Origin of the sequence: Rhodanobacter sp. FW104-R8, from assembly GCF_001617365.1 — a bacterium.
GTDB lineage: Bacteria > Pseudomonadota > Gammaproteobacteria > Xanthomonadales > Rhodanobacteraceae > Rhodanobacter.
This window is the reverse complement of sequence record NZ_LVJR01000123.1, coordinates 1-54,614: the sequence shown is the minus strand read 5'-3', so window position 1 is coordinate 54,614 and position 54,614 is coordinate 1. Positions and strand designations below refer to the sequence as shown.

Below are 54,614 nucleotides of genomic sequence, written 5' to 3'. Positions count from 1 at the left end.
GGCTGGCCGCCGGCACGTGGGTGCTCGGCGACGATCCGTGGCAGGGCCGGCATGCGCGCGCGGTCGCCTACGTGCGGCCCGAGCATCTCGCGCTGGACGCGTCTGCCGCGCAGCCCGGCTGGACGGCGCGCCTGCGGCATGTCTATCCCGCCGGCAGCATCGCGCACCTGGAGCTTGCCGTGGATGCGCCGGAGCAGACGCTGGAAGCGGATGTCGCGAGCGAGGATCTGGCCCGGCTCGGCCTGCGTGCGGGCATGCAGCTGCACGTGGCGCCGCGCAGCGCGGTGGTCTTTCCGCAAACGCAGGACGGCACGCCGGTGCCCGACGATCGCTGGACGTGGCAGGCAGGCGCAGCCGCGCCACGTTGACCGCACATGCTGTTGCGGCAACGCGCGGGCTCGCATTCAGCGCGCGCGCAGTACGACGACGGTCGGATCCAGCGGCAGACCAGGCGTCACGGACCCTGTTTGCGACGTCACTGAAACCATTGGTTGGACATGGCATGGACCCCGCGCCTCGCGTGGCATTGCGGCACGGCTTGACGTGAGCATTTACGCATGTAAACATCATTTCACTTACACGCGTAAACGATGACTCATGGCGATCAGCGAAGCGGAAGCGGTGGTGATGGATGTGCTGTGGCGCGAAGCCCCGCGCAGCGCCGAGGAGATCCTCGCCGAGGTCGGTCCGACGCAGAACTGGCAGGAGGGCACGGTGAAATCCCTGCTAAATCGTCTACTGCGGAAGAAGGCCGTGCACGCCGCGCGCGATGGTCGCCGTTATCTCTACACGCCGCTGCTGAAGCGCGAGCAGTACGTCCAGCAGGAGAGCAAGGGCCTGCTCGACCGCCTGTTCGGCGGCCGCGTGGCGCCGCTGGTCGCGCACTTCTCCGAACAGCGCAAGCTGTCGAAGAAGGATATCGCCGAACTGCGCAAGCTGCTGCAGGAGCTCGACGATGAACAGCATTGAGCGGGTTGGAATGGACTGGCTCGGGATCGACTGGCTCGGGCGCGGCTGGCTGCTGATCCTCGCCTTCACCGCCGCCGCGCTGCTGGTGGCCGCATTGCGCAAGCCGTGCCGCCGCCTGTTCGGCGCCGAGCGCGCGTTCCAGCTGTGGCTGCTGCCGCCGCTGGCGATGCTGGCCAGCCAGCTGCCGCTGGCGGCGGCGCCGGTCGCGACGCTGCCGCCAGCGGTGATCGCGATCATCTCGGTTGCCGGCGCGTTGCCGGCGGATGCCGCACGCGCAAGTGCCCCCGACTGGCGCGCTGGCGTCGTGCTGGTCTGGCTTGCCGGCAGCGTGTTGAGCCTGCTGCTGGCCGTGCTCGCGCAGAAGCACTACCGCGCCCGGCTGCGTGGAGCCACGGCCGTGACCAACTTGTCCTCCCGCTGGCCGGTGCTGCGCGCCGCGGGCACGGATGTCGGCCCGGCCCTGGTCGGCGCCTGGCGCGCACGCATCGTGCTGCCGGCGGATTTCGAGCAGCGCTACGACGTCGGCGAGCGTGCGCTGATCCTCGCCCACGAGGCCGCCCATGCGCGCCGCCGCGACGGCTGGTGGTGCCTGCTGGCGCGAACCCTTGCCGCGCTGTGCTGGTTCCACCCGCTGGCATGGTGGGCGCTGGCCGCGCTGCGCCAAGACCAGGAACTGGCCTGCGACGCCGCCGTGCTGCGCGAGCACGGGAAACAGCGCCGCAGCTATGCGAACGCGATGTTGAAGACCCAATCGGCCGCGTTCGCGCTGCCGGTGGGGTGCACGTGGTCCCCTCGTCATCCACTTACGGAGCGTATTGCCATGTTGAAACTGCCATCACCGAACCGCCGGCGTCGGCAAGCCGGGACGATCGCCGGCCTCGCACTCGCCGTCATCGTGGCCGGTTCGGTCTATGCCGCCAGTGCGCCGCAAGGAGAGCGCACGGCCCGGAAGGTCCAGGGTCCGGAATACCAGTTGGACATGCAAGTCGAGCTGACGAACGACGACGGCCACAAGCGCCATGTGGAGACGGCGGTCCTCGCGCTGTGCATGGCGCCCGGCAAGGCCGCGGCGGCAAGCGTGGGCGCCCTGAAGGTCGAAGCGACCACCGTGCCCGCCGGCGATGGACAGGTACGCATCGATCTTGCCGTGACCGGCGCCGGCACCCCGCCGCAGGTACCCGGCCAGTTGCACGGTGCGCTCGGCAAGACGTTGCACGCCGCCGGTAGCGGAGTGGACGGCAAGCATGCGTATGCCATCGACGTCACGCCGCAGGCGGGCTGTCCGGCACGTGTGGCTGCCGAAGCCTCTCCGGTCAAGGTCACCGAACATGTCACGAACGGCACGGCGGGCGCCGTGGCGGAATCGATAGCGGCGAAGGCGGGCTGGACGCTCGTCAATCCGGACGCGCTGGGCAATGCCCCGGTCACGTTGTCGTTCGACGACATGCCGGCGGGCACGGCGCTGCAGCGGGTGGCCGACCTCGTCGGCATGAAGCCGGAACTGGACGGCAAGCGGGTGCGTTTCGCGCCCAAGTGACAAACCGGGCCCCGGTATACTCGCGCCGTTGTCCGGGAGAACGCCCACGTGAGACCGCACCGCCTGTTCCTTGCCTTCGCCGCTTTTGGGGTTGCCGCCATGAGCCACGCCGCCGTCCCGCCCGTGCTGGTGATCCACGGCGGAGCCGGCGTGATCAAGCGCGACATGACGCCGGCGAAGGAGCAGGCGGTGCGCGCGGCGATGACCCAGGCGCTGCAGAACGGCTACGCCCGGCTCAAGGCGGGCCGGAGCGCGCTGGATGCGGTGGCCGCGGCGATCACCGTGCTGGAGGACGATCCGAACTTCAACGCGGGCAAGGGCGCGGTGTTCACCCACGAAGGAAAGAACGAACTGGACGCGGCGATCATGGACGGCAACACGCTGCGTGCCGGTGCGGTGGCCGGGGTGCAGGGGGTGAAGAACCCGATCCTGCTGGCCCGCGCGGTGATGGAGCAGTCGCCGCACGTGATGTTGTCCGGCGCTGGCGCCGAGGCCTTCGCGAGGGAGCACGGCATCACCCTGGTCGATCCGTCGTACTTCCGCACCGAGGAACGCTGGCAGCAGCTGCAGAAGGCGCTGAAGGAGGATGCCGCGAAGCAGCCGCATGCGGACGTCGAGACGGCCAGGCACTTCGGCACGGTCGGCGCAGTGGCGCTGGATGCGCAAGGCCGCCTGGCCGCGGGTACCTCCACCGGCGGCATGAACGACAAGCGCTGGGGCCGCATCGGCGACTCGCCGATCATCGGCGCCGGCACCTATGCCGACAGCGGTTGCGCGGTGTCGGGCACCGGCTGGGGCGAGTTCTACATCCGCACCGTGGCCGCGCACGAGATCTGCATGAAGGTCACCCAGATGCGCGTGCCGCTGAAGCGCGCCGCCGCCGAGGTGATCAACCAGGAGATCCCGTCGATGGGCGGCAACGGCGGCGCGATCGCGCTGGATGCGGAGGGCCACATCTCGATCCCGTTCAACACCGACGGCATGTACCGCGGCTGGATCGGTGCCGACGGCGTGCCGCACGTGGCGCTCTTCAGCGACGAGGACGACGGCACCGCGGAGTTGCCGGCGCCGGTGCCGGCCGATAGCGTCGCGCAGCCTTAGACGGCGCCTCTGCTTCTGTAGGAGCGCACCCTGTGCGCGATGCCCTGATCGCCGAACCAAGCCAAGAGCTATCGCGCACAGGGTGCGCTCCTACGCGTGCCGCCCTGGTCAGTCTTCGCGGTCGGGGCGTTCGCGCACCGGGTGCTTGCTCAATTTGCGCTGCAGGGTGCGGCGGTGCATGCCGAGGCGGCGGGCGGTTTCGGAGATGTTGCCGTCGCACTCGGTCAGTACGCGCTGGATGTGTTCCCATTCCAGCCGGCGCAGTGCCAGCGGCTGCTCGGGGGTGTCCGGCAGGTCGCTGTCCTCGACGTCGCTGTCGCCGTCGAGCAGGGCGCGCACCACGGCGTCGGCGTCGACCGGCTTGGCCAGGTAGTCGTGGGCGCCGCGCTTGATCGCCTCCACCGCGGTGGCGATCGAGGCGTAGCCGGTCAACAGCAGCACGCGCAGGTCCGGCACCAGGGTGTGCAGTTCGGGAATCAGGCGCAGGCCGTTTTCCTCGCCCAGCTTCAGGTCGAGCACGCAGTAGCGCGGATGATGCCGCCGCGTCAGCGCGCGGGCCTCGTCGAAGTTGCCGGCCGTGATGACCTCGAAGCCGCGCGAAGCCAATGCGCGTGCCAGTACGCGCAGGAAGGTGGCATCGTCGTCGACCAGCAGCAGCGGGCGGGCCGTGGCGGCGTGGGGCAACTCGGTCATGGCGGTGGTTCCTGGAGGTGGCTCGGTGGCCCATTCTGCCGGAAGCGTGCCCGGCGGGTCATTTTTCGGCGATCACCGCCAGCGGCAGGCGCAGGCAGACCTCGGCGCCGTGCCCGGTGTTGCTGGCGACCAGCTCGCCGTTGAGCCGTTCGGCGGTCGCTTCGGCGAGGGCCAGGCCGATGCCCAGTCCGGTCTGCTTCTGCGAGTGGCCGATGAGGGTCAGTTCGCCGGTGGCGTCGAAGCCGGGGCCGTGATCGCGCACGCCCAGCTGCAGCCAGTCGCCGTCGCGCGCGACCTGCAGCGCCACCGCGTGCGACTGGTTGATGGCCGAGGCATCGGCGGCATTGTTGAGCAGGTTGAGCAACGCATGGCGCAGGCCCGGCGGCGTGCGCAGCACGACGCGGGCGATCTCCGGGTCCAGCGCGAGATCCAGTTCGGCCTCGGGCCGCAGCAGCTGGAAGCGCTCCAGGCAGCCGTGGATGAACGCGGCCACCGTGAGCCGCTCCGGCTCCTGCGACAGCTGCGCCTTGCCGAACGCGACCATCTCGCGAAGGATCGTGCGGCAGCGGTCGACCTGGCCTTCCAGCAGCGCCAGGTCCTCGGCCAGCGTCGCATCGCCGGCATGCTCGCGACGCAACTCCGGCAGCAGGGTGCGCATGGTCGACAGCGGCGTGTTGAGTTCGTGCGCGGCGCCGGCGGCCTGGGTGGCGATCGCCAGGATGCCCTCGTCGCGCAGCGCGCGTTCGCGCACCCGCTGCACCTCGAGCTGCTGCAACTGCAGCACACGGGCCAGCCGGCTGATGAAGAAGCTCAGCAGCAGCGCCATGATCACGAAGTTCACGCCCATGCCGACCACGTGCAGCGTGAAGCGGCTGGTCGAGCCGGCAGGCATCGGCAGCGGCAACGGCACGAACGAGTAGAGCAGGATCACGTAGGCGACGCCGGCCAGGGCAGCCACCGCCAGCACCGCCCGGCCCGACAGGGCCGCGGCGCTGAGCGCGATCGGCACCAGCAGCAGGGTGATGAACGGGTTGCTGGCGCCGCCGGTGAAGTACAGCAAGTAGCCGAGCACCAGCGTGTCGAACGCGATGTGGCCCACCGCCTCCCACTCGCGCAGCGGCCACGGCTGGGTCAGCCGCCACGCGGCGAACACCGAGAACACCCCGAGCAGGCCGATGCCGAGCAGCAGCGGCAACAGAGGGATGCTCAGGCGCATCCACCAGGCGCACACCAGCACGGCGGTGCTCTGGCCCGCGATGGCGCAGATCCGCAACCACGCCAGCGTGCGCGTCAGTGCGAACGGGCCGATGCGTTGGGAATGCCGGTGCGGCATGGCGGTCATCCAGGTTTGCTGAAACCGGCGGGCTCGGCGCGCCGTGCGCGACGGGCCCGGCGGATCACGACGGCGTGTTGAATTCCTCGCTGCGCACGGGCGGCAGCGGGTTGCTGGCGACGGAGTCGGAATGGCTGCTCGACAGTTTCTTCATCAGCGGCAGCATCGCCAGCGCGATCACCGTGCAGGCCACGCCGGCGAAGCCGAGCTTGTTGAACAGCGCGGTGTAGATCGGCAGCGACACCAGCGGATCCTTGATGTCGGTGGGGATGCTGGCGAAGTTCGCCACCACGCTGCCCAGGTACTGCGAGATGCCGGATGCGACGTAGTAGGCGCCCATCATGAAGCCGCCCATCCGCGCCGGCACGTAGCGCGCGATCATCGCCAGGCCGAGGCCCGACACCAGCAGCTCGCCCAGCGAGTACAGGCCGTAGCCCCACACCATGATCCACGAGGAGACCTGGCCGTTCACCGCGAAGCGGGCGCCGACGCCGTAGATGAAGAAGCCGATCGCCACCGCGGCGAAACCCCAGGCGAACTTGGCCGCCACCGACGGATTCTTGCCGACCTTGCCCATGGTGTTGTAGGCGAACACCAGCACCGGGCTCAGCAGCACGATCCAGATCGCGTTGAGCGACTGGAACTGCTCGGGGATCCAGTTGAACAGGTGCAGGCCGAACAGCTCGAACGAGAGGTCGACGTTGCGCTGCGCGAACAGGTTCAGCGAGGTCGACATCTGCTGGTAGAAGATGAAGAAGAAGATCGTCTGCACGGTCAGCACCAGCGCCGCGATCAGGCCGGCCCGCTCATGCTGCTCGCTGCTGCGGATCAGGTGGGCGAAGATGCCCAGGATCACCACGCCGGCGGCGTACACGCACCACTTGGCGACGGTCTGGTCCTGCAGGATGAAGGCGGAGACGAACACCATGCCGATCGCGGCCAGCAGCACCGTGCCGAGGCGCCTGAGATCCGCCGGCTTGTCGTCGGCCGGCGAGCCGACGTGCGCCAGCGTGCGGTGCATCAGCGTGTAGTTGACCAGGCCGAGCACCAGGCCGACCGCGCAGACGCCGAACGCGGTATGCCAGCCCCAGGCGTCGCCGTACTTCGCGCCCACGTAGTCGCGGATCCACGGCGTCAGCAGCATCGAGATGGTCGAGCCGATGTTCACCGCCATGTAGTAGATGGTGAACGCGCTGTCGATCTTGGTGTCGTCGCCCTCGTAGATCTTGCGCACCAGGTTGCCGGCGTTCGGCTTGAAGAAGCCGTTGCCGACGATGATCACGCCGAGCGCGACGTACAGGAAGTAGGCGTTGCTGGTGGGAACCCACAACATCACGTAGCCCAGCGTCAGCACCACGGCGCCGAGCAGCATGGTGCGGCGGGTGCCGATCAGCTTGTCGCCGACCCAGCCGCCGATCGCCGGCGTGGCGTAGATCAGCGCCGCGGCGGCGCCCCAGATCAGGTTGGCCTTGCTGTCGACGAAGCCGAGCTTCTTCACCATGTAGGTGACCATCAACACCTGCATGCCGTAGAAGCCGAAGCGCTCCCACATTTCGATCAGGAAGACGGTGCTGAAGGACCGCGTCTGCGAGACGGGCGGGTTCTGGGTTGCCATAGGTTTTCCGTGCGGGGTTCGAACCGTGGCGCGTGCCGGCACGCGCCACTGCCATGTGGCCCATGGATGAGCCACAACCGACGAAGCGTAACCCATTCGCCATCACGGCGTAGCTGCACTGCGGCAAGGCGGGAAGCCGCGGCGGGCGCCCGGCGCCAGTGCTTGTGGCATCATCGGCCGCCTGAACCGGCCTGATCCCAGGGAGTTTGCCGTCCATGTCCATCGCATTGATATCGCCGGCGCACCTGCAGCCGGGCGGGCGGCGTCGCTGATGGCCGCCGAAGGTTTTCGTGGTCCGAAACAGCTCTGGAACGCGTTCCTGTGGTCGATGAAGGGCCTCCGGGCCGGCTGGCGACACGAGGCTTCGTTCCGGCTGGAGGCCTGCCTGGCGGTCGTGCTGATCCCGCTCGGCCTGTGGCTGGGCCAGGGCGGGCTGGAGAAATTCGCGCTGATCCTGGCGCCGGCGCTGGTACTGTCGGCCGAGCTGCTCAATTCGGCGATCGAGGCGGTGGTCGACAAGGTCAGCCCCGAATTCCACGAACTGGCCGGCCGCGCCAAGGACATGGGCTCGGCGGCGGTGTTCATTCTGCTGCTGCTGGTGGTGGCAAGCTGGGCGCTGATCCTCGGGCCGCGCCTGTTCGGCTGAGGTACGCGTTCACCAGGTACTGACACGATTGCGGCGAACGGCGTGGGATGATGGAATGGTCTTCCACCGGATCGGAGCGACTCCATGAAACTTCTGCGCAATCTCGTGCTGGCGCTGCTCGTCGTCGGCCTGAGCGGCTGCGGCTACAACGCCATCCAGAAACAGGACGAGGCGGTCAAGGCAGCCTGGTCCGAGGTGCTGAACCAGTACCAGCGCCGCGCCGACCTGGTGCCGAACCTGGTCAACACGGTCAAGGGTTACGCCCAGCACGAGGAGAAGGTGTTCACCGAGGTCACCGAGGCCCGTGCCAAGGTGGGCAGCCTGCAGGTCAACGCCGATTCGCTGAACGATCCGCAGAAGCTCAAGCAGTTCCAGGCCGCGCAAGGCGAGCTGGGCAATGCGCTGTCGCGGTTGATGGTGGTCAGCGAGAACTACCCGCAGCTGAAGGCCGACGGCCTGTTCCAGAACCTGCAGGCGCAGCTGGAAGGCACCGAGAACCGGGTTACCGTGGCACGCAACCGCTACGTGCAGGCGGTGCAGGAATACAACGGGATGATCCGTACCTTCCCGAACAACATGACCGCGAAGATCTTCGGCTACAAGGTGAAGCCGAACTTCTCGGTGGAGAACGAGCAGGCGATCTCCACCGCGCCTAAGGTGGACTTCGGCACCGCCGCGCCGGCTCCGGCCGCCTCGACGCATTGATCATGTCGCGGCGCCATCCGCGCTGGTGGCTGGCACCGGCACTGGCGTTGCTGCTGCCGGCGGTGCTGCACGCCGCCGATGCCGTGCCGAAACTGGCGCGGCACGTCACCGACCTCACCGGCACGCTGACTGCGCAGCAGGTCGACCAGCTGGACGCACAGCTGGTGGCGCTGGAACAGGCCAAGGGCGCGCAGCTGGTGGTGCTGATGGTGGGCAGCACCGGCGGACAGGACATCGAGGGGTATTCGCTGGCGGTGGCCGAGGCGAACAAGATCGGCCGCAAGGGCACCGACGACGGCGTGCTGCTGCTGGTCGCGAAGGACGACCGCCGCGTGCGCATCGAGGTGGGTTACGGCCTGGAAGGGGCGATCCCCGACGCCGCCACCGCGCGCATCGTCCGCGAATACATCGCGCCGAAATTCCGCGGCAACGACTACTTCGGCGGCATCAGCGACGCGGTCGGCGCGCTGACCCAGCTGATCAACGGCGAGTCCCTGCCGCCGCCGGTACGGGGTTCGCCCGAGCGCGGGCGCTCCGGCCCCGATCTGCAGAGCGGCCTGATGATCGCCGTGTTCGTGGCGCTGTTCCTGCGCGGCATCTTCGGCCGGGCCAGCGCCTGGCTGCGCGCGCCGCTGGGCGCCGTGCTGGTCGGCGGCCTGCTGTGGCTGCTGATCTCGATGGGCGCCGGCATCCTCGGCGCGCTGGTCGGCAGCGTGCTGATGCTGCTGCCCGGCGGCACCGGCCGCTCGATCGGCGGCGGCGGCTGGGGCGGCTTCGGCGGTGGCGGCTGGGGCGGCGGCAGCGGCGGCGGAAGTTCTGGCGGTGGCGGTTTCAGCGGTGGCGGCGGCAGCTTCGGCGGCGGCGGTTCCTCGGGGAGCTGGTGATGGCGCGCATGCGGCGACTGGTGACGAACCTGTTCGGTGGCTGGTTCCAGCTGTCGCGGCGTTTCCCGGCCGGCGTGCTGGACGAGATGGCCGCGGCGATCGCCGCGGGCGAACGCCGCCACCTGGGCGAGATCCGCTTCGCGGTCGAATCGCGGCTGGCGCCGCTGGCCGTGCTGGACGGCCTCGACGCCGCGGCCCGCGCGCGCCAGGTGTTCGCCCAGCTGCGCGTGTGGGATACCGAACACAACAGCGGCGTGCTGCTCTACGTGCTGATGGCCGAGCGCCGCATCGAGATCGTCGCCGACCGCGGCATCGCGACGAAGGTGGCGGCGGACGAGTGGGAGGCGATCTGTGCCCGCATGCGCGACTTCTATGCACGCGGGCAGTGGCGCGACGGCAGCCTTGCCGGCATCGCCGCGGCGCATGCGTTGCTGGAACGCCATTTCCCCAGCGACGGCAGGGCCAACCCCGACGAGCTGCCGGACCGGCCGGTACTGCTCTGAGACAGGCGACGCCTCGCGGGCAGGGCGGTGGCGTGGCCGCTCGCGCGCGCCGGCGGCATGCCCGCGGAGAAGGAAGGCGCCGAAGCGCCTTCCCGGGTTGCTTGCCGGCCGTGATCAGGACGCGGTGGCGCTTTTCCCGATGTGCTTCTCCAGGAAGGCCTGCAGCAGCTTGTAGAACTCGACGGTGTTCTTCTCGCTGTAGAAGCCGTGGCCCTCGCCCGGCTTGCTCAGCCACTCGTACGGCTTGTGCGCGGCGTCCAGCGCGGCGCGCATCGCCTTGGCCTGCGCGAACGGCGCGCGGATGTCGTCTTCGCCGTGGACCAGCAGCACCGGCACGTCGATCTTGTCGGCGAGCTTGTCGGGCGAGTTGGCGTCGAGGTCGGCGTCGTCCTTGCCGATCACCGTGTTCAGGTAGCTGCGGCCGGACTTGTTCTCGCGGACGTCACCCTTCCTGTACATCATCTTCAGGTCGTAGACGCCGGCGTAGCCGACCGCGCATTTGAACATGCCCGGCGCGCGGATCGTGGTCATCATCGCCGAGTAGCCGCCGAAGCTGCCGCCGTAGACGCAGATCCGCTTCGGGTCGGCGTAGTTTTCCGCGATGGCCCACTTCACGCCGTCGATCAGGTCTTGCTGGATACGGGTGCCCCACTTCAGGTAGCCGGCTTCGCGGAAACCCTCGCCGCGGCCGCCGGAGCCGCGGTAGTTCACCTGCAGCACGAGGTAGCCGCGGCTGGCGAGGAATTGCGCGTCGCTCTCGTAGAACCAGTCGTCCTGTATGCCGATCGGACCGCCGTGCGGCAGCAGCACCATCGGCAGCCTGCCCGGATCGACGCCGTTGGGAATCGTCAGGATCGCCTCCAGCTCCATCCCGTCGCTGGCCTTGAAGTGCAGCGGGCGACGCTCGGCCATCTTCGCCGGGTCGATCCACGGCGCGCTGTCGAACAGCTTGATCACCTTGAAGCTGCGGGTGTCGATCAGGAAATAGGTGCCGGGATCGCGGTCGCTCCTGACCGAAAACAGCAGCTTGCCGCCGTCCTCGCTGCAGTTGACGAAGCTGACGAGCTTCCCGGGAAACTTCAGGCTGAGCGCCTGGTGCAGTTTCGCCTCCGGCAGGTTGGCGTCGATGTAGCTCACCCTGGGCAGGCCGGTGGCGGGCGTCGTGGCGAATGGCCGGTAGGGCGGCGCGGTCCATTCGATGTTGCCGACGCTGCCGAAGCCGCTGCTGGCGAGCACCTTGCGGTTGCCGCCATCCTCGTCCTGTTCCACCAGCGAGGTCGGGCCGCCGCCGGCGTCGTAACGGGCGTAGACGCGCTTCTGGTCCGGGGTGAAGAAGAGCGGCGCGAAAATGCCGCCGATCCGGGCCGGGCTCAACTGCGCCCAGCCGCCGGCCTGCTGGTGGTAGACGACGTAGTCCCAGTGGTCGTTGCGGCCATAGGCGTAGTGGGCCTGGCCGTCGGCGCCCACCATGAAGCTCAGTCCGCCCACGTTGATCTTGCCGATCAGGCGGCGGGTGTTCTTGCCGGCGTCGACGTCGTAGAGCGAACTGGAGTCGTCGTTCTGCCAGCTCCGCGTGGCCATGTAGAAGTGGCCGTTGGTGGGAACGGGGAGGCCGTCGACGAAGCACCAGCCGCGATCGGTGCCGCGGGTGTCCGCGCGGCTGCTGTACTTGCTCTCGTAGCCGTACAGGTAGTCCTGGTGCTTGCCGTCGATGTCGGTGGCGATCACCTCGCCGGTTGCCATGGGCTTGTCGATCGAACCGTACTGCTTGCCTTTTTCCACGACCAGCCGGGTGTTGCTGACCCAGGTGATGCCGGTGGCCAGTTCGAACTTCGGCAGGCGCAGCACGCTCGTCGGCAGGGTCATGTCGTTCACGTGATAGATGGCCAGGGCGTGCGAATCGCCGTCGTCGCTGTTCATGTTCACGGCGAGGTATTGGCCGTTCGGCGAGAGCTGCGGCATCGAAAGCAACGGATGGTGCGCGAAATCCTCCACCGGGACCGGATCGGTCGCGGCAGCGGTGGCGGACAACAGCAGACAGGCGGCGGACAGCACGATCCGCGCTGGAAGGTTGCACATCGTGTTTTCCCCCTGGCTCGTTCCCTGCGGGAATCCGGCCGCCTCGAGCGCGGCGGTAGCCGGACGTGGAATCCCCGCTGGCAGCGACGTGCGTTCCGTATCCCCCCGGCACATGGCGCTGTCTGCCGATGATTCTAGCCAGTGCGCGGGAGAGGGCGAAAGTGGCGGCCGCGGATGCCCCGCCGGCCCGCTACACTTGGGCTTTGCCATCCGACCCGGTCGCCATGCCCCAGCCCTACGTCGTCGACATCAACCCCGTCGCCTTCCATCTCGGCCCGATCCAGGTGCACTGGTACGGCCTGATGTACCTGCTCGGCTTCTTCTTCGTCGCCGTGCTGGGCGAGTACCGGCGCCGGCGCGGGCGCCTGCCGGTCAGCCGCGATGCGCTGGGCGACCTGCTGTTCTACGGCATGCTCGGCGTGATCGTGGGCGGGCGCGTGTGGTACATGCTGTTCTACGCCGACATCAGCTGGATCTGGACCGCGCCGCAGACCCTGTTCAAGGTGTGGGACGGCGGCATGAGCTTCCACGGCGGCCTGCTCGGCGTGCTGGCGGCGGGCTGGTGGTGGTCGCGCAAGCAGCAGCTGCACTTCTTCGACACCATCGACTTCGTGGCGCCGCTGGTGCCGATCGGACTGGGCCTGGGCCGGCTCGGCAATTTCATCAACGGCGAGCTGTGGGGCAAGCCCGGCGACGTGCCGTGGGCGATGATCTTCCCGAACGCGCCCGACCGCCTGCCGCGGCATCCCTCGCAGCTGTACGAGCTGCTGCTGGAGGGCGTGGTGATGTTCGTGGTGCTCTGGCTGGTTTCGCTGAAGCCGCGCCCGCGCTACCTGGTCTCCGGCCTGTTCGCGCTGATGTACGGCTGCTTCCGCTTCATGGTGGAGTTCGTGCGCGTGCCCGATCCGCAGCTCGGCTACCTGTTCGGCACGCAGTGGGTGACGATGGGGCAGATGCAGTCGCTGCCGCTGATCGCGATCGGACTGGTGCTGGTCGCCATGTCGTGGCGCGCGCCGACCTTGCCGCTGACCGCCGCCTGACACAGCTCTTGTAGGGTGGGCACTGCCCACCGGCTCTTCGGCGGTGTGGCTCGGCCAGGGGCGGCGGGCCGTGCCCGCCCTACGAAGCTGGAGCGAAGAGCATTCGCGCACTTCGGTGCGCTCCTACCTATACTTGGGCGATGCGCGCCTATCTCGACCTGCTCCGCCACGTCCTCGACCACGGCACCGAAAAGACCGACCGCACCGGCACCGGCACGCGCAGCGTGTTCGGCTGGCAGATGCGCTTCGACCTCAACGAAGGCTTCCCGCTGGTCACCACCAAGAAGCTGCACGTGAAGTCGATCGTGCACGAGCTGATCTGGTTCCTGCGCGGCGACACCAACATCGCCTACCTGAAGGAACACGGCGTGCGCATCTGGGACGAGTGGGCCGACGCGAACGGCGACCTCGGCCCGGTCTACGGCCGGCAGTGGCGCGCCTGGCCCACCGCCGACGGCGGCGCGGTCGACCAGATCGCCTGGGTGGTCGACGAGATCCGGCGCAACCCGGATTCGCGGCGGCTGATCGTCAATGCCTGGAACGTGGGCGAGCTGCCGAAGATGGCGCTGATGCCCTGCCACACGATGTTCCAGTTCTACGTGGCGGGCGGCAAGCTCAGCTGCCAGCTGTACCAGCGTTCCGGCGACATCTTCCTCGGCGTACCGTTCAACATCGCCAGCTACGCGCTGCTCACCCACATGATCGCGCAGGCCTGCGGCCTGGGCGTGGGCGATTTCGTGCATACGCTGGGCGACGCCCACCTGTACAACAACCACCGCGAGCAGGCGCGCCTGCAGCTGACCCGCGAGCCGTTGCCGCTGCCGCGGCTGCAGCTCGATCCCGCGGTGCGCTCGATCTCCGATTTCCGCTACGAGCACATCGCCATCGAGGGCTACCGGTCGCACCCGGCGATCAAGGCCGCCGTCGCCGTCTGACCCGCCGCGCATGAATATGCGAAACCGGCGCGTCGCCGCCGCCGCCTGTTAATATCCGGCGTTATCGGCGGCGTCATCCGCAGGCGCAGGCCATCCATCGACCCAGCCTTCCAAGGATTCGCCATGGCTATTTCGCTGATTGCCGCACTCGACGAAAACTTCGCGATCGGGCGCAAGGGCCAGTTGCCCTGGCACCTGCCCGACGACCTGCGCTGGTTCAAGCAGCTGACCACCGGCAAGAACGTGCTGATGGGCTACAACACCGCGCTGTCGATCGGCCGGGCCTTGCCGGACCGGGTCAACATGGTGCTGACGCGCCGCCACGAGGCGCCGTTCCCGGGCCAGATCACCGTGCGCTCGATCGAGGAGGCGCAGGCGCGTTGCGACAACACCGGCCTGATCGTGATCGGCGGCGGCATGGTGTTCGCCGAAGCGCTGCCGCGCGCGCGCCGCATGTACCTCACCTGGGTCGGCGCCGCGATCGACGGGGCCGATGCGTTCTTCCCCGGCGTGCACTTCAGCGACTGGACCGAAGTCTCCCGCGTGCACCACAAGGCCGATGCCGAGCACGCCTACGACTTCGACATGGTCGAATACCTGCGCAACAGCTGATGCCCGCACCGGCGGCGCCGAAGCCGGCCATGCACGTGATGGCCGCCGTGATGCGCGACGCCTCGGGGCGCGTGCTGCTGGCGCAGCGGCCGCCCGGCAAGCACCTGGCCGGCATGTGGGAGTTCCCCGGCGGCAAGCTCGAACCCGGTGAAACGCCGGCGGCGGCACTGGCGCGCGAGCTGAAGGAAGAACTCGGCATCGCCCTGCTGCGTGCCGAGCCGCTGATCCGCGTGCCCTGCCATGCCCCCGGGCGCGAGCTGCTGCTGGACGCCTGGCAAACCGACCGGTGGAACGGCGAGCCGCAATCGCTGGAAGGGCAGGCGCTGCAATGGCTGCCGCCCGGGCAGGTCGACCCGTCGATCCTGGCTCCGGCCGATCGGGCGATCCTGCAGGCCGTGCGGCTGCCTGCGCGCTACGCGATCACCCCGGCCGATGTAGCGCCCGCATCATGCGACGCGTGGTTCGAGCGCATCGGCCAGGCGATCGCGTGTGGCGGGCAGCTGGTGCAGTTGCGCCTGCCGCTGTGGCCGCGCGAGCGCGTGCGCGAGCTGGCCGCCGCCCTGCTGCCATTGGCCCGCCGGCAGGGCGTCCCCTTGCTGCTCAACGGCGACATCGAGGGTGCGCGCGTGCTGGGCATCGGCGTGCACCTCAAGGAAACCCAGCTGGCGGCCTTGTCCGCCCGCCCGCTGCCGCTGGCGCAGCTGGTGGGCGCCAGTTGCCATGACGCGGCTTCGCTGGCCCGCGCCGGCCAGATCGCCGATTTCGCCACGCTGTCGCCGGTGGCCGCCACCCGCAGCCACCCGCAGACCCCGCCGCTGGGCTGGGCCGCGTTCGCCACTCTGGCCGAAGCCGCGGCGCTGCCGGTCTACGCCCTCGGCGGGATGGCTCCCCCGGACGTCGCCCAGGCCCGCGACAACCGTGCCCAAGGCGTTGCCGGCATCCGCGGGTTCTGGCCCTGAACGCGTTGGTGTTGGGTGGTGGTGGGCAGTGCCCCCCCCTGCGCAGCGGCTGTTGTAGGGCGGGCACCGCCCGCCGGCTCTTTCCGTCACTCGCCGAACGTTCTGCCCGGCAGGCAATGGGGCTCGTTGCCGCCCCAATCGGCAGGGTAGGTGCCTTGCCGTACGCAGCGATGGAAGCTCGAATACGGCCAGTCGATCACGCGCCTCACGTACCCGTGTTTCACCGGGTTGTAGTGCGTGTAATCCATGTGCACAGCGAAGTCAGCCTCGTCGCGAATCAGATGCTCCCAGAAGCGGGGCTGCCAGAGGCCAGCGTCGTGTCCCGGTGCGGACGTGTGTGCCTTGCCGCAGTATCGGGTAAATCCGGCCTTGATTCTTCCCCACCGCGTGGAGAAATCGAAGTCGTCCACCGGCAGTGTCCAGATCGCGTGCATGTGATTCGGCAGCATCACCCACGCATCGATCGAAAACGGTAGTTGTCGTCGTACCTCGGCGACACTCTGGCGCAGGGTTGCCACAGCCTCGGCGGTAGCCAGCAGGGGGCGCCGTCGCGCCGTCACGACGGTGAAGAAATAAGTCGCTCCCGGAATCCTTGCACGGTGATAGTTGGGCATGCATCGATGCTGGCAAGCCGTATCGCGAGTTGTCTGTCGGGTATGGTCACGCCGGCGCCTGGTTCCCGGATGACGTAGCCGCGAGGTACGGCGGACAGTGTCTGCTCTATGAAGCGGGGTTGTAGGGCAGGCAGTGCCTGCCGGCTTTGGCTTTTATGGTGGGCATGCAACAAGAGCGGCGGGCGGTGCCCGCCCTACGAAGCGGAGGGTGACAGCGCTAGGTAACGCCGATGCAGTTCGGCGACGGCGTGATCCAGGGCGGATTCGTCGCCGCTGTTCTCGATCACGTCGTCGGCCAGCGCCAGGCGTTCGGCGCGGCTGGCCTGGTGGGCGAGCATGCGGCGGGCCAGGGCTTCGTCGATGCCGTCGCGGAGGGTCAGCCGGGCCAGCTGCACCGATTCGGGGGCGTCGACCAGCAGCACGCGATCGACCCAGCGGTAGTGCTCGATGTTCTCGGCCAGCAGCGGGATCGCCAGCAGGCAGTACGGGCCGCGTTCGGCCAGCGCCCGCCGGTGCAGCCACTGGCGCACCAGCGGATGGATGATCGCCTCCAGGGTTTTTCGCGCCGCCGGGTCGGCAAACACGCGCCGGCGCATCGCGGCGCGATCCAGCCGGCCGGTGCCGTCCAGCACCCCGGCCCCGAACGCATCGACCACCGCGGCCAGCCCGGCCGTACCCGGCTCGATCACCTCGCGGGCGGCCACGTCGGCGTCGTGGACATGCACGCCGAGCGCCTCGAAGCGTCGCGCCACCGCGGTCTTGCCGGCGGCGACGCCGCCGGTCAGCGCGATCACCAGGGCATGCGGCCGCGCGCTCATCGCAGGCCGGTGAGTTGCATGTAGCCCTGCAGCAGGCCGGATCCGGCCATGAACCAGACCCAGCCGGCGGCGGCGATGAACGGGCCGAACGGCATCGGGATCTCGCGTTGATGCTTGCGCAGCGCGATCAGGGCGCCGCCGACCAGGGCCCCGATCAGCGACGACAGCAGGATGATCGGCAGCAGCGACATCGGCCCCATCCACGCGCCCAGCGCCGCAAGCAGCTTGAAATCGCCGTAGCCCATGCCTTCCTTGCCGGTAAGCAGCTTGAACGCCCAGTACACGCTCCACAGGCTCAGGTAGCCGATCGCCGCCGCGAGGATGGCCGCTGGCGCGGCGACGAACATCGGCAGCAGCGACAGCAGCAGGCCCAGCCACAGCAGCGGGTAGGTGAGCTGGTCGGGCAGCAGCTGGGTGCGGAAGTCGATGCCGGACAGCGCGATCAGCGTCCAGGTCAGCGCCAGCCCGGCCAGCGCGGCCCACGACGGGCCGAATTTCCACACGATTGCCGCGCTCAGCACGCCGCTGAGCAGCTCCACCAGCGGGTACTGGATCGAGATACTCGCCCGGCAATAGCGGCAGCGCCCGCGCAGAAGCAGCCAGCCGAACAGTGGGATGTTGTCCAGCGCCGACAGCGGGTGCTTGCACTGCGGGCAATGCGACGGCTCGCGCACGATGCCCGGCGGCAACGGCGTCTCGTCCGGCTCCAGTTCCAGCACATCCCGCGCCTCCTGCCGCCAGCCTGCCGCCATGCGTTCGGGCAGCCGCAGGATCACCACGTTGAGGAAGCTGCCCACCAGCAGGCCGAGCACGCCGGCCAGGGCGATCCACAGGGCAAACGGAAGTTCGGGCATGCGTCAGCCTTGTGTTTCAAAGCCCCTCGGCAGGGGCAGGGCATAAGGGTACGGCGCGCTCGTGCAAATAAAAGCGGCGGGCAGTGCCCGCCCTACGAAGCGTGATGCCATTGTAGGGCGGGCACGGCCCGCCGGCTCTTGATCCGGTTTTTGAGGTTGCGTCAGAACGTGCCGGCGAGCTTGAAGATCGGCAGGTACAGGGCCACCACCATGCCGCCGACCAGGGTGCCGAGCACGACCATGATGATCGGTTCGAGCAGGGTGGACAGGGTGTCGACCGCGTTGCTGACTTCTTCCTCGTAGAACTCGGCGACCTTGAACAGCATGTTGTCCAGCGCGCCGGATTCCTCGCCGATCGCGGTCATCTGCACCACCATGTTGGGGAACAGGCCGGTCTGCCGCATCGCCAGCTGCAACTGGTGGCCGACCGCGATGTCCTCGCGCATCTGCCTGACCGCGTCGCCGTACACCACGCTGCCGGTGGCGCCGGCCACCGCGTCCAGTGCCTCGACCAGCGGCACGCCGGCGCGGAACGTCACGCCCAGGGTGCGGGCGAAGCGGGCGATCGCCGAGTTGCGCACGATGTTGCCCATCACCGGCATCTTCAGCGACATGCGGTCGAGGAAGTGGGCGAATTTCACCGAGCGCTTCTTGGCGATCACGATCGCGGCGATGCTGCCGCCGATGATGCCGATGACGACGAACCAGTAGCTCTGCATGAACTCCGAGGCGGTCACCAGCAACTGGGTGGGGGCGGGCAGCTGCGCGCCGGCGTCCTTGAATGTCTTGGCGAACACCGGCACCACGAACAGCAGCATGATCAGGCAGACCATGAACACCACCACCAGCACCATCGCCGGGTAGAACAGCGCCTTCTTGATCTTCTTCTTGATCGCCTCGGTGCGCTCCTTGTAGGTCGCCACGGTGTCCAGCACGGTATCCAGCACGCCGGAGGCCTCGCCGGCCTTCACCAGGTTGCAGTACAGCTCGTCGAACTGCACCGGGTAGCGGCCCAGCGCCTCGTTCAGCGACGAACCGCCCTCGATGTTCTGCTTGACGTCGATGAGGACGTTCTTGAAGCGGATGTTCTTCTGGCCGTCGGCGATGATGTCGAAGGCCTGGATCATCGGTACGCCGGAGGCCATCATGGTGGCGATCTGGCGGCTGAAGATGGCCACGTCGCCCGGCTTGATCGTGCTGCCGGTGGAGCCGAACAGCGGCTTGGCGCGTTCGCGCACGGTTTGCGGGTTCATGCCCTGGCGGCGCAGCTCGGCCTTGACCAGCGTGGCGTTCTTCGCCGGCATGTCGCCCTTCATGCGCTTGCCACGCTTGTCCAGCGCGACCCACTCGTAGGTGGTCAGCTGGCTGACCTGGGCGCGCTGGGCACCCAGCGAGCGCGCCTTGTCGATGTTCGTGGTTGCGGTAGCCGTGGCCATGCGCATCTTCCCCCAGTAGTCCAGTCCCGGAGCCGTCCTATGCGGGCGGCAGACAGTATTTGTGCAGCTTATGCCATTTTTGCGGCGCCAAACCGTGGCGTCGGACGCAAGTTCGGTGCAACGGCGGCCCCATATCCGCCGCTCATTCCTTGGTGACGCGGTCGATCTCGGTCAGGCTGGTCAACCCCTGCTTCACCTTCAGCAGGGCCGACGCGCGCAAGTCGTTCACTCCCGCGGCCCTGGCCGCCTCGGCGATCTGCATCGTGTTGCCGCCCTGCAGGACGATCTTCTGGATCTCCTCCAGCATCGGCATCACCTGGTAGATGCCCAGGCGGCCCTTGTATCCCTCGTTGCAGCCGTCGCAGCCCACGGCCTCGTAGATGGTCAGCCCCGCGTCGATGTCGGCCTGGCTGAAGCCGGCCGCCAGCAGCACGTGCGGCGGCAGGTCGATCGGCTTCTTGCAGTCGTGCAGGCGCCGCGCCAGGCGCTGGGCGATGATCAGGCTCACCGACGAGGTGATGTTGTACGGCGCGATGCCCATGTTCATCAGGCGCGAGACGGTCTGCGCCGCGTCGTTGGTATGCAGGGTGGACAGCACCATGTGGCCGGTCTGCGCCGCCTTGATCGCGATCTCGGCGGTTTCCAGGTCGCGGATCTCACCGACCATGATCACGTCCGGATCCTGGCGCAGGAACGAGCGCAGCGCACTGGCGAAGGTCATGCCGCGCTTCACGTTCTGCTGCACCTGGTTGATGCCCTCGACGCGGATTTCCACCGGGTCCTCCACCGTCGAGATGTTGCGTTCGGCGGTGTTGAGCATGTTCAGGCCGGTGTACAGCGACACCGTCTTGCCCGAGCCGGTGGGGCCGGTGACCAGCACCATGCCGTACGGCTTGTGGATCGCGTCGATGTAGAGCTTCTGCTGGTCCGGCTCGTAGCCGAGCTTCTCGATGCCGATCCTGGCCGAGGAGCCGTCCAGGATGCGCAGCACGATCTTCTCGCCGAACAGCGTGGGCAGCGTGCTCACGCGGAAGTCGACCGCGCGGGTCTTCGACAGGTTGAGCTTGATGCGGCCGTCCTGCGGCACGCGCTTCTCGGCGATGTCCAGCTGCGCCATCACCTTGATGCGCGAGGAGATGCGGTTGGCCATCTTCATTGGCGGGTTGGACACGGCCTTGAGGATGCCGTCCATGCGCAGGCGCACCCGGTATTGCGTCTCGAACGGCTCGAAATGGATGTCCGAGGCGCCGCGGCGGATCGCGTCCACCAGGATCTTGTTGACGAACTTCACCACCGGCGCGTCATCGTTCGCGGTTGCGTCGACGCCGCTGCTCGACTCGTTCTCGCCGTCGCCGCCCTCGATGTCCAGCTCGTCCAGCTCGCCACCGCCCATGTCGGGCATGGTGTTGCGCATGTTGTTGAGCAGGCTCTCGATCACCCGCTGCAGCGAGCCGCGCTCCACCAGGATCGGCTCCACCATGCAGTTGGAGTGGAACTTGATCTCGTCCAGCGCATGCGACTGCATCGGGTCGGCGATGCCCACAAACAGCCGCTTGCCGCGGCGGAACAGCGGCAGCGCCTGGTGCTTGGTGATCAGCGCCTCGCTGATCAGGTCCAGCGGCATCGTGGCCGGGTTCAGCGCCGCCACGTCCATTATCGGCATGCCGAATTCGGCCGAAGCGATGCGCGCCAGCTCGGCGCTGTCGACCAGGTTGCGTTCCAGCAGCCACGTCGTCAGGGTGGACTTGCTCTGGTTGCTGTCGGCCATCGCCTTGCGCACGACGTCCTCGGGCATCACTCCCTCGGACACCAGCCGACGCGCCATACCTGACAAACCTGTGAGCGACGGTTGCAATTGAGATGACATAAACGACTCGATCTTGCCCCTGTATGTTGTTGAATCTACCGCAGTCCGGCGCGCAGGTCACCCCTTCCTTGCCGGCCCGATCCAGCAGGGTGACGCAGTGCACAAGCCTGCTCCCGCCAACTCGGTTCTTGCCCTGCGGCGCGAGGTCCGCCCGACTCGGTTCCCCCTCCTGCTTGCAGGCCCGGCTTTGCTCCTCCCCCTGCATGTCCCTTGTGGAGCGAGCAGGGGAGGGAGCAAAGCATCGTAGGGCGAGCACCCGCCCGCCGCTCCTGCTTTCAGCTGTCGCGCAAGACCTGCTGGCGCAGCTCAGTCAGCGAATTCTGCAGTCCGGGGCGCGCGCGTTCCAGCGGTTCCCTCACAACGTAGCCGTGTGCAAGCCGTTTGCGCATACCGGCAAGGTTGACTACCCATATCGGTTGGGCACGATCAGCGTTCCGGTGATGATTGGGTAATGAACCGCATGTGCCTTCGATTTCCGTCGGAAAAATTTGAAAGTAATGCGATATTGCATTACTTTATACTCAAGTCGCAGCCCGAGGGCACCATCATGACCATATTGACCGTTACCGCGCGGGGACAAGTCACCTTCCGGAAGGATGTGCTGCAACACCTTGGAATCAAGCCAGGGGAGAAGATCGAACTGGACTTGCTGCCCGATGGTCGGGCCGCCCTGAAAGCAGCCCGGCCTACCGGGTCGATGGCTGGCTTTATCGGCCTGCTTGCCGGACGGACAGCCAAGGTTGCCACCATCGAAGAAATCAACGAGGCCACGGCATCCGGCTGGGCTGGCCGCAAGTGAAGGTTGCTGTTGACGCGAATGTGCTGGTTCGCGCTGTGGTCCGCGACGATGCCAGGCAAGCGAACATTGCCGCCAAGCTGCTGACGAACGCCGAAGTGGTCGCGGTCGCGTTGCCATGTCTGTGCGAGTTCGTCTGGGTGCTGCGTCGCGTGTACGGCTTCACCCCTGCGGACGTGGCCGCTGCCGTTCGGGCACTGCTCGATGCCGCAAATACGGAAACGAACCGGCCAGCCGCTGAAGCCGGCCTGGCCGTGCTCGAGGCCGGGGGCGACTTCGCCGATGGTGTGATCGCATTCGAGGGTCAATGGCTCGGCGGCGATACCTTCGTATCGTTCGACAAGAAGGCGGTCACCTTGCTCGTCGCACAAGGTCAATCCGCCCGCTTGTTATGACGAGCGCATCGACCCTGCGGCGGTTTTTCCTGATGCTGTTGCCGCAGCGCGGTGATCACGGAGCGCCGAAACTCTGATCATTTCTGGCCAGCGCGCATGGCGTCCCTGAAATAGCAGCGTAGCCCAAGAGCAGCGCCGCCCCGACCCTCCCGTGAACGAAGGGGAGGGAGCAACGCGCGGTAGGGCGGGCACGGCCCGCCGCTCTTGCCAGAGTCGTGTTGCCGACAAGGCAATCACCAAGCCCGGTTCCTGGATGATCCGTGCATTTTGCACCGTGCAAGTACGGCCGATGCACCCAACTATCTTGATTGCGCACCTATAGCTCCTTACAATGAAGTAAGGAACTCGAAGGAGAGGGCCATGACCACCGCCAGCGTTACCAGCAAGGGCCAGATCACGATTCCGGTTGCCGTGCGTGAGGCCATGCACGTGCGTGCGGGGGATCGGGTGGAATTTGTGGAAATCGAGCCGGGCCGGTATGAGTTCATCGCCGCCACGCGCCCCGTGACCGCACTCAAGGGCATGTTCGGCAAAGCGTCCAAGCCGGTGTCGATCGAGCAGATGAACGCCGCGATCGCAGCGGCGGGTGCGGCGGCGAAATGATCGGCCTGGATACCAATGTCCTGGTGCGTTACATCATGCAGGACGATACAGCGCAGTCGGCCAAGGCCTCGACTTTGCTCGACGCGCTGACTGTCGAGGCGCCGGGCTGGATTTCGATCGTGTCCGTGATCGAATTGGCCTGGGTGCTGGGTACGGCGTATGGCCTGGATCGTGCGCAGCTCACCGAAGCCCTGGAAGCCCTGCTACGTACCAAGGAGTTGATCGTGGAGCGTGCGGAGGTCGTCTGGAAAGCCGTGCGCATTTACCGCGACTCCAAGGCAGATTTGGCCGACTGCCTGATCGCATGCACAGCTACGTCCGCCGGCTGTGAACACACCATGACGTTTGACCGCGGTGCCGCCAAACACGCGGGCATGAGCCTGATCACTTGAAGTCTGGCCGGGTTCCTTGACGCAGCAGAGCCTGCACTGCACGCCGCCCAGCCACCGCATCGCACTGGCTGCAGCCCCAAAACCCCAACCCCGTCCGCAACCCAGCCCAACCTTCACGCTATGATCTTCCTTCACCCGGGGGAGCCATCCGTTGAACCGCCTGAGCATCATCCTGCCCGCCAAGAACGAGGCGCCTGCGCTGGCCGCACTGCTGCCGCGCCTGCGTGCAGCCCATCCCGGGGCCGAGATCATCGTGGTCGACGATGGCTCCACCGACGACACCCGCGGTCTCTGCGAGGCCAGCGGCATCCGGTGCCTGTCTTCGCCGTACTCGATGGGCAACGGCGCGGCGATCAAGCGCGGCGCCCGTGCTGCCGCCGGCGACATCCTGGTGTTCATGGACGGCGACGGCCAGCATGACCCGCTAGACATTGCCCGCCTGCTGGAGAAACTGGAGCAGGGCTACGACATGGTGGTCGGCGCGCGCGACTGGGACAGCCAGGCCGGCGTGGGCCGCGGCCTCGCCAACACCCTGTACAACTGGCTGGCCACCCGCATGACCGGCCACCCGGTGCTGGACCTCACCTCCGGCTTCCGCGCCGTGCGCGCGGACAAGTTCCGCGAATTCCTGCACCTGCTGCCGAACGGCTTCAGCTACCCCACCACCAGCACCATGGCCTTCTTTCGCAGCGCCTACCCGGTGGCCTACCTGCCGATCAAGGCCGCCCAGCGCGTGGGCAAGAGCCACATCAAGCCCCTGCGCGACGGCGTGCGCTTCCTGCTGATCATCTTCAAGATCGCCACGCTGTACTCGCCGCTGAAGCTGTTCGTGCCGGCAAGTATGGTGTTCTTCCTGCTCGGTTGCGCTAACTACGCATGGACGTTCGTGCATGAAGGCCGCTTGACCAACATGAGCACGTTGATGTGGAGTGCGGCAGTGATCGTGTTCCTAATCGGGTTAGTGTCGGAACAGATTACGGCACTCCTCTACACGCGCCTTAATCGCTAATGGTTTCGGTCCGGAAATGGGTGGACGCGCTTGCCCGCACGCCGCTGCATCCGCAGTGGCTGCTTGGTCGCAGACGAATACCGCCGGGTATTGCCAGTGCGTCCGGTGTACTGCTGGACATCGGTGCAGCCGATCGCTGGATCGAGCCTCAACTTCCGGTGGGCGTGGAGTACGTGGCTCTGGACTTCCCATCTACAGGGCGTGATCTGTACGGCGCGTGGCCACATGTTTTTGCCGATGCGGCACACCTCCCGTTCTCGGATGGATATTTTGACGGCGTAATTTGCCTGGAAGTGCTGGAACACGTGCCGGATCCGGCCATCGTGATAAAAGAGATCGAACGCGTCCTCAAGTCCGGCGGTCATGCGTGGATATCCATGCCATTTCTCTACCCGCTGCATGACGCCCCCTTCGACTTCCAGCGTTATACGGAATTTGGTTTGCGACGTGACGTTCAACGAGCTGGGTTGGAAGTCGTAACATTGTGGAAGTCCGGCAATGCGATCCGAGCTGCAGGCCTGTTATTTTGCCTAGCCATTGCTGGCGGAGTACATGTCCAGCATGGATGGCTCAAATTGGTGCTACTGCCCGTGGCTCTCGTGGCGGTGGTCACAATCAACATTATTGCTTGGTTATTAAGTCTGGTGTGGCCCGATTGGAGTTACATGGCGGTGGGGCACGAACTTGAGGTATCTAAACCTTGAGCGTTGCGGCCATAGTTCTTGTCACTACTTCGTTTCCAATTGCCAACGACGGGAGTGAGGCGGCGGGCTCCTTTGTCAGCGACCTCGCGGAGGAGTTGGCAAGGCACGTTCCGGTGCGTGTGGTTGCCCCCGGGCTTTCATCCGTGCGCGAGTCATGGGTGCCGAACGTGGAACTGTTTCGCTACAAGGCACCAGCCAAGCCTCTTTCAACGCTCAAACCATGGTGTCCAACGGACGTAGTCGAGATCGCTCGCGTCTTGCGAGCGGGCATTGGCGCCACCCGCGACGCAGTCATGGCGGGACCTACGGAACACATATTTGCGCTATGGGCGCTGCCATCAGGCGAGTGGGCACGACGCGTGGCGCACAAGCATGGCATCGGCTATTCCGTCTGGATGCTTGGCAGTGACGTGTGGTCGCTCGGGCGCGTGCCAGTCTTACGCAGTATGCTAGCGCGTGTCATGCGGGAGGCGGTATATGCCTATGCCGATGGTTACCAGTTGGCGAAGGACGCCCGACGTATTGCAGGTATCCCGGTCGCCTTTCTTCCCAGCGCACGCCGTGTGGATTTGCGTGATCCGCCACCGCCGCGTGCGCAGCCGCCGTATCGGTTGTTGTTTCTCGGGCGATGGCATCCCAACAAGGGCGTTGACCTGTTGCTCGATGCGCTCGCCCTGTTGGGTAACGATGATTGGTGCCGCATTGAGTGCGTGGAAATCCAGGGAGGTGGCCCATTGGAGGCGTTGATACGCGAGCGCGTCGCGACGTTGCGTGCTGTCGGTCGCCAAGTAGAATTGGGAGATTTCTTGGTCAAGCGGGAAGCCGAGAAAGCCATTGCGCGCGCTGACTGGGTGCTGATTCCTTCTCGGATTGAAAGCATACCAGTGGTTTTTTCCGACGCGATGAAGCTGGGTCGGCCGGTGGTTGCGAACCCTGTTGGTGATTTGCCGCGCCTGTTCGCATGCATGGTATGCGGTGAACTTGCCGAGGGTGTGTCTGCTGTGATGTTCAGTCGTGCTATTCAGAAAGCATTGAGGACTTCACCACGTGCGTATGACATGGCCGTACGCCATCAGGCTTCGCATTTTGATCTTGCTGCAATAGCGACGAGCGTTCGTCATAAGGTGTTGGGCGATGGTTGAGCAGGCACATTGTATGACCGATCCTCGATGGGGGCAGGATGGTCGCGATCGCAAGGCCGAGGCTATTCTTGCTACGCTTAAAGAGCATTGCCGGCGTGACTTGACACTTGGCGTGTGGCTGGATGTTGGCTGTGGCAGCGGAGGGGTTGCAGCCACACTTGCGGCACATGTCGAGCAAGTGATCGGTGTGGATCCAGAGCCTTGGATACGTTGGCAGGCGTTGTGCGACGAGCGCCCCAATCTTGCTTTTCATGCGGGATCTTATCGGGATCTCACAAACTTGCTCGCCTCCGAGTCGATTGATGTAGTCGTTTGCAATCAGGTCTACGAACATGTGGATGACCCCGCTGCCCTATTGCAAGCGATCCGACGTGTGATGAAGCCCGGTGGCGTCTGCTACTTTGCAGGCCCAAACCTGCTGTGGCCTATTGAGCCCCATGTATTCTGGCCTTTCGTTCATTGGTTGCCGCGAAGGTTCGCGCAACACTGGATGCGTCGGCTTGGTTCCCGTCAGGCGGACGATCTGGATGCGTGGTCACGATCATATTGGGGGCTGACACGACTGTTTCGTCGAGTGGGTTATCAATATACCGGTGCAATCCATGCACGCTTACGAGCAGGTGCAGGCGTGGCGGGTGCGGCTAGGTTTTTACGCATGTCTGCTCACGTGCCGCGTGGTTTTGTTACCGCGCTGACGCCGATTTCTCCCGGTTTTGTGTTCATACTAACCAAGCCACCAGAATGAGCAGGCTATCTACACAAATTGGCGTCCGCCAAGAGGTTTTGCTCATGGAGCCACATGTCGAAAGAGACTGGTGCACACGAATAGTGGCAACTATGTTCTGGTATCAATAGTGACCGTTGCAAAAATCATTTGGAAAAGTTCACCGGATGTCGAGTACCGCGACTGGCTGTCGCGCACTGGTGCATTGTTTGCCGATCCATTGTGGGTGGAACCCATTGTTGCGGCCTTGGGAGCCAAGGCGCTGTATGGTTTTTGCCTTGAGCGTGGCGAAGGTGTTGCAGTGCAGGTATTCCGACATGGCGGGCTGGCAGTAGGGTATGCCGGGCTTCCGATCAGTCCTGCGTGGCTTTCTGACGTCGAGTGTCGTAAACAAATTATCGTGCCAGGGGTGCACCTGACGCGATTCAATCTGAGTTGTCTGCACACCTTGAATTCCTTGTCGCGGAGCGAGCATGCGCAAGAATTTGCGGAAACGGTGATTCCCGATCTGGGTTTATGGCCCGCACGGAATGCGCGCAAACTGAAGAAGGATCGTGCATTTGCGGCTCGAGGCAAAATGAGAGTCGCTAGCTTGGATTCGAGTCAGGCAGGAGATGTGGGATTGTTATATCGCGATACCGTTGTGCGTCATAAAGGTAGCTTGCGTTACCAAGAAGATTATTTTCGCGCCGTCATTGAGCTTTCGACGCAAACTGTACGGGTATTAGCGCGTGGGGCTTTCGATGAGGCGGGATGCCTTGCAGGGTTTGCCATATTCGGACTCGACGGCTCGACGGCACACTACCTTCATGGAGGCGTGGCAGACAGTGCGCGGTCGCATGGCGTCTCGGATTTGCTACTCAGCGATGCCATGGATCGAGTTATTGAGCTTGGGGCGGAATCGGTCACTCTCTTGCCGTCGCCGGAAAAGCAGCCTGGGCTGGTCGCTTTCAAGCACAAGTGGGGCGAGGTGGATGGTCATTGGATGACTCTGGATCGGTCAAGTGGAGTACTGGGTGAAGTATTGCATCTGGGCATGGGGGTGATGAGTAAGTTAAGAGGCAATGCAATGCCTCTTAGGGGGCGCACTCTCACAACGAAGGCGAAGAAGGTATGAGTCGGGTCGGTTGGGCGGCATGGGTACTCGATCGCATCTCGGAGCTCACGCGGATTTACCGTCTGGGACTGCGATTCCAGGGCATGGCCGTTGAGCCACAAGTTACTATCAAAACACCGTCGCGTTTGCGTTTCGGGAAAGGGGTGGTGGTACAGCGTGGCGCGATCCTTCATTGCGGAGGGAGGGCTTGGTCAAATGGACAGGGTCATATAGTCGTAGGCAATAAAGTGGTCATAGGCCCTTATTGCATACTTTATGGTGCTGGCGGAATAACTCTTGGTGACTATGTACATCTTGGTCCGGGCGCGCAGCTTATGAGTCAGGCCGGTGAGCACGGTGCGTCGAGACTGTCCGCGCGACCGGATTATAGATTGGCACCCATTTTCATTGGAAGCGGGGGGTGGATAGGTGCCGGCGCGGTTGTTCTCGGGGGGACGAAGCTAGGTATGTGTGTAACAGTCGCACCGAACAGCGTTGTCTCCGGCAACGTTCCGGATTTTGCCGTCGTCGTTGGCAATCCCGGTCGGGTCGTTCTAATCAACCAACCAGTCTGAGGTTGCGCAAACGTATGGTCGCCAACACTAATGATCTCGTAGACGAGCTGGTTGTACGAATTGAGGCCTCGAATCCCATGCAGCGAACGATGCTGCAATCCTCACTTGCAGGCCTTCGCACGGATGAGCGCAAGCGATTGCATAGGTACCTGGAGTACTGTGAGGATTCTGGCTTCGATATTGATCAGCTGGCGGAGGCCTATAACACGATTACATTGGATACCTTGCGCGAACAGGTGTATTTCCAGCGCAACGGGAGATATCGTTATTCGCGTTTTGATGAAGTTGCTGGGCATGTATATCACAATCCATTGTATATGCGGAAGTATATGTATGGGCTGGCGATCACCGCCTATTTCTGGGCCAACCACAGAGAGATTTATCGTTATTTCGAGATGGTCATTCCTCGCCGTCAAGGTGGCAGGTATTTGGAGGTTGGCCCAGGGCATGGACTATTTTTCCTGCAGGCGATGGCGTTGTCGCGATACGAGAGTTATGAAGGTATAGATATCAGTGAGACGTCTCTCGAGATGACACGATCACTTCTGTCCAGGCAAGAGCACCGAGATAGCAACCGTTGGGTTCTTCAGTGTGGTGACTTCCTTGCGGCAAACGAGCTTGTGGGGCCGTATGATGCTGTCGTGATAGGGGAGGTTCTTGAGCATGTTGAACGACCAGATCTCTTTTTGATGCGAATCCAAAGCTTGATCCGTCCTGGTGGATTTGTTTTCGTCACCACTGCAGTTAATGCGCCGGCAGTTGACCACATTTATCTTTTTCGTACAGTTGCTGAAGTTGAGCACATGGCGATTACTTGCGGCCTCAATGTGGTCGATAAGCTCGTTACGGGGTATCCAGGTTGCTCGATCCAGGAAACTGAGCAGCGACGGCTGCCCATCAATCTTGCATTGGTTCTTTCAGCATGAGTCTCGGTCGTACATTGCAGCTTCATCATTTTGGTCTAGGTGCAAAAGACGAAGCCGCGACCTGCAAAGTGCTTCGGGCCTTGGGGTATTCCGTGGCTCATCGCGTTCGTGACGAACTGCAAAAAGCTGATCTGATCTGGTGCGTTCGGGCGGGCGAGCCACCAGTCGAGGTCGTCCTGCCAATTGATGATGCCGGTCCGCTTAAGGCGGTACTTGCCCAGCAGGGAACAAGTTTCTATCACCTATGTTTTGAATATGAGGGAAAGTTAGAAGATGCCTTATCTCATCTTCGACGGGAGGGAACCCGCATTGTCACCGTGCGTGAGCCGTTGCCGGCGATATTGTTCGGCGGTCGCTTGGTCAGTTTTCATATTGCGCAGGGCCTTGGCCTGATTGAATTGATTGAAAGTGCGGAGGCCTCGAACACTCTATGACAAATGAGTCCGATGCAAGGAATTTCAGTGACGTTCGTCTTGCGTCCTTTCAGATAATTCGCAATTTCACTATCGAAGCCATCGCGCCGTTCCTGACTCGCGCGCTCGTTGCTTCCGGACTTTCCGCAAATCTGCGCTTTGGTGGTTTCGCGACTGCCCATCAAGAAATCGCTCAAGGCGACATGCCGGGTACGGATGGCGCAATGCGTATTACAGTGCTGGCGCTTGGTCTTGAGGAGTCTGCTCCGAATTTCGGGCACATGAACTGGCCGGTGACCGAAGCTTGTGAACATATCTTGACGCTTGTGCGCATGGCTGCCGCTACCTGGGGCTCACCCTTGTGCATCAATACTGTGCTGGCTCCGCTGTTTCAGCCATGGGGCTTGGCGCATGGCAGTGAGTTCATGGAAGCCGAGAACGCCATTGCCGCATTGAATTCCGAGTTGCGAGCAATTGCAACCGCAGCATCGGGGCGCATCATACTGTGTGATTGGGAGCGCTATGCACGCTTACTAGGCGAGCAGGGCACGTATGACTACCGTTTCTGGTACAGCAGTCGTGCTCCCTTTGCGGCATCGTTTCTAAAACTTTATGCAGAAGACATCGCAAGGACAGCACGTGTGCTTAGTGGGCGGATACGCAAATGCCTAGTCCTGGACTGCGATAACACCTTGTGGGGTGGCATCGTCGGCGAAGATGGACTCGGTGGAATTCGACTTTCCACTGATACCGTTCCTGGGCGGTACTTTCATGAATTTCAGCGCTCAGTGCTCGATCTTGCGGAGCGAGGCGTTATCTTGGCCCTAAGCAGCAAGAACAACGAAGCAGATGTGATGGAGGTTCTAAATAGCCACCCGGACTGTCTGATCCGGCGTGATCATTTAGCGAGCTGGAGGATCAGTTGGGCTCCTAAGCATGAATCGCTGGTGGAGCTTGCCGACGAACTGGGCATCAATCTCGACAGTATGGTATTTGTCGATGACAATCCGGCTGAGTGCGAATTGGTGCGGCAAGCGCTGCCGCAGGTGGCTGTGATTCAAGTACCCGACCGTCTTGAGCAACTGCCGAGTTTGTTGTTCCGTAATGATTTGTTTGGAACTTTGACCATCACGGAAACGGATCGCAGGCGTGCCGAGAGCTATCGAGTTCAAAGGGAACGTCGTGATTTGCAGCGAACAGTAAAAAATCCCAAGGACTACCTCGCGTCGCTCGGAACCCGGGTTGTCTTGCGACTGGCCGGCGAGCGTGATGTGGCGCGTGTGGTTCAACTCCTTCAGCGGACCAACCAGTTCAATTTGACGACGCGCCGGCACGACGAGTCGATCGTACGTGAATTACTTACGTCGCCAAGCGCGCTGCTGCTTGTCTGCGACGTTTCCGATCGGTTTGGCTCAATGGGACTCACCGGCGTTTTGCTGGCGCTCCGTAAAGGAAACGTTGCCGAGATTGACTCGCTACTGTTGAGTTGCAGAGTGCTTGGCCGTGAGGTCGAGTTCGCATTTGTAGCCGCGGCTGCTGATTGGCTGCGGAGGGAGTGGAAAACGGAGACTATAGATGCGAAATTTATACCATCCGCAAAAAACATGCAGTGTGCCGATTTCTGGGAGCGCTGTGGCTTCGCGCGCAACAGTTCGCTTGCCGATGGAGTAATCAAATTTCGTGCAGTCGACGTCACCGAGGTGATAAGTTTCAATAATCGACAATTCATTACTATCGAGGTAGAAGCATGATAAATAAATTATCCACGGTCATAGCAGAGATACTGGAGGTCCCTTCAGCTGCGATAACTGTCCAAACGAGTGCGGCTACTGAGGAACACTGGGACTCGTTACGTCATATGCAGATCATATTTGCAATCGAGGATGCCTTTGGTGTTCATTTCCGCGATGAAGAAATTCCATTATTGACCAGCGTCCAAGCAATTTCCGACGCGCTGGTGAGTTATGGAGCCGATCCAGTCTAGGTGCCTAGGAAATACCTGGACAATTCCGTCAGCAAGATCGGGAGGAATGTGATCAAGCAGTAGTAGAGTTCTTTTCTCTAGAGGCGGCGTGGGTTCACCATGGCACGGATCACCAGCGCAAGTCCGAAACTCAACAGATCCACGGCCAATTGCCAGACTCGCACCAAAAGCATCACTGTGATTACAGCTCCGCGCGCGAGGCTATTCGGGAGAATGGCCCACAGCGCGAGTGTGGATGCTTCCCGAACGCCGATACCGGCTGGCACTGGGATGGCAATCAAGCCTGCTGTCCAACCTAGGCAGAGAAGCGCCAGCATGGCGGGAACGGCACTCAAAGTGGCTTGGCCGGATGCCAGTATGACCGCACTGGATGTTGCTGCACATAGCGTCAGCATGGCGATTGCGAATGCGACAGCGGAAGGCCAGGTAGGTGGGGCGGCTGATTTTTCCGGGACCGAAATTCGCAAGCAAGGGAGTCGTTGCGCAATCATGTTAAGTACGATCGTTATCGTCTGCTGTCGGAGTGTGATGGCAAGGAGCAAACAAGTCACGCAAACCACTAGGCCGGAGCCGATGAGTGGTAAAGAAGGAATGCACGCCACTCCAATGCCGGTTAACAGCAGCGTGTTGATGACGGTTAATTCGAGATTTACAAGCAGTACCGCATGTAGCGACCTAGGAGCGGGTATTGCAGCTGCCTGCGATACCGCTGCCCAAATCCCGCCAGGGAGATATTTGCCTACCAATGAGAGCAAGTAAGCTTCAATGTGGGCGACCGCTGTGCCGGGTGTGCCGTGTTTACGGAGCAAGACTGAGAAGACGATGCCTTGAAGAACATTCAGGGCTACGCCGAGCAGGACGGCAGTTACTGACCAGCCTGGTTTAATCGTTGAAACGAGACGGGTAACGTCTGCACGTGCGGTCCATGCGAGCCACAGGACGACACTCAAGCCAGTTACGAGCAACGTGGTGTGTAAGATTTTTCGTATATGAACCCTACTCATTGATATCAAGACGTCCGTCGATTGTTGCTTACGCACAAACAAGTTGCCGAGTTGCTTCCACAACTCGCTCCACGTCCGCGTCGGTGAGCTTTGGTGACAGCGGCAGGCTGACCGTCTGGCGGCCAACGCACATGGCGTTAGGCCATTGTTCCGGCTTCCAACCGTAACGCTGTTGGTAGTACGGGTGTTCGGGCACCGACAGGTAATGCACGCCGGTGCCGATCCTTCGACTGTTCATCGCATCGAGAAAGGCGTCACGCGAAATACCACAGCGCGCCTTGTCGATCATGATCGTAAATAGGTGATAGGCGTGTTTTGTATCGGGTGCTGGTACGGTCGGCAGACCTATCGGCAGATCAGCGAACGCCTCCATGTAGCGATTCCAGATAGCCTCGCGCCTTGTCCAGGTTTGTCCGACGCGCGCAAGTTGATGGATGCCGATCGCGGCCTGCAAATCCATCATGTTATATTTGAAGCCTGCCTCGATCACCTGATAATGTTTGTAGCCTTGGTCACCGAAGCGATGCCAAGCGTCCTTGCTCATGCCGTGCAGTGCTAGCATTTTGGCGCGTGCGATGCTCAGTTCGTCGCGGCCGACGATCATGCCGCCTTCGCCAGTAACCACATTCTTGGTTGCGTAGAAGCTGAAGCAGCCGAAATCGCCGAAGGTGCCGGCTTTGCGGCCACGGTAGGTTGTCTCGATCGCGTGCGCGCAATCCTCAATCACGACTAGGCCATGCTTCCTTGCAATCGCCATGATCGAGTCCATCTCGCATGGACGTCCAGCGAAATGCACCGGCAGGATTGCACGCGTGCGTGGCGTGATTGCCGCTTCGATGGCCGCAGGATCAATGTTCTGGCTCAGCGGATCGATATCGGCCAGCACAGGATTGAGGCCGGCGTGGATGATCGCGTTGACGCTTGCACAGAAAGTCATCGGCGTGGTGATGACTTCCGCACATGGCTCCAGTTGCGCCGCAACCATGCTGACATGTAGTGCGGCCGTACATGAGTTCACCGCGGCAACTTGCATGGGAGCCAACGTCTGATACACGGCGAAGTCGCGCTCGAATTGCGCGACACGCGGCCCCGTGCCGAGCCATGCCGATTGCATACAAGCCACGACTTCGTCGATCTCGGCCTGCTCGATCAATGGCGAGCCGAAGATCAGGAAAGGCTCTTCATGCATGTCTTGCGAACTCATTCTTAGGTTCCGTCATGGCAGTGCTGATCAAACCACATGATCCACGAATCATGTCACATGCACAAAGAGCTTGAGGCACGTTTGTGTGTGTAGGGGGAGCATTTATGGTTGGGAAAACAACGTTTTCAGTTCGGCAATACTGCCATTCAGCCGTCCAGCTGTATTCAGCGCTTCAAGCTTTTGCAGTGCCTTCCGTGCATCGTCCTTGCGCCCAAGTGCTGCGAACATGCGAATCAGCGTGACCTGGTAACCGGGTTCGTCTGGACTGGTTTCGATGGCTTCTTCGATCATACGTTCTCCGAGGACGTGATCTTCCAGTATGTTCCACGCATAGTCCCCGTAGGTGGCGAGTAAACGGGCGCTAGGATTGGGGTGCGCGAGCGCAGTCATGAATGCCTCAGTCATGCGATTTTTCGGCAGATCGCAACGGCGTTCGTGGGCGCATTGGGTCAATGCGCCAAGCGAGCTTTCGTCTTGCACACCAGGCTTACGCGCTTTCAACTTGGCGATCATGCTGTCCCACCACGCATCCTTGATCGGCATGTGCATGCGTGAGTTGATGAAAATCAGCGCCTGCTCGGGAAGGATCGATGCATTTGGCAGCGCGGCCGCCTTTTCCAAGGGAGCGTAGGCCAGCTTCGTGAATGGCGAAGCGGGATCGTAGTGCGAGTAGATGATGTAGGTGCGACCTAGTTCGTATTGGGCGCGAGGCGACATCGGGGCGCGTGCGGCGAGATCCTCGGCCAGGCTCAGTGGGTTGCCCCAAGCGTAGGCAGTAAGTGCCGTCAGGAGACTCCAGCAAAGCATCAGTCCGGCCAGCAGCACATGCCGGGGCAGCGGCAGCCTGGAATTGCGCGACACGGCGAGCAGCGGCACGATCGCCAGCAGCAGACCGAAGCTGGCGAAGTAGTTGCGGTGCTCGTAGATCAGCTCCAGTGGCAGGATGGTGCCGGTGAGCAACTGGCAGCCGAGGAACAGGCTGATACCGAGAGCGGCCAGCGGCGCGCGTCGACGCAACCACAACATCAGTGCGACCAGGGCGACAAGAAGAACGATGCTGGCCAGCGTGCTCCAGGGGGCCAGCAGCCCGGTCGAGATGCGGAAGTCGTCGTGATAGAACGACAGCGCACTCGGCGTGGGTAGCAGGGTCCACGCGATGTAGTCAACGACGATGCGTGCCTCGCTGAGCAGGCGGGTACCCATGGTGAAGTCACGGGCAGCCCAGGTTTCCGGCTTCAGCAGGCCCGGCAGCAGCCAGGCCAGTCCCGCAACCATGGGCAGGGCGAGTATCAGCACAAACAGGCCGATCACACGTGGATCGCGGCGAGGCAAATGTCCCGGCTCAGGCCTTGCTGAGGAAGCGGGCGTTTCCAGCAGCTTGCCGAAATGGAACAGCATCCATTCGATCAGCAAAGCATACAGGGGGAGCATCACCGCGGTTTCCTTGGCCAGTAGGCCGAGGGTGGTCGGTACGGTGACGCTGATGGCGCAAAGGATGAATCCACCCCAGTTTGATCCCGCCCGGCCAACCGGGCCAAGCATGCGGCGGCGACCCGCCACGTAGCCGAGCAGCCCCAGTAGCACGAACAGGTTGGCCATGCTCTCCATGCGTTGCACCACGTACAGCACGGCGGTGAGGTTGATCGGCAGCAGCATCCAGCCGGTGGCGATCAGCACGGCAACGAGGGAGGCGCGCGGATGCCGGCGGGCTGGATCGGATCGCAGCAGCGCCAGCGAGAGCAGACACACCAGCCAGCCGTTCAGCAGATGAAGCAGCAGGTTGGTTAGCTTCATCCAGTAGGGATCAAGCCCGGTTGCCAGATAGTTGATGGCGAAGCTCAACGAAGCCAACGGGCGCTTGAAGTCGCTCGCCGGCGAGGAAAGCGCGGCGCCGACTAATGACGGGAGGCTGGCATCGTGTGGCTGCACACCCTTGTTGTCGACGATGTTGGGGTAGTCGTCAAACAGGAAGCCGCCGGAGAGCCCCGGCCAGTAGACGGCCAAGGTGATGGCGAAGGCGGCAAGTAGCGCCAGGAGACGCCATGGTGAGCGGCGAAGAAAGTCTGTCAAGCTGGGGTACCCGGTTGGAGGGAATGACTGGAAGTATTCCCGGAGTCCGCCTCAGCGTCGAGGGTGAGCTGGTGCCGCAAGTGATCCAGTTCATGCGGCCAGTAGTGTTGTCGTTGGAGCACCCATTCATGCAGCCATGGCATTCCGAAGCCAGGTTTCATGGCATTCCCGCTGACGGCTTCGTAATGGTCGAGCAGGCGCAGGCCGTGTGATGGGTAGCCGGTCCGGCCCAGGGTCGCGGCAGCTTCGAGGGCCATGCCGGGCCGTACCTGCAGGTCGAGTGCACGGTTGAAATCGGCCAGAGCCGCATCCGGCTGGCCCTGTGCGAGCGCGATCTTGCCGCGCAGGTAGGTCAGATCTTGTTGCGGCCCGGCGGCAGACAGTTTCGGATTCTCAAGCCCGGTGTCGATCAGCTTCTGCAGGCCTTGTGCGGTCAACCCCGGGCACCCGCCCAACATCACCACAGGCAGCGTGCGCTCGAACCAGTTGGCGAAGAGGGTGCCGGTATTCGGCGTGCCCTGCATGGCAAGCTGTGCTGCAGCGAGATCGGCGGCCGTGATGCCACCGGTCATACAGCGCGCGCCGATCAGGTTGAAGGCGAGTTGCACCTGACTTGGCTGGTTTGCGAGCAGCTTTTCCAGGCGCCCAATGGCCGCTTGCGGTTGCCCGGCCTGCATCTCGATCTGTGCGGCATTGGTCTGAGCGCGTGCGGAGTCAGGATTGATCCTGGCCCACAGCAAGGCTTGGCTGTGCACGTTGCCCCACAGCTCGGCGCGGGCATGGGTCATCCAGGCCAGACCCAACGGCAGCACCAGCATCAGGGCGTACTTCAGCAAACGCAGCTTGCGAGTGTCGGCCAGCCACAGGCCGAGCGGCCAGAACATCAGCATGGCGGGCAGGTAGTTTCGATGCTCGAAGTAAAGCTCCAGCGCAATCGAGGTGGATTCCAGCAACTGGCCGGCGAAGTAGAACAGTACGGCCAAGGCGAGCGCGGGGTGTCGTCGACGCTGCCACCAGGCAATCCCGATCAGGCCAAGCACGATCAGCATGGCGGGTAGGGTGGTGGCGGGTTGCAGCCACGAGGTCGAGGCGACGTACTGGTCGTTGAACAGTCCGCTGGAGAACGGGCGCGGCAGCCACAGCAACTGCAGGTAGTCCAGCAGCACGCGCGGCTCGGTGAGCATGCGCTGGCCGACGCTCCACGGACGGAATCCGACCGGGCCACTGGCAAGCACGCCATGGAGGCCGACCCAGAATAGGTAGCCGAGGATAGCGGCCGAGGGAATGATGCCGAAGGCGAACAGTGTCAGACGATGCGCTTGGCGTGCGCTGTCTTGATGCATGGCGTGTCGTGGTACGAGCACGATCGCTTCGATCAGCAAGGCCAGCATCGGCAACAAGGCGCCGTTGGCCTTGGCCAGTACCCCCAGTACGGTGAAGCCCCCCAGGCTCAGTACGCTCCAGGTCAGTCCCGCCGCGATTCTGCCTTCGGTCAAACGTTGGCGGCCGTGTAACCAGAGCAGCAGGCCGGTCATGGTACACGTGGCAGAGAGCATGGCCTCGCGCTGCACGATGTACAGCGTGGTGGAGACCAGTAGAGGGTGCAGCAGCCAGAGGGTCATTCCCAGCAGGGCGGCAGTCCGGCCTCGCTGATCGTCATGGCCCAGCAGGCTACCCAGCCGGGCCAGCAAGGCGTAAAGCAGGATCCCGTTGAGCAGATGCAGTATCAGGTTGGTGCGCTTGAACGGTAACGGGTCAGCAGGCCAGTCGTGGGCGTCGAGCAGGAACGTCAGCAGCGTCAGTGGGCGTCCCGTGGGGTCGGCAACACCCGAGGTGATGTAACGCCAGAATGCCGGCCAGTTGTCGATGGGGCCGTTGGCGCCGAGCACGGGTAGATTCGCGAAATCGTCGAACAGGAAGCCGCCATGCAAACCAGGGCGGTAGCTCACGCATGCCAGTAAGCAGAGCAGGGGCAGTGCGATCCAGTAGATGGCTGAAAAGTTCGATCGCATTCGGGCTTCCGTGAAAAGAAGAAGGGCCGCGCAGGGCGGCCCTTCCAAACGTACCTGAATCAGATCGTGACTTAGCGGCAAGAAGACGGCAGGTACTTGGTGGCAACCGTCGACTTGGTGCAGCTCCACGCGATCGAGCCGCTGTGGGTGACGGCAGACAGCACAAACGTCTTGGTGTCGATGGCGTTATTCGCCGATTGCGGCGCGGCTTTGCTGAACGTGGCCACGATTTGGCCGGCATTAGCGGAGATATCAACCGACTTCACATACTTGCCAGCGATGGATCCAGCCGTGGCGAGGCCAGCCGAGGCGTTGTTGCCGGGGAAGGTGCCTTTGTTGGAGTAGAACTCGGAGATCGCCGTCTTCGCGCCGTCGGTCAGTACCGCGCCTTCGGACACTTGCGTGCGGATCAGATAGTCCTGGTAGGCCGGGATGGCGATCGCGGCGAGGATGGCGATGATCGCGACCACGATCATCAGTTCGATCAGGGTGAAGCCCTTCTGCATCTTCTTCATGGTGGTTCCTCTGTTTTGGTTAGCTAACCGTGTGATGCCCCCTGAGCCCCAGTCCCTTTATCCCCCTAGGCGGGAACGGACCCCATTCGCATGGTCGGAACGACCAGGAAGCTCGCGGCAAAGTCAAGCAGCATATATGCCACGTTTGCCGCCGGTGTATTCACTCACAACCGTAGACGATGGGATTGTGCCCAGCGTCACGGAAGCCTGCAAGCCGTGCCGTTGGCGCCTCGGGAAATCGGGAATTGTGACCTGTGTGCCGTGTTGACCAAGGGCGTCACGCACGGACTAAAAGTGACGCTGTTGGGCAGTTTTTGTAGAGCTTAGGTATTTTTGTCAGCGTTTACTGACGACAAGCAATTGGCAAGTACTTCGGATCCACGGTGCTGGCCGTACACGTCCAGGTGATGCTGCCGGCATGGGTAACTGGCGACAGCAGCAAGTAGATACCATTCCCACTGATGTGGGTGTTGGCCTTGGGCCCCTGATAGAGCACCTTCACGGCGCCGCCCGTAACATCCACGCTGGAAACATAACTGCCTGTGATGGACGTGTTATTGGCCATGCCGGCCGACTGGTTGTTTGGTGGGAAGCGCCCGGTGTTGGACACGAAATCCCACACCGCAGCCTTGGCACCGCTGCCCAGACTCATGCCTTCGGTGACCTGGCCGCGGATGAGGTAGTCCTGATACGCCGGAATGGCGATAGCGGCGAGGATCGCGATGATCGCTACGACGATCATCAGCTCGATCAAGGTGAAACCGGCGGAAATGCGCTGGCGCAACATGGTGGACTCCCCTTTGGATACGCCAGCAGCAGCACGTTTTGTACCAAATATGAAGACGGAATGTGCGTCGCATCACAACGGTGTGCTCGGCCGTGTGAGCCTCGCCTGTGGTCTACGCTTAAGGGAGCTCCGTCACGGTTTGCTTGCGTCCCGGCAGGCCTGCGCTCTACCGTCACCGCTTTGACCACCCAAGGACCCCCCCATGAAACCTCTGATTGCCGCGCTGCTGCTCGCGCTGGTGGCGGCGCCCGCGATGGCGGGCGACGTCGTGGATACCAGCTTCGTCAAGGCCGAGGGCGCGCATGCGTTCAATGTGCGCGACCTGGTGATGATGGATCGGGTCAGCGATCCGCAGCTGTCGCCGGACGGGCGTTACGCGGCGTTCGGCGTGCGCAGTACCGACTACGATGCGAACAAGGGCGTCAGCGCGGTCTATGTGCTGGACCTGGCCAAGGACGGGCAGCCGGTGAAGGTGGTCGACAAGGGCAGTTCGGCGCGCTGGTCGGCGGATGGCCGCAGCCTGTATTTCGTGGCGCCGGCCAAGGGCGTGGCGCAGTTGTGGCGGGTGGATCTGGGCGGCGAGGGTGGCCTGAACCTGGCCGAGCATGCTCCCGCCGTGCAGGTCAGCCACGGGGTGCTGGACGTTGGCGGCTACAAGCTGTCGCCGGATGGCAAGCAGGTGTTGCTGTCGTACGAGGTGTATGCCGATTGCACCACGCTGGCGTGCACCCAGCAGCGCATCGATGCACGCGCGAAGGACAAGGCCAGCGGCACGCTCTACGACAAGCTGTTCGTGCGGCATTGGGACACCTGGGCCGACGGCCGGCGCAACCAGCTGTTCGTGGCCCGCTTCGACGGCAAGGGCCAGCTGGCGGGCGAGCCGAAGCGGCTGAGCCGCGGCATCGACGGCGATGTGCCGAGCAAGCCGTTCGGTGACGAGAGCGAGTTCGGCTTCGCGCCGGATGGCAAGACCGTGTACTTCAACGCGCGCATCGCCGGCACCAGCGAGCCGTGGTCGACCAATTTCGACGTGTACAGCGTGCCGGCGGACGGCTTGGCCGCACCAAAGAACCTCACCGCCGAGAACAAGGCGTGGGATGCGTACCCGGTGGCCTCGCCGGACGGCAAGACGCTGTACTACCTGGCGATGAAGACGCCGGGCTTCGAGGCGGACCGTTTCGCGATCATGGCGCTGGACCTGGCCAGCGGCGCGAAGCGCGAGGTTGATCCGAAGTGGGATCGCTCGCCCGGCGGCCTCACGATTTCCGCCGACGGCAAGACGCTGTACGCCACTGCCGACGACAACGGCCAGCATCCGCTGTTCGCGATCGACGCGGCCAGCGGCAAGGTCAGCCAACTGGTGGGCGAAGGCACGGTGAGCGGCTTCTCGCTGGCCGCGGGCAAGCTGCTGCTGATCCGCGACGACCTGAAGCGGCCGGCCGACGTCTATCTTGCCGCCGCCGACGGCAGCAGCCTGAAGCAGGTTACCCACTTCAATGCGGCGGACCTCAAGAACGCGAAGGTGGGCGACGCCGAGTTCTTCACCTTCAAGGGCTGGAACAACGAGACCGTGCAGGGCTACGTGGTGAAGCCGGTCGACTACCAGCCGGGCAAGACCTACCCGGTCGCCTTCATCATCCACGGCGGCCCGCAGGGCGCGATGGAGAACGGCTGGAGCTACCGCTGGAATCCGCAGACCTACGCCGGCCAGGGCTTCGCGGTGGTGACGGTGAACTTCCACGGTTCCACCGGCTACGGCCAGGCGTTCACCGACTCGATCTCCGGCGACTGGGGCGGCAAGCCGCTGGAAGATCTGAAGCTGGGCTGGAAAGCCGCGCTGGACAAGTACCGCTTCCTCGACGGCGACCGTGCCTGCGCGCTCGGCGCCAGCTACGGCGGCTACATGGTGTACTGGATCGCCGGCGTGTGGAACCAGCCGTGGAAGTGCCTGGTCGACCACGACGGCGTGTTCGACGCACGTGCGATGTACTACGACACCGAGGAACTGTGGTTCGAGGAACGCGAGAACGGCGGCACCCAGTACGAACACCCGGAGAACTACGAGAAGTTCAACCCGCTCAACCACGTCAAGGACTGGCGCGTGCCGATGCTGGTGATCCATTCGGCCAAGGACTTCCGCATCCCCGACACCCAGGGCCTGGGCGCGTTCACCGCGCTGCAGCGCCGCGGCATCCCCAGCCAGCTGCTGCATTTCCCCGACGAGAACCACTGGGTGCTGAAGCCGCACAACAGCGTGCAGTGGCACGACTCGGTGAACGCCTGGCTGAAGCAGTGGACCGCCAAGGACGCCCCGAAAGCCGCCTCGCGTTGAGCCGGTTCGCATGATGAAAACGGCGGCCTCCGGGCCGCCGTTTTCTTTCTCCTCCCCTGCAAGGTAGGGGAGGAGCACGGCTCTTGCGTTTTAGTTCCTCCCCCTGCAAGGCAGGGGGAGGTTAGGAGGGGGTAGCTCCGGGCTGGCGAGCAAGACCAAGAGCACCCAACCCCAGCCCTCCCCTGCGATGCGGGGGAGGGAACGAAGCCAGCTGCGTAGGGCGGGCACCGCCCGCCGCTCCTGCCCTGATGCACGACTACGACGAAGGGCCGGCGGGCCGTGCCCGCCCACCGGCGCGAGGTCCAGGAAGGCCTGCGCCGATCGGCTGGCGGGCTGCGCGAGGCATGCAGTACGATCAAGCCGTTGCACGGGCCAAGCCCCGAATACAGGAACATCAGTCATGTTGCTCGACGCACTGCATGCACAGAAAGACGCGATCAACGCCGCATGCCGCCAATATGGCGCGCGGCGAATTCGCGTGTTCGGCTCGGTGGCAAGAGGCGAGGAACAGCCCGACAGCGACATCGACTTCCTGGTCGATTTTCCGCGCGGTTACGATCTCTTCGCACAACGTCTGGCGCTGGCCGAGCGGCTGGTCGAGATCACCGGGCGCCAACTGGACGTCATCCCCGAGCACGAGTTGAACCGCCATATCCGGGCGCGCGTGCTGCAAGAGGCGGTCGATCTGTGAGCAAGGCCTGGCAGGCTCATGCCCGGCATATTCTGGACACCGTCGAGAAAATCGACCGCATCCAGCAGCGCGGCGACCTGACGCGCGATGAGGTGTTGTACGACGCCAGCCTGCGCAACTTGCAGACCTTGTCGGAGGCCACCCAGCAACTGCCGGAGACCATCAAGACCCAGTACCCGGCGATACCCTGGAAGCAGATCAGCGGTTTTCGCAACATCCTGGTGCATAACTATCTGGGTGACATCGATGCCCAGACCGTGTTGATGGTGGTGCAGCAACACCTTCCGCCGTTGGCATCAGCTGTGCGCGCGATGCTTGCTGCGGATCCCGACGGCAAGGCGTAGCTCGTCTGGTTCCTTCCCCTGTGATGCGGAGGAGGGAGCACAGCTTGAAATAGCGCACGTTCTTGGTCCCTCCCCCTGCAAGGCAGGGGGAGGTCAGGAGGGGGTGGCTCCGGGCTGGCGGGGAAGATCAAGAGCACCCCACCCCAGCCCTCCCCTGCGATGCAGGGGAGGGAGAAAAGCGTCAGCGCAGCAAGGCGCGTAGGCGGCTGCGGGTGAAGGCGCCGAGGCGGAGTTGTTCGCACAGTGCGTCGAGCTGGTCGACGGGCGGCGGGCGGCGCTGCAGGACGTCGGCGGATTCGGCGCCGGGGGCGTCGAGGGCGATGCGGGTGAGGCGGCGGTACAGCCGCGCCTGTTCGGCGTGTTCGCGCAGTTTGGCGGCACACGCGGCGGCGCCGCGCAGGCGCAGGAAGGCGACTTCGTCGATGCGGTCGAGCAGGATGTCGAGGCTGCCGAAGTGGGTGAGCAGGGCGGCGGCGGTCTTCGCGCCGATGCCGGGCACGCCGGGGATGTTGTCCACGCTGTCGCCGCACAGGGCCAGGTAATCGGCGACCTGGTGCGGGTGCACGCCAAGTTTCTCGTGCACGCCGGCCGGCCCCCAGCGCAGGCCGCGGGCGTAGTCCCACTGTTCGTCGTGCTCGCCCAGCAGCTGGCCGAAATCCTTGTCGGCGGAGACGATCACGCTGCGCCAGCCTTGCGCGCGCAGGTTCCACACGGTACTGCCGATCAGATCGTCGGCCTCGAAGCTGTGGTCGATCATCAGGTGCACGCCGAGCGCCTCGGTGATCGCGCGGCACTGCACGAACTGCCGCTCCAGGTCAGGCGGCGGCAGTTCGCGGTTGGCCTTGTACGGCGGGTAGATCGCGTTGCGGAACGAGCTGGTCAGCGAGGCGTCGAACGCCACCGCGATGTGTTCGGGCTGCACGCGTTCCAGCAGCTCGCACAGGAAGCGGGTGTAGCCGTGCACCGCGTTGACCGGGTGGCCGTCGGCGTCGTGGAATTCGTCCGGCATCGAATGCCAGGCACGGAACACGTAAAGGCTGCCGTCGACCAGATGGACGGCTGGACGTCCATTTGCCGGCGTGTTCACGGCGTCCAGGTGCTCAGCAGGTCGGTCAGCGCCGGGCGATCGCGGTCGGGCACCTCGATCTGTGGCGTGCCGAGGTGGACGAAGCTGACCACGTGTTCGTGTTCGGCCAGGCCGAGGATGCCCGCCACCTCGCGGTCGTAGGCGGCCCAGCCGGTCAGCCATTGCCCGCCGTAACCCAGTGCATACGCACCGAGCAGGATGTTGTAGGCGACGTTGCCGGCGCACAGCTTCTGCTCGATCTCCGGCACCTTGCTGTCGGGCTGCAGGCGGGCGACCACGGCGATCACCAGTGGCGCGAAGGTGTAACGCAGGCGCTCCTTCTCCAACTTGGCGTCGGACATCTCCGGGTGGTTACGGATCGCGATCGCCGCCAGTTGCTCGCCGAACGCCAGCTTCGCCTCGCCCTGCAGGCGGATCAGCCGGAACGGCACCAGCTTGCCGTGGTCGGGCACGCGGATCGCCGCCTCCAGCAGTTCGTGCAGGGTCGCCTCGTCCGGCGCGGGCTCGCCGAGCTGGCGCGAGGGCACGGAGTGGCGTTGCTGGAGCAGGGACAGGGCGGTGGGCATGGATCGGTTCTTCCGGCGGGGATGCCCATGCTAGCGGTCGGGGCCGTTCCGCGCGAACCGTCAGGCCGACAGCGGCAGCTTGAACGAGCCGGGCAGCAGCGCGGCCACGCTGGTCTGCTGGGTGTCGCCGTGCAGGTTGGCCAGCAGTACCGGCATGGCGCCGTCGCACAGTTCGGCCATCACCTGGCGGCAGGCACCGCAGGGGCTGACCGGGTGGTCGGTGTCGGCGATCACGGCAATGGCGGCGAAGTCGCCGGGACGGCAGCCGGCAGCGATGGCATTGAACAGCGCGGTGCGTTCGGCGCAGTTGCACAAGCCGTAGGAGGCGTTTTCCACGTTGCAGCCACTGAAGCGGCGGCCATCGCGGGCAAGCAACGCGGCGCCGACCAGGAAGTTCGAGTACGGCGCATAGGCCTGTTCGCGCGCGCCGCGCGCCGAGGCCAGCAGGTCGTCGAAGGCGTTGGGAATTGCGGGCATCGGAATCTCCGGCGATGACCCCGGCGCGGCGTGAGCCGCCTATGCCGGCGGGCCAGCTTACTCTTTTGCGCCGGCCCGGATCAAAACCCGCGAGTGCCGCTAAGATGGCCCGACCAATGCCGAGGGGACTGCACCATGCCGATCATCGTTGCCGCCTTGCGCGAGACTGCCGCCGGGGAGCGGCGCGTGGCGATCACGCCAGAGATGGCGAAGAAGCTGCGCGGCAAGGGTGTGCGCGTGCTGCTGGAGCATGATGCGGGGCGCGCCGCGGGTTTCCCCGACAGCGTCTACGCCGAGACCGAGTTTGCCGATGCGGCCGGGGTGCTGGCGCAAGCCGACGTGCTGGCCTGCGTGCTGCCGCCGGCCGACACGGCGTTTGCCGGCCTGCGCGAAGGCAGCATGGTGGTCGGGCAGCTGCGCCCGTACGGCGCCGGCGAGCGCATCGCTGCGCTCGCCGCGCGCAAGCTCACCGCGTTCTCGCTGGAGCTGTTGCCGCGCACCACCCGCGCGCAGGCGATGGACGTGCTGAGCTCGCAGGCGGCGGTGGCCGGTTACCGCGCCATGCTGATCGCGGCCGAGGCCTCGCCGAAGTTCTTCCCGATGCTGACCACGGCCGCCGGCACGATCCGGCCGTCCAAGGTGCTGGTGATCGGCGCCGGCGTGGCCGGCCTGCAGGCGATCGCCACCGCGCGCCGGCTCGGCGCGCAGACCGAAGGCTACGACGTGCGCCCGGAGACGCGCGAACAGGTGGAGTCGCTGGGCGCGAAGTTCCTCGATCTCGGCGTCAGCGCCGCCGGCAGCGGCGGCTATGCGCGCGAGCTGTCGGCGGAAGAGCGCGCCGCGCAGCAGCAGGCGCTGGCCGATCACCTGAAGTCGTTCGACGTGGTGGTCAGCACCGCGGCGGTGCCGGGGCGGCCGGCGCCGAAGATCCTCAGCACGGCGATGGTCGAAGGGATGAAACCGGGCGCACTGGTCGTCGACCTGGCGGCCGAGAGCGGCGGCAACTGCGAGCTGACCCGGCCAGGCGAGCGGGTCGAGCATGGCGGCGTGGTGATCCTGGGCCCGTTGAACCTGCCGGCCGGCGCGCCGCTGCATGCGTCGGAGATGTACGCGCGCAATGTGTTCAACTTCCTCGATCTGCTGGTGCACGACGGTGAGCTGAAACCGGATTTCGACGACGAGCTGGTGGCGAAGAGCTGCCTGAGCCATGCCGGCGAGACGCGCTTCGCCGGCTGAGCGGGCCGTAGGGCGGGCAATGCCCGCCGGCTTTTGATGGGCAAGAGCGGCGGGCATTGCCCGCCCACACGACTGAGCCGGGACCTTCGTAGGAGCGCCCGCGCACGGCGGCCGATACGTTGCTCAGGGGTGGACGGGGCTGCCAGGCGGCGGACGATCGCGGCGGTGGCGCTCCTCCCAGTGCAGGCGCTCGGCGGGAGGCAGTGCGTGCCATTCGCGGATCAGTTTCTCGCGCTGTTCCGGCGGCAGTTGCTGGAAGCGCCGGAAGGTGTCGTGCAGCTGTTCGCGCTGCTGCGGCGACAACTCGTGGAACTTGCGCATGTTCTCGCGCGCCTGCTCGCGTTCGGCCGGCGTCATCTGCTGCCAGCGGGAGATGCGTTCGCGGATTTCCTGGCGCCTGTCGGGCGGCAGGGTGACCCACCGCTCGGCACGGTGCAGCATGTGCGCCTGTTTACGCGGCGGCATGCTGTCCCAGCTGTCGCGCAGCGGCGCCAGCACGTCGCGCTGGGCCGGGTCCAGGCTGTTCCACGGACGCGGCGGCGGCATGTCGTCCTGCGGCGGCGGGGCGGGCGGCGGTGCCTGCGCGTACAGCGGTGCCGCGGCGGTGCCGCCAAGCAAGGTGGCCAGCAGCAGGGTCAGCATGTTGCGGGAGAGCCAGGTCATGATTCAGCGCGCCGCCGTCGAGCTGTTGTTGGCGGCCAGCCAGCCGTAGAAGTCGAGGTTCTGGTAGAGGTTGGGATCGGTCTTGTCGGCATCCGGTGGCAGGTCGCTGTCCAGCTCGACGCCGGTCTCGGCGGTGTTGACCGCCGTCTTGGCCGGAGCAGCATGATGCCGCGGCAACGGCTGCCACACCATCATCGTGGCCAGGGCGATCACGGCGAAGGCGCCGGCCGGGATCAGCCAGCGCGCGGCGCGGGGCGCCGGCGCGCGCGTCGTCGCCAGCGCCTGCCGCCGGGCCGCGCGCAGGCGCCCGGCGGTGGCCGGGTCGATGCGTTGGGCGGCCTCGTGCCAGAGCTCGCGGGCGCGCCGTTCGAAATGCTTGTCGGGCGTGGTCATCGCCAGTCCTCCAGTTGGTCGCGCAGATGATGCATCGCGCGTGACAGATGGGTTTTCACGCTGCCTTCGGAGCAGCCCATGGCATGGGCGGTTTCGGCCACGTCCAGGCCTTCCAGCATACGCAGCATGAACGCTTCGCGCTGGCGCTGCGGCAGTTGCCTGACCGCAGCGGCCATGTCGGCGTACGCCTGCACGTCGTGCAGGCGGCCCAGCGGGTCCTGGCCCGGGTCGGCGGGTTCCCATACGGGCAGCTCGTCGCCCTGGTCGTCGCGGCCGCCACCGAGCCAGCCCACCACGATCGAGCGCACCTTGCGCCGGCGCTGCAGGTCGACCACGCGCCGGCGCAGGATGCCCCAGAACAGCGGCGCCCATTCCGTGGCGGGCTTGTCGCGGTAGTGCCTGACCAGCCGCAGCATGGCGTCCTGCACCGCGTCCATGGCGTCCTCGCGCTGGCGCAGCTGCAGCTCGGCGACACGGAACGCGCGTCGTTCGACCTGCGCCAGGAACGCGTCCAGTGTGGCGGGCGTTTCGCGGACGTCGCCCAGCAGTTCCGCGCCTAGTGCACCGGCCACGCTGCTCATGGGGGCGTCGTCCGCGGCGTTGTATGGGGCATCCTCGGGCTCCAGCGGTGGATCTTTCGCGTTCAACGCGGCAGGCTCGCGCGGGTTGACCGGCACCCGTATGATGCGAGCACGACGTCCTGGCGGGCGGCTCTGATGGGGGATGGGGTCATGATCGATGGTTTCCTGGCGCTGTACATCTTCATGCTGGCCGCGTTCACCGGCTATGAAATCATCGCGCGGGTGCCGGTGATCCTGCATACGCCACTGATGTCCGGGTCCAACTTCGTGCACGGCATTGTGCTGGTTGGGGCGATGATCGCGCTAGGCCACGCGCAGACGCCGTTCGAGATCGCGATCGGCTTCATCGGCGTGCTGCTGGGCGCCGGCAACGCCGCCGGCGGCTACGTGGTGACCGAGCGCATGCTGGAGATGTTCAAGTCCAGCCGGCCGGACGCCGGCAAGGGAGCCAAGTGATGGCCTGGCTGCCGACCTTGATCAAGGCCTGTTATTTCCTCGCCGCACTGCTGTTCATCCTCGGTCTCAAGCGCATGAGTTCGCCGCGCACCGCGCGCGGCGGCATCGTCTGGGCCGGTTTCGGCATGCTGCTGGCGGTGCTGGCCACGTTTTTCCTGCCGGACATGCACAACCGCGGGCTGATCATCGCTGCGGTGCTGATCGGCGTGGCCGCGGCCTGGTGGAGCGGCCGCCGCGTGGCGATGACCGCGATGCCGCAGATGGTGGCGCTGTACAACGGCATGGGCGGCGGCGCGGCGGCGGCGATCGGCGCGGTCGAGCTGATCGGCTACGCGCGCGGGCTGGGGCTGCTGCACGCTGTGCCGGATACCTCGCCGCTGCGACCGGAGGCCTGGGCGGTGAACGGCCTGCCGCCCGCGCTGTCGCCGACCGAACTGGCGCTGGGCGTGCTGGGCGCGCTGATCGGCGCGGTGAGCTTCTCCGGTTCGCTGGTCGCGTTCGCCAAGCTGCAGGGCTGGATGGACCGGCGCTTCGTGTTCCCCGGCCAGCGCGCGGTGAACCTGCTGCTGCTGGCAGCGGCGGTGGCCGCGGGCGTGCTGCTCGCCACCAGCCATGCCAGCCCGATGCTGATCGCGGCGTTCTTCGCGCTGGCGCTCGCGTTCGGCCTGATGATGACCTTGCCGATCGGCGGCGCCGACATGCCGGTGGTGATCTCGCTGTACAACGCGTTCACCGGCCTGGCGGTGGCGTTCGAGGGTTTCGTGTTGGGCAACGAGGCGATGATCATCGCCGGCACCGTGGTCGGCGCGGCCGGCACCTTGCTGACCCAGTTGATGGCCAAGGCGATGAACCGCTCTATCGGCAACGTGCTGTTCGGCAGCTTCGGCGCCGCCGGCGGCGAAGCGCAGGCGATCGAGGGCGCGCAGAAGCCGGTCGATGCCTCCGATGCGGCAGTGATGATGGCCTACGCCGAGCGCGTGGTGATCGTGCCCGGCTACGGCCTGGCGGTGGCGCAGGCGCAGCACAAGGTGTGGGAGTTCGCCCAACTGCTGATCAAGCGCGGGGTGAAGGTGAAGTTCGCGATCCACCCGGTGGCCGGCCGCATGCCCGGGCACATGAACGTGCTGCTGGCCGAGGCCGGCGTGCCGTACGACCTGATCGCCGACATGGACGACATCAACCCGGAGTTCCCCGCCACCGACGTGGCGCTGGTGATCGGCGCGAACGACGTGGTCAACCCGCTGGCCAAGACCGACCCGGCCTCGCCGATCTACGGCATGCCGATCCTGGACGTCAGCGCGGCCAAGCACGTGATCGTGATCAAGCGCGGCAGGGGCACCGGCTTTGCCGGCATCGAGAACGCGCTGTTCTACGCCGACAACACGCGCATGCTGTACGGCGACGGCCAGGCGGCGGTGGGCGAGCTGGTGGCGTCGCTGAAGGAGATCGACGCCTGAGCCGATTTGCGTTTTTGTAGGAGCGCAGCTTGTGCGCGATGCTCTTGTGGAGCATTCGCGCACAGGGTGCGCTCCTACCGGTCCCGTCAGCTTCGCAGGGCGGGCACGGTCCGCTGGCTTTTGACGAGCGAGAGCGGCGGGCAGTGCCCGCCCTGCGCCTGATCCGCGGCGGGCCGCTTCAGCGCCGGCGCGGCTGGTGCCAGGCCAGCCATGCGGCCAGCAGCATGCCCAGCACGGCGCAGGCGATGTCTGCCGGTGACAGCGCCATCCGCGCCAGCTGCCACAGCATGCCGAAGCCGGCGGTGTGCATGGCGTCGATCAGGCCCATGCCCATGTTGCCGGCGATCAGCACGCCGGCGACCAGCATGTTGACGTAGAGCGCCGCCAGCAGCGTGGCGCACGCCGCCAGCAGCGCCGCACCGAGCCCCGCCGGGCGCACGCAGGCGCGGACGGTCCAGGCCAGCAGCGCGCCGAGGGGCAGCGCCAGCCACGGCAGCGACTGGCGCAGGTACAGCGTCGCCACCATCCACACGGCGCCGGCGGCCAGCCCCAGCATGGCGGCGCTGAACAGCGCGAACACCGACAGCGATACGGTACGCACGCTGCTCATCGGCGGAGGCGGTGCGTCGAGGTGGCCTGGAACATGCGCGGGTCCATCGGGCAAAGCGGCCATCATAGCGTGCCGCCGGCGGCTGCCGGGATGGCTTCGGCCTTGAAGTCCGCCGCCACCGGCCTGATCTGGGACAAGCGGCCCCGCGCGGCGGGCGGCATAATACGCATTCCGGGTCCGACGCATGGCCGCGCCCGCAGATACAGGATCTTGCAGAGGCATGAGCGGTTTCAGTCTGAGCAGCGAACCCTTCACCCTGATGCGCGACTGCAGCGCCGTGATGGTGCCGCAGGGCGACACGGTGACCTTGCCGGCCGGCCAGATCGGCTACATCACGCAGGCGCTGGGCGGCAGTTTCACGGTGTACGTGGAAGGCAACCTGTTCCGCATCGCCGGCGACGACGCCGATGCGCTGGGCAAGCAGCGGCCGGCCCCGATCGAGGTACCCGCGGACGCCACCGACGCGGACGTGGAAAAGCTGGCATGGGACCAGCTGCGCACCGTATTCGATCCGGAAATCCCGGTGAACGTGGTCGACCTGGGGCTGGTCTACGACCTCAGCCTGGAGCAGACCGAATCCGGCGAGCGCAAGGTCTACGTGAAGCTCACCCTGACCGCGCCCGGCTGCGGCATGGGCGACATCCTGGTGGACGACGCGCGCACCAAGCTGGAAATGATCCCCACGGTGGCCGAGGCGGACGTGGACCTGGTGTTCGATCCGCCGTGGAGCCACTCGATGATGTCCGACGCCGCGAAGCTCGAGACCGGCATGCTCTGAACCGCGTCCGCGGCAAGCGCCCCGGCCCGGCAAACCTCCCTGTATCGCAGGAGCGTGCGTTTCCGGGCACGCCCCGTCTGCCGTGCGCAAGATTACGCGCCATGGCTTCCGGCATGGTGCCGTCGCCACTTCCGCGCCGTGATGGCCGTCACTCGGCATAGGAAAAAATCATATTGTTGCGATTCGTCGCAAGGAATAACGTAGCCGGATTCGTCATCGGGGAGGTTGGCGAATGATCCCTTGGCGGCGTGATCGCCGTCTTGCAGTTACGCGTCCACGCGCTGTTGGCGCAAGGGAGTGCCAGGGGGAGGCAGCCGGGCCGGACGTAGTTTGGGATCGCCAGGCAGCACACGAAATAAGGGGCCGTGCGTCGCACGGCAATTCTTGCATGGGGTCCGCGCGGCCGCATCGGGTCCGCTCGTCCCGAAAAATTGTATGGGAGTCCTTGAATGCCCAATCATCACGGTTTGAAACTGCTGGTTGTCGCCATCGGCATGGCCACCGCGTCGGTGGCGACGGCCGCCGAAACGAAGACCCTGCACGCGCAGAATCTCGGTGCCATGCCGGTCAACGCGCTGGCAGCACATCTCAATCTCGGCCAGGACATGTCGCTGGCGCCGCGCAGTGCGGCCGCCATCGCCAACGGCCATCGGGTCGTGCGCCAGCAGCAGATGTACCGCGGCGTGCCGGTCTACGGCCGCAGCATTGCCGTCGTGCAGGATGCGCAGGGCAACGCGCTGCGTGCCACCGGCGAGCTGATGCAGGACAACCAGCCCGGCCTGGCTTCGGTTTCGCCGAGGTTGGATGCCGGCCGCGCCGTCGCGGCGTTGAAGTCGCACGTGCACACCCTCCTGGTCGGCGGCGCTTCGGTCGGCAACGAGCAGGCCGATCTGTTCGTGTACCCGCAGGAGAACGGCCCTGCGCGGCTGGTCTATCGCGTGTCCTACTTCGTCGACGGCGCGAACCCGTCGCGCCCGACCGCGATCGTCGACGCCAATACCGGCGAGGTGATCCAGAACTGGGACGGCCTCACTGACGCTTCCGCCACCGGGCCGGGCGGCAACCTGAAGACCGGCAAGTACCTCTACGGCACCAACTACGCGGCGCTCAACGTGACCCAGTCCGGCAGCACCTGCACGCTGCAGAACGCCGACGTCACGACCAACAACCTGCGTCAGGGCACCAGCGGTTCGGTGGTCAGCTTCACGTGTCCCAACAGCGACACCGACGCGATCAACGGCGCCTATTCGCCGGTCAACGACGCGCACCATTTCGGCGGGGTGACCCACGACATGTACGTGGCCTACGTCGGTGTGGCGCCGCTGAGCTTCCAGCTGGTGATGAACGTGCACTACAAGCTGAGCTACGAGAACGCGTTCTGGAACGGCACGGCGATGTATTTCGGCGATGGCGCCAGCACGTTCTACCCGCTGGTGTCGCTGGACGTGACCAGCCACGAGATCAGCCACGGCTTCACCGAGCAGCATTCCGCGCTGCAGTATTCCGGGCAGTCCGGCGGCATCAACGAGGCCTATTCGGACATCGCCGGGGAGGCCGCCGAGTTCTTCGACCGCGGCAGCAACGACTGGCTGGTCGGTGCCGACATCATGAAGAGCGGCACCGCGCTGCGCTGGATGTGCACGCCGACCCAGGACGGCCGCTCGATCGACAACGCCGCCAACTACACCTCCACCATGGATGTGCATTACAGCAGCGGCGTCTACAACAAGGCGTTCTGCTTGCTCGCCAAGACCGCCGGCTGGGATACCCGGAAGGCCTTCCAGGTGTTCGCACTGGCCAACAAGGTCTACTGGAACGCCACCACCGACTTCAACAACGGCGCCTGCGGCGTGGCGTCGGCGGCGCAGGACCTGGCCTACAACAAGAACGACGTGGTCGCCGCATTCACCGGCGTGGGCGTGAGCTGCCCGGGCGGTGGCGGCACCACCACCGAGCTGCAGAACAACGTGGCCGTCACCGGCGTGGCGGCGGCCACGGGTGGCGACAACGACTACTTCATCACCGTGCCGGCCGGTGCCAGCAACCTGGTGATGTCGATCTCCGGCGGCACCGGCGATGCCGACCTGTACACCAAGTTCGGCAGCGCGCCGACCACCAGCAGCTACGACTGCCGCCCGTACAAGGCCGGCAATGCGGAGAGCTGCACCGTGGCCGCGCCGAGCGCCGGCAAGTACTACCTCAAGGTGCACGGCTACTCGGCGTACTCCGGCGTCACCGTCAAGGCGTCCTACAGCACCGGCAGCGGCACCGGCGGCCTGCAGAACGGCGTGCCGGTCACCGGCCTGTCCGGCTCGAGCGGACAGGAGCTGAGCTACACCGTCACGGTGCCGTCGGGCAGCAACCTGACCATCGCCATCTCCGGCGGTACCGGTGATGCCGACCTGTACGTCAGAAAGGACCTGGCGCCGACCACCACCAGCTACGACTGCCGCCCGTACCTGGCCGGCAACAACGAGAGCTGCAAGTTCAGCGCGGCGTCCGGCACGTACTACATCAAGGTGCGTGGCTATTCGTCGTTCTCCGGCGTGTCGCTGCAGGCCAGCTGGTAATGAGCCCCCCGGCGGGCCAGGGAAGGCTCGCCGTCTTTGCAAGCCGAGGAGCCTGTGGTGACGACGAGGGCCCGGTCGATCCGACCGGGCCCTTCGTGCCGGCGGTTCAGCCGGCGATTTCCTCGAAGCGGTTGGCGTCGCGGTTCTTGCGCACCCTGGCCGGATCCCATACACGGCCGTTCATGGCGATGTAGACGCCGTCGGGCAGAGTCTGCACCGCGGCCACCGCACAGCCGATGTTGAACACCGCGTCGGAGCCCTGGAAGCGCGCCGGGTTCAGCGCGCCGGTCAGCACGATCACCTTGCCCTTGATGCCGGCCAGCTCGCGCGCGGTTTCGACCATGGTGTCGGTACCGTGGGTGACCAGCACGTGGCGGTGCGGCTGCGCCTCGATCGTCGAACGCACCAGCGCGCGGTCCTCGGTGCCCATGTGCAGGCTGTCCTTGCGCAGGATCGGGATCACGTCGAACTGGAACGCCACGCCGAGCTGGCCGAGGATCTCGCCGATCTGCGGCGCGCCGATCTTGTAGTCCGACTTGTCGTCGAAGTAGATCTTGTCGATGGTGCCGCCGGTGGTGACGATGGTCAGGTGCTGCATGTCGGGTGGCCGTGGAGAGAGTCGAGACATTTTAGCCCGTGCCGGCACCAGTGTGCCGGTAGGAGCGCACCCTGTGCGCGATGCTCCTGGCTCTGTTCGACATCAGCTTCGTAGGGCGGGCACGGCCCGCCGCTCTTGTTTCCATGCAAAAGCCGGCGGGCGGTGCCCGCCCTTGTATTCTGATTTTGCCCGAGTCGCGCTTGGGCAAAAGGGTGTCCGGATGC

56 protein-coding genes (1 of these 56 running past the window's edge) are annotated in these 54,614 nt (G+C 64.9%); 33 read left to right on the top strand and 23 right to left on the bottom strand.

Going from position 1 to position 54,614, the window contains the following annotated elements; translation table 11 throughout:
• The 4 genes from RHOFW104R8_RS16540 to RHOFW104R8_RS16525 all read left to right on the top strand — a co-directional run.
• Positions 1 to 368, top strand: the end of a protein-coding gene (locus tag RHOFW104R8_RS16540; protein ID WP_068093511.1) for a sulfate/molybdate ABC transporter ATP-binding protein. The gene continues 751 nt to the left of window position 1, outside the view; only the last 368 of its 1,119 coding nucleotides appear in the window; the start codon falls outside the window, past its left edge; the stop codon is at positions 366 to 368.
• Positions 369 to 597: 229 nt separating this feature from the next.
• A complete protein-coding gene (locus RHOFW104R8_RS16535; RefSeq protein WP_068093400.1) occupies positions 598 to 969 on the top strand; it encodes a BlaI/MecI/CopY family transcriptional regulator in 372 nt (123 codons plus the stop codon).
• Positions 956 to 2,506, top strand: coding sequence for a M56 family metallopeptidase (locus RHOFW104R8_RS16530; RefSeq protein WP_068093402.1), 1,551 nt, complete (start codon positions 956 to 958; stop codon positions 2,504 to 2,506). Before RHOFW104R8_RS16535 ends, RHOFW104R8_RS16530 begins: the two co-directional genes overlap by 14 nt.
• Positions 2,507 to 2,605: 99 nt before the next feature.
• Positions 2,606 to 3,607, top strand: a complete 1,002-nt coding sequence (locus RHOFW104R8_RS16525) for an isoaspartyl peptidase/L-asparaginase family protein (protein WP_068093404.1) — start codon at positions 2,606 to 2,608, stop codon at positions 3,605 to 3,607.
• A gap of 108 nt (positions 3,608 to 3,715) precedes the next feature.
• Here the strand turns inward: RHOFW104R8_RS16525 and RHOFW104R8_RS16520 are convergent, their stop codons facing one another.
• From RHOFW104R8_RS16520 to RHOFW104R8_RS16510, 3 genes are all read right to left on the bottom strand, one after another.
• Positions 3,716 to 4,300 (bottom strand): response regulator transcription factor, encoded by a 585-nt coding sequence (locus tag RHOFW104R8_RS16520; RefSeq protein ID WP_068093406.1) that lies wholly within the window; start codon positions 4,298 to 4,300, stop codon positions 3,716 to 3,718.
• Between the two features lie 58 nt (positions 4,301 to 4,358).
• Complete coding sequence (locus RHOFW104R8_RS16515) at positions 4,359 to 5,633, bottom strand: ATP-binding protein (protein ID WP_068093514.1); 1,275 nt, start codon at positions 5,631 to 5,633, stop codon at positions 4,359 to 4,361.
• 64 nt (positions 5,634 to 5,697) lie between these two features.
• A complete protein-coding gene (locus RHOFW104R8_RS16510; RefSeq protein WP_068093408.1) occupies positions 5,698 to 7,248 on the bottom strand; it encodes a peptide MFS transporter in 1,551 nt (516 codons plus the stop codon).
• 271 nt (positions 7,249 to 7,519) lie between these two features.
• Between RHOFW104R8_RS16510 and RHOFW104R8_RS16505 the strand changes: the two genes are divergently transcribed.
• From RHOFW104R8_RS16505 to RHOFW104R8_RS16490, 4 genes are all read left to right on the top strand, one after another.
• The gene (locus RHOFW104R8_RS16505) at positions 7,520 to 7,894 is read left to right on the top strand and encodes a diacylglycerol kinase (protein ID WP_068093410.1); all 375 of its coding nucleotides are present in this window, start codon (positions 7,520 to 7,522) and stop codon (positions 7,892 to 7,894) included.
• Between the two features lie 84 nt (positions 7,895 to 7,978).
• The gene (locus tag RHOFW104R8_RS16500; protein ID WP_068093413.1) at positions 7,979 to 8,599 is read left to right on the top strand and encodes a LemA family protein; all 621 of its coding nucleotides are present in this window, start codon (positions 7,979 to 7,981) and stop codon (positions 8,597 to 8,599) included.
• Between the two features lie 2 nt (positions 8,600 to 8,601).
• The gene (locus RHOFW104R8_RS16495; RefSeq protein ID WP_068093417.1) at positions 8,602 to 9,483 is read left to right on the top strand and encodes a YgcG family protein; all 882 of its coding nucleotides are present in this window, start codon (positions 8,602 to 8,604) and stop codon (positions 9,481 to 9,483) included.
• Positions 9,483 to 9,986, top strand: a complete 504-nt coding sequence (locus RHOFW104R8_RS16490) for a TPM domain-containing protein (protein ID WP_068093420.1) — start codon at positions 9,483 to 9,485, stop codon at positions 9,984 to 9,986. Before RHOFW104R8_RS16495 ends, RHOFW104R8_RS16490 begins: the two co-directional genes overlap by 1 nt.
• Before the next feature lie 114 nt (positions 9,987 to 10,100).
• Here the strand turns inward: RHOFW104R8_RS16490 and RHOFW104R8_RS16485 are convergent, their stop codons facing one another.
• Positions 10,101 to 12,065 (bottom strand): S9 family peptidase, encoded by a 1,965-nt coding sequence (locus RHOFW104R8_RS16485; protein WP_068093424.1) that lies wholly within the window; start codon positions 12,063 to 12,065, stop codon positions 10,101 to 10,103.
• Between the two features lie 224 nt (positions 12,066 to 12,289).
• Here RHOFW104R8_RS16485 and lgt point away from each other — a divergent pair, with 224 nt between their 5' ends.
• The 4 genes from lgt (at position 12,290) to RHOFW104R8_RS16465 (ending at position 15,611) form a co-directional block, all read left to right on the top strand.
• Complete coding sequence (gene lgt, locus RHOFW104R8_RS16480) at positions 12,290 to 13,105, top strand: prolipoprotein diacylglyceryl transferase (protein ID WP_068093425.1); 816 nt, start codon at positions 12,290 to 12,292, stop codon at positions 13,103 to 13,105.
• A 140-nt stretch (positions 13,106 to 13,245) separates the two neighbouring features.
• Positions 13,246 to 14,040 (top strand): thymidylate synthase, encoded by a 795-nt coding sequence (locus tag RHOFW104R8_RS16475; protein WP_068093428.1) that lies wholly within the window; start codon positions 13,246 to 13,248, stop codon positions 14,038 to 14,040.
• Between the two features lie 123 nt (positions 14,041 to 14,163).
• The gene (locus RHOFW104R8_RS16470) at positions 14,164 to 14,652 is read left to right on the top strand and encodes a dihydrofolate reductase (protein WP_068093429.1); all 489 of its coding nucleotides are present in this window, start codon (positions 14,164 to 14,166) and stop codon (positions 14,650 to 14,652) included.
• Entirely contained in the window at positions 14,652 to 15,611 is a 960-nt protein-coding gene (locus RHOFW104R8_RS16465) for a Nudix family hydrolase (RefSeq protein ID WP_235604461.1), read from the top strand. Before RHOFW104R8_RS16470 ends, RHOFW104R8_RS16465 begins: the two co-directional genes overlap by 1 nt.
• Positions 15,612 to 15,697: 86 nt before the next feature.
• On the opposite strand, the gene RHOFW104R8_RS16460 is transcribed toward RHOFW104R8_RS16465, so the two are convergent.
• From RHOFW104R8_RS16460 to pilB, 5 genes are all read right to left on the bottom strand, one after another.
• Positions 15,698 to 16,225, bottom strand: coding sequence for an REP-associated tyrosine transposase (locus RHOFW104R8_RS16460; RefSeq protein ID WP_068093432.1), 528 nt, complete (start codon positions 16,223 to 16,225; stop codon positions 15,698 to 15,700).
• Between the two features lie 194 nt (positions 16,226 to 16,419).
• Positions 16,420 to 17,043, bottom strand: a complete 624-nt coding sequence (gene coaE, locus RHOFW104R8_RS16455) for a dephospho-CoA kinase (protein ID WP_068093435.1) — start codon at positions 17,041 to 17,043, stop codon at positions 16,420 to 16,422.
• On the bottom strand, positions 17,040 to 17,897 hold the full coding sequence (locus RHOFW104R8_RS16450) for an A24 family peptidase (protein ID WP_068093437.1): 858 nt from the start codon (positions 17,895 to 17,897) through the stop codon (positions 17,040 to 17,042). Before RHOFW104R8_RS16450 ends, coaE begins: the two co-directional genes overlap by 4 nt.
• A 161-nt stretch (positions 17,898 to 18,058) precedes the next feature.
• Positions 18,059 to 19,333, bottom strand: a complete 1,275-nt coding sequence (locus RHOFW104R8_RS16445; RefSeq protein ID WP_068093440.1) for a type II secretion system F family protein — start codon at positions 19,331 to 19,333, stop codon at positions 18,059 to 18,061.
• Positions 19,334 to 19,475: 142 nt separating this feature from the next.
• Entirely contained in the window at positions 19,476 to 21,200 is a 1,725-nt protein-coding gene (pilB, locus tag RHOFW104R8_RS16440) for a type IV-A pilus assembly ATPase PilB (RefSeq protein ID WP_068093442.1), read from the bottom strand.
• Positions 21,201 to 21,747: 547 nt separating this feature from the next.
• Between pilB and RHOFW104R8_RS16430 the strand changes: the two genes are divergently transcribed.
• From RHOFW104R8_RS16430 to RHOFW104R8_RS17145, 13 genes are all read left to right on the top strand, one after another.
• Entirely contained in the window at positions 21,748 to 21,999 is a 252-nt protein-coding gene (locus tag RHOFW104R8_RS16430) for an AbrB/MazE/SpoVT family DNA-binding domain-containing protein (protein WP_068093521.1), read from the top strand.
• Positions 21,996 to 22,391: a type II toxin-antitoxin system VapC family toxin gene (locus RHOFW104R8_RS16425; RefSeq protein WP_068093449.1), complete on the top strand. Its 396-nt coding sequence runs from the start codon at positions 21,996 to 21,998 to the stop codon at positions 22,389 to 22,391. The genes RHOFW104R8_RS16430 and RHOFW104R8_RS16425 overlap by 4 nt, the downstream gene beginning before the upstream one ends.
• A gap of 360 nt (positions 22,392 to 22,751) precedes the next feature.
• The gene (locus tag RHOFW104R8_RS16420) at positions 22,752 to 22,994 is read left to right on the top strand and encodes an AbrB/MazE/SpoVT family DNA-binding domain-containing protein (protein ID WP_015447037.1); all 243 of its coding nucleotides are present in this window, start codon (positions 22,752 to 22,754) and stop codon (positions 22,992 to 22,994) included.
• On the top strand, positions 22,991 to 23,386 hold the full coding sequence (locus RHOFW104R8_RS16415) for a PIN domain-containing protein (protein WP_068093453.1): 396 nt from the start codon (positions 22,991 to 22,993) through the stop codon (positions 23,384 to 23,386). The genes RHOFW104R8_RS16420 and RHOFW104R8_RS16415 overlap by 4 nt, the downstream gene beginning before the upstream one ends.
• 151 nt (positions 23,387 to 23,537) lie before the next feature.
• Positions 23,538 to 24,395, top strand: coding sequence for a glycosyltransferase family 2 protein (locus RHOFW104R8_RS16410; protein WP_068093456.1), 858 nt, complete (start codon positions 23,538 to 23,540; stop codon positions 24,393 to 24,395).
• A 20-nt stretch (positions 24,396 to 24,415) separates the two neighbouring features.
• The gene (locus RHOFW104R8_RS17185) at positions 24,416 to 25,099 is read left to right on the top strand and encodes a class I SAM-dependent methyltransferase (protein ID WP_161487788.1); all 684 of its coding nucleotides are present in this window, start codon (positions 24,416 to 24,418) and stop codon (positions 25,097 to 25,099) included.
• Positions 25,096 to 26,241, top strand: a complete 1,146-nt coding sequence (locus RHOFW104R8_RS17180) for a glycosyltransferase (RefSeq protein ID WP_153021683.1) — start codon at positions 25,096 to 25,098, stop codon at positions 26,239 to 26,241. The genes RHOFW104R8_RS17185 and RHOFW104R8_RS17180 overlap by 4 nt, the downstream gene beginning before the upstream one ends.
• A 13-nt stretch (positions 26,242 to 26,254) precedes the next feature.
• Complete coding sequence (locus RHOFW104R8_RS17175) at positions 26,255 to 26,986, top strand: bifunctional 2-polyprenyl-6-hydroxyphenol methylase/3-demethylubiquinol 3-O-methyltransferase UbiG (protein WP_161487810.1); 732 nt, start codon at positions 26,255 to 26,257, stop codon at positions 26,984 to 26,986.
• 70 nt (positions 26,987 to 27,056) lie between these two features.
• Complete coding sequence (locus tag RHOFW104R8_RS17535) at positions 27,057 to 28,082, top strand: GNAT family N-acetyltransferase (RefSeq protein WP_153023055.1); 1,026 nt, start codon at positions 27,057 to 27,059, stop codon at positions 28,080 to 28,082.
• Between the two features lie 568 nt (positions 28,083 to 28,650).
• Positions 28,651 to 29,562, top strand: coding sequence for a bifunctional 2-polyprenyl-6-hydroxyphenol methylase/3-demethylubiquinol 3-O-methyltransferase UbiG (locus RHOFW104R8_RS17160; RefSeq protein ID WP_082823679.1), 912 nt, complete (start codon positions 28,651 to 28,653; stop codon positions 29,560 to 29,562).
• Positions 29,559 to 29,996 (top strand): VOC family protein, encoded by a 438-nt coding sequence (locus RHOFW104R8_RS17155; protein WP_082823678.1) that lies wholly within the window; start codon positions 29,559 to 29,561, stop codon positions 29,994 to 29,996. The genes RHOFW104R8_RS17160 and RHOFW104R8_RS17155 overlap by 4 nt, the downstream gene beginning before the upstream one ends.
• A complete protein-coding gene (locus RHOFW104R8_RS17150) occupies positions 29,993 to 31,726 on the top strand; it encodes an HAD family hydrolase (protein WP_082823677.1) in 1,734 nt (577 codons plus the stop codon). Before RHOFW104R8_RS17155 ends, RHOFW104R8_RS17150 begins: the two co-directional genes overlap by 4 nt.
• Positions 31,723 to 31,959, top strand: coding sequence for an acyl carrier protein (locus tag RHOFW104R8_RS17145; RefSeq protein WP_082823676.1), 237 nt, complete (start codon positions 31,723 to 31,725; stop codon positions 31,957 to 31,959). Before RHOFW104R8_RS17150 ends, RHOFW104R8_RS17145 begins: the two co-directional genes overlap by 4 nt.
• A gap of 77 nt (positions 31,960 to 32,036) precedes the next feature.
• On the opposite strand, the gene RHOFW104R8_RS17140 is transcribed toward RHOFW104R8_RS17145, so the two are convergent.
• The 6 genes from RHOFW104R8_RS17140 to RHOFW104R8_RS16365 all read right to left on the bottom strand — a co-directional run bounded on the left by RHOFW104R8_RS17140 (position 32,037) and on the right by RHOFW104R8_RS16365 (position 39,551).
• Positions 32,037 to 32,909: a lysylphosphatidylglycerol synthase domain-containing protein gene (locus RHOFW104R8_RS17140; protein WP_161487795.1), complete on the bottom strand. Its 873-nt coding sequence runs from the start codon at positions 32,907 to 32,909 to the stop codon at positions 32,037 to 32,039.
• Positions 32,910 to 32,991: 82 nt separating this feature from the next.
• A complete protein-coding gene (locus tag RHOFW104R8_RS16385; protein ID WP_068095487.1) occupies positions 32,992 to 34,167 on the bottom strand; it encodes a DegT/DnrJ/EryC1/StrS aminotransferase family protein in 1,176 nt (391 codons plus the stop codon).
• A gap of 102 nt (positions 34,168 to 34,269) precedes the next feature.
• A complete protein-coding gene (locus tag RHOFW104R8_RS16380; protein ID WP_235604460.1) occupies positions 34,270 to 36,237 on the bottom strand; it encodes a hypothetical protein in 1,968 nt (655 codons plus the stop codon).
• Positions 36,234 to 38,249 (bottom strand): lipopolysaccharide assembly protein LapB, encoded by a 2,016-nt coding sequence (locus RHOFW104R8_RS16375; RefSeq protein WP_068095489.1) that lies wholly within the window; start codon positions 38,247 to 38,249, stop codon positions 36,234 to 36,236. Before RHOFW104R8_RS16375 ends, RHOFW104R8_RS16380 begins: the two co-directional genes overlap by 4 nt.
• 71 nt (positions 38,250 to 38,320) lie before the next feature.
• Complete coding sequence (locus tag RHOFW104R8_RS16370; RefSeq protein WP_068095491.1) at positions 38,321 to 38,764, bottom strand: pilin; 444 nt, start codon at positions 38,762 to 38,764, stop codon at positions 38,321 to 38,323.
• A gap of 343 nt (positions 38,765 to 39,107) precedes the next feature.
• A complete protein-coding gene (locus tag RHOFW104R8_RS16365; protein ID WP_068095493.1) occupies positions 39,108 to 39,551 on the bottom strand; it encodes a pilin in 444 nt (147 codons plus the stop codon).
• 202 nt (positions 39,552 to 39,753) lie between these two features.
• Between RHOFW104R8_RS16365 and RHOFW104R8_RS16360 the strand changes: the two genes are divergently transcribed.
• The 3 genes from RHOFW104R8_RS16360 to RHOFW104R8_RS16350 all read left to right on the top strand — a co-directional run bounded on the left by RHOFW104R8_RS16360 (position 39,754) and on the right by RHOFW104R8_RS16350 (position 42,918).
• The gene (locus tag RHOFW104R8_RS16360) at positions 39,754 to 41,883 is read left to right on the top strand and encodes a S9 family peptidase (protein ID WP_068095495.1); all 2,130 of its coding nucleotides are present in this window, start codon (positions 39,754 to 39,756) and stop codon (positions 41,881 to 41,883) included.
• Between the two features lie 400 nt (positions 41,884 to 42,283).
• Positions 42,284 to 42,574 (top strand): nucleotidyltransferase family protein, encoded by a 291-nt coding sequence (locus tag RHOFW104R8_RS16355; RefSeq protein WP_068095496.1) that lies wholly within the window; start codon positions 42,284 to 42,286, stop codon positions 42,572 to 42,574.
• The gene (locus RHOFW104R8_RS16350) at positions 42,571 to 42,918 is read left to right on the top strand and encodes a DUF86 domain-containing protein (protein WP_068095498.1); all 348 of its coding nucleotides are present in this window, start codon (positions 42,571 to 42,573) and stop codon (positions 42,916 to 42,918) included. The genes RHOFW104R8_RS16355 and RHOFW104R8_RS16350 overlap by 4 nt, the downstream gene beginning before the upstream one ends.
• Before the next feature lie 181 nt (positions 42,919 to 43,099).
• Here the strand turns inward: RHOFW104R8_RS16350 and RHOFW104R8_RS16345 are convergent, their stop codons facing one another.
• From RHOFW104R8_RS16345 to cdd, 3 genes are read right to left on the bottom strand one after another with little or no spacing between them, the layout of a single operon-like run.
• Positions 43,100 to 44,005 carry a 5'-3' exonuclease H3TH domain-containing protein gene (locus tag RHOFW104R8_RS16345; RefSeq protein ID WP_082823674.1) on the bottom strand — a complete coding sequence of 302 codons (906 nt, stop codon included), beginning with the start codon at positions 44,003 to 44,005 and terminating at the stop codon, positions 43,100 to 43,102.
• Positions 44,002 to 44,571, bottom strand: coding sequence for a nitroreductase (locus RHOFW104R8_RS16340; protein WP_068095500.1), 570 nt, complete (start codon positions 44,569 to 44,571; stop codon positions 44,002 to 44,004). Before RHOFW104R8_RS16340 ends, RHOFW104R8_RS16345 begins: the two co-directional genes overlap by 4 nt.
• 60 nt (positions 44,572 to 44,631) lie before the next feature.
• On the bottom strand, positions 44,632 to 45,048 hold the full coding sequence (gene cdd / locus RHOFW104R8_RS16335; RefSeq protein WP_068095502.1) for a cytidine deaminase: 417 nt from the start codon (positions 45,046 to 45,048) through the stop codon (positions 44,632 to 44,634).
• A 135-nt stretch (positions 45,049 to 45,183) separates the two neighbouring features.
• Here cdd and RHOFW104R8_RS16330 point away from each other — a divergent pair, with 135 nt between their 5' ends.
• Positions 45,184 to 46,284, top strand: coding sequence for an NAD(P) transhydrogenase subunit alpha (locus tag RHOFW104R8_RS16330; RefSeq protein WP_068095504.1), 1,101 nt, complete (start codon positions 45,184 to 45,186; stop codon positions 46,282 to 46,284).
• Between the two features lie 123 nt (positions 46,285 to 46,407).
• Here RHOFW104R8_RS16330 and RHOFW104R8_RS16325 read toward each other — a convergent pair whose 3' ends face one another.
• The 3 genes from RHOFW104R8_RS16325 to RHOFW104R8_RS16315 are packed head-to-tail and all read right to left on the bottom strand — an operon-like array spanning position 46,408 to position 47,921.
• Complete coding sequence (locus RHOFW104R8_RS16325) at positions 46,408 to 46,947, bottom strand: DUF3106 domain-containing protein (RefSeq protein WP_068095506.1); 540 nt, start codon at positions 46,945 to 46,947, stop codon at positions 46,408 to 46,410.
• Positions 46,948 to 46,950: 3 nt separating this feature from the next.
• Positions 46,951 to 47,340 carry a DUF3619 family protein gene (locus RHOFW104R8_RS16320; protein WP_068095508.1) on the bottom strand — a complete coding sequence of 130 codons (390 nt, stop codon included), beginning with the start codon at positions 47,338 to 47,340 and terminating at the stop codon, positions 46,951 to 46,953.
• Positions 47,337 to 47,921 (bottom strand): RNA polymerase sigma factor, encoded by a 585-nt coding sequence (locus RHOFW104R8_RS16315; protein WP_068095510.1) that lies wholly within the window; start codon positions 47,919 to 47,921, stop codon positions 47,337 to 47,339. Before RHOFW104R8_RS16315 ends, RHOFW104R8_RS16320 begins: the two co-directional genes overlap by 4 nt.
• 150 nt (positions 47,922 to 48,071) lie before the next feature.
• Here RHOFW104R8_RS16315 and RHOFW104R8_RS16310 point away from each other — a divergent pair, with 150 nt between their 5' ends.
• Positions 48,072 to 48,377 (top strand): NAD(P) transhydrogenase subunit alpha, encoded by a 306-nt coding sequence (locus RHOFW104R8_RS16310; protein WP_068095512.1) that lies wholly within the window; start codon positions 48,072 to 48,074, stop codon positions 48,375 to 48,377.
• A complete protein-coding gene (locus tag RHOFW104R8_RS16305; RefSeq protein WP_068095514.1) occupies positions 48,377 to 49,834 on the top strand; it encodes an NAD(P)(+) transhydrogenase (Re/Si-specific) subunit beta in 1,458 nt (485 codons plus the stop codon). The genes RHOFW104R8_RS16310 and RHOFW104R8_RS16305 overlap by 1 nt, the downstream gene beginning before the upstream one ends.
• 178 nt (positions 49,835 to 50,012) lie before the next feature.
• Here RHOFW104R8_RS16305 and RHOFW104R8_RS16300 read toward each other — a convergent pair whose 3' ends face one another.
• Positions 50,013 to 50,444 carry a hypothetical protein gene (locus tag RHOFW104R8_RS16300; protein ID WP_068095516.1) on the bottom strand — a complete coding sequence of 144 codons (432 nt, stop codon included), beginning with the start codon at positions 50,442 to 50,444 and terminating at the stop codon, positions 50,013 to 50,015.
• Between the two features lie 220 nt (positions 50,445 to 50,664).
• Between RHOFW104R8_RS16300 and sufT the strand changes: the two genes are divergently transcribed.
• Together sufT and RHOFW104R8_RS16290 are read left to right on the top strand one after the other, a co-directional pair.
• Positions 50,665 to 51,222 carry a putative Fe-S cluster assembly protein SufT gene (sufT, locus tag RHOFW104R8_RS16295; protein WP_068095518.1) on the top strand — a complete coding sequence of 186 codons (558 nt, stop codon included), beginning with the start codon at positions 50,665 to 50,667 and terminating at the stop codon, positions 51,220 to 51,222.
• A 449-nt stretch (positions 51,223 to 51,671) separates the two neighbouring features.
• Complete coding sequence (locus RHOFW104R8_RS16290; RefSeq protein ID WP_068095520.1) at positions 51,672 to 53,792, top strand: M4 family metallopeptidase; 2,121 nt, start codon at positions 51,672 to 51,674, stop codon at positions 53,790 to 53,792.
• Between the two features lie 106 nt (positions 53,793 to 53,898).
• Here the strand turns inward: RHOFW104R8_RS16290 and RHOFW104R8_RS16285 are convergent, their stop codons facing one another.
• On the bottom strand, positions 53,899 to 54,390 hold the full coding sequence (locus tag RHOFW104R8_RS16285) for an asparaginase domain-containing protein (protein ID WP_068095521.1): 492 nt from the start codon (positions 54,388 to 54,390) through the stop codon (positions 53,899 to 53,901).
• Between the last annotated feature and the right edge of the window lie 224 nt (positions 54,391 to 54,614).

Coding starts and splice junctions, on each gene's coding strand:
- RHOFW104R8_RS16535 (WP_068093400.1), top strand. CDS start 598: ATGGCGATCAGCGAAGCGGAAGCGGTGGTGATGGATGTGCTGTGGCGC.
- RHOFW104R8_RS16530 (WP_068093402.1), top strand. CDS start 956: ATGAACAGCATTGAGCGGGTTGGAATGGACTGGCTCGGGATCGACTGG.
- RHOFW104R8_RS16525 (WP_068093404.1), top strand. CDS start 2,606: ATGAGCCACGCCGCCGTCCCGCCCGTGCTGGTGATCCACGGCGGAGCC.
- RHOFW104R8_RS16520 (WP_068093406.1), bottom strand. CDS start 4,300: ATGACCGAGTTGCCCCACGCCGCCACGGCCCGCCCGCTGCTGCTGGTC.
- RHOFW104R8_RS16515 (WP_068093514.1), bottom strand. CDS start 5,633: ATGCCGCACCGGCATTCCCAACGCATCGGCCCGTTCGCACTGACGCGC.
- RHOFW104R8_RS16510 (WP_068093408.1), bottom strand. CDS start 7,248: ATGGCAACCCAGAACCCGCCCGTCTCGCAGACGCGGTCCTTCAGCACC.
- RHOFW104R8_RS16505 (WP_068093410.1), top strand. CDS start 7,520: ATGGCCGCCGAAGGTTTTCGTGGTCCGAAACAGCTCTGGAACGCGTTC.
- RHOFW104R8_RS16500 (WP_068093413.1), top strand. CDS start 7,979: ATGAAACTTCTGCGCAATCTCGTGCTGGCGCTGCTCGTCGTCGGCCTG.
- RHOFW104R8_RS16495 (WP_068093417.1), top strand. CDS start 8,602: ATGTCGCGGCGCCATCCGCGCTGGTGGCTGGCACCGGCACTGGCGTTG.
- RHOFW104R8_RS16490 (WP_068093420.1), top strand. CDS start 9,483: ATGGCGCGCATGCGGCGACTGGTGACGAACCTGTTCGGTGGCTGGTTC.
- RHOFW104R8_RS16485 (WP_068093424.1), bottom strand. CDS start 12,065: ATGTGCAACCTTCCAGCGCGGATCGTGCTGTCCGCCGCCTGTCTGCTG.
- lgt (WP_068093425.1), top strand. CDS start 12,290: ATGCCCCAGCCCTACGTCGTCGACATCAACCCCGTCGCCTTCCATCTC.
- RHOFW104R8_RS16475 (WP_068093428.1), top strand. CDS start 13,246: ATGCGCGCCTATCTCGACCTGCTCCGCCACGTCCTCGACCACGGCACC.
- RHOFW104R8_RS16470 (WP_068093429.1), top strand. CDS start 14,164: ATGGCTATTTCGCTGATTGCCGCACTCGACGAAAACTTCGCGATCGGG.
- RHOFW104R8_RS16465 (WP_235604461.1), top strand. CDS start 14,652: ATGCCCGCACCGGCGGCGCCGAAGCCGGCCATGCACGTGATGGCCGCC.
- RHOFW104R8_RS16460 (WP_068093432.1), bottom strand. CDS start 16,225: ATGCCCAACTATCACCGTGCAAGGATTCCGGGAGCGACTTATTTCTTC.
- coaE (WP_068093435.1), bottom strand. CDS start 17,043: ATGAGCGCGCGGCCGCATGCCCTGGTGATCGCGCTGACCGGCGGCGTC.
- RHOFW104R8_RS16450 (WP_068093437.1), bottom strand. CDS start 17,897: ATGCCCGAACTTCCGTTTGCCCTGTGGATCGCCCTGGCCGGCGTGCTC.
- RHOFW104R8_RS16445 (WP_068093440.1), bottom strand. CDS start 19,333: ATGGCCACGGCTACCGCAACCACGAACATCGACAAGGCGCGCTCGCTG.
- pilB (WP_068093442.1), bottom strand. CDS start 21,200: ATGTCATCTCAATTGCAACCGTCGCTCACAGGTTTGTCAGGTATGGCG.
- RHOFW104R8_RS16430 (WP_068093521.1), top strand. CDS start 21,748: ATGACCATATTGACCGTTACCGCGCGGGGACAAGTCACCTTCCGGAAG.
- RHOFW104R8_RS16420 (WP_015447037.1), top strand. CDS start 22,752: ATGACCACCGCCAGCGTTACCAGCAAGGGCCAGATCACGATTCCGGTT.
- RHOFW104R8_RS16415 (WP_068093453.1), top strand. CDS start 22,991: ATGATCGGCCTGGATACCAATGTCCTGGTGCGTTACATCATGCAGGAC.
- RHOFW104R8_RS17175 (WP_161487810.1), top strand. CDS start 26,255: ATGACCGATCCTCGATGGGGGCAGGATGGTCGCGATCGCAAGGCCGAG.
- RHOFW104R8_RS17160 (WP_082823679.1), top strand. CDS start 28,651: ATGGTCGCCAACACTAATGATCTCGTAGACGAGCTGGTTGTACGAATT.
- RHOFW104R8_RS17155 (WP_082823678.1), top strand. CDS start 29,559: ATGAGTCTCGGTCGTACATTGCAGCTTCATCATTTTGGTCTAGGTGCA.
- RHOFW104R8_RS17150 (WP_082823677.1), top strand. CDS start 29,993: ATGACAAATGAGTCCGATGCAAGGAATTTCAGTGACGTTCGTCTTGCG.
- RHOFW104R8_RS17145 (WP_082823676.1), top strand. CDS start 31,723: ATGATAAATAAATTATCCACGGTCATAGCAGAGATACTGGAGGTCCCT.
- RHOFW104R8_RS16385 (WP_068095487.1), bottom strand. CDS start 34,167: ATGAGTTCGCAAGACATGCATGAAGAGCCTTTCCTGATCTTCGGCTCG.
- RHOFW104R8_RS16375 (WP_068095489.1), bottom strand. CDS start 38,249: ATGCGATCGAACTTTTCAGCCATCTACTGGATCGCACTGCCCCTGCTC.
- RHOFW104R8_RS16370 (WP_068095491.1), bottom strand. CDS start 38,764: ATGAAGAAGATGCAGAAGGGCTTCACCCTGATCGAACTGATGATCGTG.
- RHOFW104R8_RS16365 (WP_068095493.1), bottom strand. CDS start 39,551: ATGTTGCGCCAGCGCATTTCCGCCGGTTTCACCTTGATCGAGCTGATG.
- RHOFW104R8_RS16360 (WP_068095495.1), top strand. CDS start 39,754: ATGAAACCTCTGATTGCCGCGCTGCTGCTCGCGCTGGTGGCGGCGCCC.
- RHOFW104R8_RS16355 (WP_068095496.1), top strand. CDS start 42,284: ATGTTGCTCGACGCACTGCATGCACAGAAAGACGCGATCAACGCCGCA.
- RHOFW104R8_RS16340 (WP_068095500.1), bottom strand. CDS start 44,571: ATGCCCACCGCCCTGTCCCTGCTCCAGCAACGCCACTCCGTGCCCTCG.
- cdd (WP_068095502.1), bottom strand. CDS start 45,048: ATGCCCGCAATTCCCAACGCCTTCGACGACCTGCTGGCCTCGGCGCGC.
- RHOFW104R8_RS16330 (WP_068095504.1), top strand. CDS start 45,184: ATGCCGATCATCGTTGCCGCCTTGCGCGAGACTGCCGCCGGGGAGCGG.
- RHOFW104R8_RS16325 (WP_068095506.1), bottom strand. CDS start 46,947: ATGACCTGGCTCTCCCGCAACATGCTGACCCTGCTGCTGGCCACCTTG.
- RHOFW104R8_RS16320 (WP_068095508.1), bottom strand. CDS start 47,340: ATGACCACGCCCGACAAGCATTTCGAACGGCGCGCCCGCGAGCTCTGG.
- RHOFW104R8_RS16315 (WP_068095510.1), bottom strand. CDS start 47,921: ATGAGCAGCGTGGCCGGTGCACTAGGCGCGGAACTGCTGGGCGACGTC.
- RHOFW104R8_RS16310 (WP_068095512.1), top strand. CDS start 48,072: ATGATCGATGGTTTCCTGGCGCTGTACATCTTCATGCTGGCCGCGTTC.
- RHOFW104R8_RS16305 (WP_068095514.1), top strand. CDS start 48,377: ATGGCCTGGCTGCCGACCTTGATCAAGGCCTGTTATTTCCTCGCCGCA.
- RHOFW104R8_RS16300 (WP_068095516.1), bottom strand. CDS start 50,444: ATGAGCAGCGTGCGTACCGTATCGCTGTCGGTGTTCGCGCTGTTCAGC.
- sufT (WP_068095518.1), top strand. CDS start 50,665: ATGAGCGGTTTCAGTCTGAGCAGCGAACCCTTCACCCTGATGCGCGAC.
- RHOFW104R8_RS16290 (WP_068095520.1), top strand. CDS start 51,672: ATGCCCAATCATCACGGTTTGAAACTGCTGGTTGTCGCCATCGGCATG.
- RHOFW104R8_RS16285 (WP_068095521.1), bottom strand. CDS start 54,390: ATGCAGCACCTGACCATCGTCACCACCGGCGGCACCATCGACAAGATC.